Below are 42,519 nucleotides of genomic sequence, written 5' to 3'. Positions count from 1 at the left end.
TGCGGCGGTGACGGGATGTACCACGCGCCTTCGGGTTTCGTCATCCAGAATCCCTACGGCCCCCGCGGTGACGCGATCAAGGGGTGCTTCGCCTGCCGCGGCCGGGGACATCGCTACGTCAAGGTCTCCAGCATCCGAGCCCGCGTCCGCCGCGACGTCAAGGCGACCCTGCAACGCGACGCCGACGCAGCCGCACACGCCGCGGCCGCCGCCCAGGCCGCCGCTGCCCACTTCGCCGCCGCCTGGGATGAAGCGCACGCCGAGCAGGACCATCGCGCCGCATTGAACAACACTCCGGCCGGCGCACCGGGCCAGAAGCTCGCCGGCCTGACCGGCACCGTCGAGGTGGCGACCGACATCGAGGTCGCAGGCTTCCGCGGCTACGGCACCGACCACAAGCGGCTGATCGTCGTCAAACTGCCCAACGGCCAGGTCCTCAAGACCTTCGGCACCGGCGCCACCCTCTACGCCGCCAGCCGCGGCGATCACGTCACCATCAGCGGCACCGTCAAGGAACTCAGCGACTACCGCGGCCAGCTGCAGACCGTCCTGACCCGCACGAAACTCCGCATCGAGGACACCGCACCGGCCTTCGACATCGCCGCCGGCGACCACATCGAGACCGGCGGCGACTGGTATCCAGTGCTGCGCGTCGACGACGACGAGGTGCTCATCACCGTCACCGCCGGCGAACGATCCTGGACCTCGCGGATCCGCCGCGACGCGATCACCGCCCACCGCCCCGCCTAACGGCCCAAAGCGACTTCCGCACAACACAACACGAGGAGACCCGCCACCGTGACCATCGAGATCATCCACACCGCCGCCGAGGGGACGCTCGTCCACGGCACCACCCGCGGCGACGGCACCAACACCGTGCTCAAAGCAACCGGATTCCGCTGGTTTCGCACCCTCTCCGCCTGGGGCGTCCCCAACAGCCGCGACCGCCAGCCCAACCTCGGCAAGATCGACCGAGCCGCAGCCGCCCTGCGCGACGCAGGCCACACCGTCACCGTCGAGGTGGACACCAACCACCGCGACGTCGCCACCGCCGAAGCCGACCGCGCCCAACGACAGAGCGACCGGGCCGAGGCCCTGTCCGCCAAGGCCGACCGGCGCGCAGCAGACGCCGCGGCCGCCTGGGAGGCCGAAGCGCGCGCCTCAGCCGCAGTACCTCCCGGCGGGGAGCCCATCAAGATTGGCCACCACAGCGAGCGCCGGCACCGACGCTCCATCGAGCGTGCCCAGCAGACACTGGGGCGGGCCGTCGAAGCCACCGACACCGCAGCCGAGGCAGCTCGCCGAGCCGACATCGCCGCAGCCACCACCGCCCACCGGCACAACCCGGTGACGGTGAAGAACCGCATCGACAAGCTCGAAGCCGATCAGCGCCGCGACGAACGCACCCGCGACGGACACCGACGCGTCGTGGCCCGCACCGAGACCGCAACCTATGTCGACGAGTTCGGACCCGCGGCCGGCGCCCACCGCGAACAGGTCGTCGCCCGCATCGCACAGCGCGCCGACGAGATCACCTACTGGAAAGGTATCTACGCCGCCCAGCAGGCTGCCGGCCTTGCCAATACCTACGGCCCCGACTCAATCACCAAAGGCGACCTGATCAAGAAGCGCGGCGCCTGGTACCAGGTGGTGCGGGTCAACCCGAAATCCGTCTCAGTGCAGGTGCAGGCCGGCGCCACCTGGACCCACAAGATCGCCTACCACGAGATCTCCGATCACCGGGCCGGCGATCCCCAGGTCTACACCGCCTAGCGGTACCGTTGCGGATGTCAACAGTTCCGACCTGTGATTCCCGACCTGCGCCCCTGGGCGTCACCGAAGCCGAGCAGGAAGCTCCCAGATGACCTGGACAACCGAACTCACCTACACCGCGGACGGTCTCACCGACGAGGACACCGCGGCGCTGGCGAAGGCCCTCGGCGGCGCCGACATCGCCTACGCGGCCGGGCGGCTGCGGGTCCAACTCGAAGTCGAGGCCACCACCCTCGAAGACGCCGCCCACACCGCACTGCGCACCGCGGCCGCGGCCACTGGACTGCTCAAGCCCAGCCGACTGCAGGTCCTGACCACCGAGGAGTTCCTCGATCAGGCCCTGCAGCCCACCACTCTCGACCTCATCGGCATCACTGAGATCGCCGCCGAGTTCGGGGTGTCCCGCCAGCGCGCCGGCAAGCTCGCCGACGCCGACGACTTCCCCCGGCCCGTCGCTCATCCCGCATCGGGGCGCGTGTACACCCGCGCGTCGGTCAAGGCCTTCCAGAAGAGGTGGGAAGAAACCCGCAACAAGGCCGGCGGACGACCCAAACGACACCTCGACGCCCCTTTGAAGAAAGCGAAGACGACCTCATGACCTTCCGCGTCGATCGCACCCTGCCCCATCACGCCGCCTTGGGCTTGGTCCTCTACACCCAGCCGCGGCGTCGGCCCACCCTCGACGACCGCACCCTCGGCCAGATCCAGCGGGACGCCGACACTGCCGGGTCTCCTGCTCGTGAGCACACGCACCTGCACCGCCGAGGCAGCCGCTAGCCGTACATGTCGACATCGCCCAGACTGAGCGCCGACGTCGTGGGTTGGGCGCGCACCGCGCACTACGTGACCGCGATCGCCGACGACGGCGACATCCAGTTGCGCTCCGAAGCCGGGACCCCCACGCGGTACTACATCCGCCGCCGCGGATCCAGCCGCCTCGAACTGACCCAGACCGATGACGGCGACATCGAGCAGCCACTGCTGTTCGTCGCCGACATCGAGGTCCTGGAGCGCTACCTCATCGGCCTGTTCGCCGACGACATCCGCGAAGACCTCGACCTGCCGTTCCTCGAACTCGCCTATGCAGCCCCGGATCTGGCGCCTGGCTACACCCTCAGCGACATGGTGCGCGGCTACCGCACACTCACCCGCACCGGCCAGGGCCCGGTCGCCGCGGCACCGGATCCGACGCTGAGCCTGCTGGCGCTGGTGCCGCTTTCTCATCTGATGGGGTGGTCTCTCACCGACCTCAAGCGCGCCTTCCTCAACCCTGCCGGTTTCCCACTTCTCCGCCAAGGCCGCTACGCCACTCGATAGCTCCTAGCCAAGCATCACCGGTGATGCACCGTGCATCACGCAGTGCTATGCCTTGTTACACCGAACAACGCCCACTGCAACATGTTTCGCGCGGCGAGCGTCGAGAAGGGCGTCTTAGGTTGGCCCCGCGCCGCCTGCTGCGAAACTGCGCTCTGCGAGCCTGCCGAACGCGGTTAGGATTGACGGGTGGAATCCGACAGCGATGCAGTAGTGGTACCCCTGCATCGGCGCACCCCGGACGCGGTGCCCGTCGGTCTGTTCACGATTAAGGACCTCGCCGAGGCCTGCGGTCTCCCCCAACCAGTCATCTCCCAACTGGTCCCACACACCAATACTGCCGCGGGTCGCCTCTACACCGAAGCGCAGCTGCGCTACGCCGTCGAGATGGCAGAGCAGTTTCGCTCGCCGAACCGCACCTAGCCGGAACCCGTCCGTCGCGGCAATCGCAGAGGATTTGCAGGGCTATCTGATGCCGTCAAGCAAGTTGAGCCTCGTTTGTGGAATAGCATGAAAGCTGTTGTTTTGCACTGCTTTTCGGCTAGATTCCGCGTGCAAGGTCGCGGAACGAGGCCATATGAAGGGTCGACGCGACAGTGCAAGTTCGGGTTGGGCCGTTGCGATGTTTCGCCAAAATCAGGTCGGCTTCACCGGCTCGGGGGCTGTCGCGGTCGTAGGCGTCGGGGCGGTTGATGAGAATCACCATGTCCCCGTCCTGCTCCAGCTGACCCGTTTCGCGTAGATCGGACAGCTGGGGCATCTTGTCGGTGCGTTGTTCGGGGCCACGGTTGAGCTGGCTGATCGCAATGACCGGCACGTCGAGTTCCTTGGCCATCAGCTTGAGGCTGCGGGAGAACTCCGCGACTTCGGCCTGGCGGGATTCGACCCGCTTGCCCGAGGTCATCAGCTGCAGGTAATCGACCACGATGAGCCGTAGGTCGGTCTTCTGTTTGAGCCGGCGGGCCTTGGCGCGGATTTCCATCATGGTCAGGTTCGGGGAGTCGTCGATGAACAGGGGCGCGTCGCTGATCTCCCCCATCCGGCGGGCCATGCGGGTCCAGTCGTCGTCGCTCATCCGTCCCGAGCGCATGTCGGCCAGTTTGATCCGCGCCTCAGCCGACAGCAGCCGCATCACGATCTCGGACTTGCTCATCTCCAGGCTGAAGATGACGCTGGGCATTGCGTGTTTGATCGAGCAGGATCGCATAAAATCCAGTGCCAGCGTGGACTTCCCGTGGCCAGGTCGGGCCGCGACGATGATCATCTGTCCGCCGTGCAGGCCGGTAGTCACTTCGTCGAGTTCTGCGAAACCGGTCGGCACTCCGATGGCTTGATTGCCGCCGGATTGGATGGCGTCGATCTCGTCCATGGTCGGTTGCAGTAGATCCTCCAGCGCCACCATGTCGTTGGCGCTGCGGTCCTCGGTGACGTCGTAGATCTCGGCTTGGGCGCGGTCGACGACCTCGGCGACATCGGCTCCGTCGGCGCCGGCGTAGCCGTACTGCACGACGCGGGTGCCGGCCTCCACCAGGCGGCGCAACACCGCCTTCTCGGCGACGATGCCGGCGTAGTAGCCGGCATTGGCGGCGGTGGGCACCGTGGCGATCAGCGTGTGCAGATACGGTGCTCCGCCGACGCGCCGCAGAATTCCACGGCGGTCCAGTTCCGCGGCGACGGTCACCGCATCGGCGGGCTCGCCCTGGCCGAAGAGATCGAGGATCACGTCGTAGATCTGGCGGTGGTTGGGCCGGTAGAAGTCCGCCGGCCGCAGCTTCTCCAGCACGTCGGCGATCGCGTCCTTGCTCAGCAGCATCCCGCCCAGCACCGACTGTTCGGCCGCCAGATCCTGCGGTGGTTGACGGCCGTCGTCGAGATCGGTGTACGGCTCGGGCTGTTGCCGACGGCGGGCGCGGGCCGGCGCTTCATCTAGATCGGTCATGCCGAGATCGCCTCCTCGTCGAGTTCGGTGTCGTTGTCCCCGGTGGCCAGGTCGGCGGCGATGTGTGGCCAGCACCGGTCACAGACGGTCGCCATCGACTTCAGCGGCAGCTGCGGCCGGAAAACGCCGCGGTCGGAACCGCACATCACGCAGCTACAGCCACCACTGATCGCCAGGTCCATCAGCAGATCCGCGCTCAGCGATGTCGCGGCCGGAATGGGCTGGAGCTCAACGCTTTCAGGTTCGGGCTCGTAGCTGGCCAGCACATCATCGGACCAGCGCGCCAACGCCTCGGCCAGGGACAGTTCCGGGAACTTGGCTCTCGCCCTGCGGGCCACCACGGCGAGGGCGGCCATCGGGTCGGTGACGGCCCGCTTGAAGGTGACCTCGCTGGCCCGCAGCGCCTTTTCACGGACATCCGCGCTGGTCACCGCTGCCAGGTCGGAGAATCGGCGGGTCTTGGCGTCTTCGGCTTCGGTGCGCGCCGCGGCCGCGGCCGCGGCGTCCCACCGCTGCTGCAGCGGCTGCAGCCGAGGACCGGAGCCCACGATGTTGCGCTGCATCCGCCAGATCGCGAGTTTGTATGGACGTTGCACGTCAGCAGGCATTTCGGCAGTGAGCACGTCGAGGATCTGATCGGCACGCCAACCGCGCTTGAGGCGCTGCAGGATTTCGCTTCCGAGCTTCCACCGCAGGTGCTTGGGGAGGTTGGCCATCGGCGCGGGCAGCCCGTCCATGACGGTTTTGAGTTCGCCTTTGGGAACCTTCACCCCGGTCGGTCGAGAAGTCTCGTGCTGCTGGTCGTTCCGGAGGGTAGGGAGGTAATTCTTTTGGTCTATATAAGGAAGCGGCTCGGAAAAGGTGACGGATTCGGGCTTGGAGCGGCCGCTGTAGTCGACGATGACCCGCTGAGAATCGTCCCGTTCGAGCACCTCGATCCCGTCGGTGAACCGGGCGTGGATGGCGATGAAGGCGTGCTTTCCGCGGCCCTGCGCGGGCCGGTAGACGATCAGTTCGTCGGCCGCCAGGCTCGCTAGGGCGCGCCCGATCGTCTTGAGGTCGTAGCGGCGCCCGCCGGCCGTGGCGATGGCGTCGACGAGCTGCCTGAGGCGCATCTGATCGTCGGTGATCTTCGACCACTGTGTGCACAACAGCGTGAGCACGGCCGCCAGGACCAGTCGCCGCGAGCCACGCAGCCCCAATGAGGCGGCATGGGATCGCACGCGTGCGGTGACGGTCGTGGCGTCGTCGAACGCGATCCGCTCGCGCGGCGCGCGTTTGGGCGCCCTCATCGCTGAGGTCCAGGCGCGGCTGTCGCGCCGGAAAAGGCGGTCCGCTGCCGGTTCTGGCAAACGGATTTACGGGGGTTTCGACCTCCGCGACACGCCCATGAGGGTCCTGCGTTGACGCAGGTCACGGGGTGTAGAGGCGAAACCCCGGTCACATGTGTTGATCTGTGTCCAGGGTAAGCGCTACCCTGAGAACTACCTACCACGGTGTTCTCCCTGTTACGGCGGGGACCTGAGAAACGAAGTTGGCGCTTCGGATCTCGCGAGGCTCGGAGTTGGCGCTCCGAGGAAACGGTTTGGAACTTCTCCCAGAAACACCCCCTCCGGGGGCACTCTGTCCTCTGATCCCGCTATTGAATTTTTGAGTCGTCCCCTTCCACGGGAACGGTTAGATTCGCTAGTCAAACCTCCTTTACCGAGTCGTTACCGTCCATCCGACCACGCCATTGGCCGGTGATCTTGGATTGACACGACCCCACGGCGGCGTTGCCGACGCCACCTGGGGAGATGTCGCAGTAATTGCCACCCGTCACAGCAGTCACAGGTAGCGCTGACGCCAGGTGCTCACAGCCCATGCCAGGGCCTCATCGGTCAATGAGCCGGCGATGTAGCGCTCCAGCTGCAGGTCCCGGTCGTCTCCGGCGTCTCTGCGCAGGCCCGCCCATACTGCGGCGCGACTGATCCACTTCTTAACCACGCAGGCCTCCCTCGGAGTCGCTGGATTCCGCGGCGGCGGAGATTCCGCCGCCGCGCAATGCACGGCGCAGCAGGGCCGCGTACGCGTGTTTGGTCATCGGCGGCGCCATCGACTGACCGAGTTCGGCCAGCGCGCCGTCGGGGTTGCTGATGCGGTGCTTCAGCGCCCGGATCCACCGGTCCCGGTGCGCCGATGGCCGCTGTCCCTGCAGTGTCTCCAGCGCGATCCGCGCCAGCACGGCCTGTGTGCGGCCCGCCGCGGCGGCCTTCTGCCGATTGTTCTGCGACCCCACCTCGGCCAGGCGCGGGTTGTTCGCGATCACCGGCACTCCTCCCGGCCCTTGACCGCAAGGCCGTAGTGGTCGGCCAGCGCGAGCAGCGTTGAGCACGGCGAGGCCACCACGCATTCGTCGGTGGTGACGCCCTCCCACTCCCCGGCCCACGAACCCGCGGTGAACGAGCACTCCTGGCACACCACGGCGGCGTGCGGGCACCGCGACGCGCTCGGACCGTGCGCCGCCGACAGGCCGGCCTCGCTGCACTTGGCGCAGACGGTCAGGACAGGGCGGTGCCGTGCGGCATGCGCGAGGAGGTCCGAGCGGTGCCCGGCTTGCGAGTCGGGGCCGGGTGTGGCGTCAGCCAGGATCGAGGTGAAGATGTCGCGCAGCAGCTCGCCGCGGCGGTCTCCGCCGGCCTCGGCGGTGTACAGGTCGATCTCCTGCTCGACGGTGCCCCGATTGAGCGCAACCACCCAGCTGCACCGCTCGCAGCGCAGCCGCGTGAGCCACCGGCTGCCATAGGTGAACGGTCCGAGCTTGGCGATGACCTGCACCCGCGCACCACAAGGTGAAAAGGCCTCCACCTCAGCGGGATTGCGGCCTGCCGCCTGGGCGCTGCTGATCCGGGGAAACAGCATCTCCAGGTCGATGGCGTGATACCCGCACCCCGACAGGGCCGCTCCGATCGCGAACCGGTGCTGCTCGTAGTCGATCGCGGCGCTCATGACAGCGCTCCGGGGTCCTGGTCGCCACCGAGCACGGCAGCGGAATCCGACAGCAGCCGCGGCCACCGCGGATCCACGTCGAGCATGTCGCGGTGCGCTGCCGCGGTCAGGCACTGCAGCGGGGTGTCGCCCCGCAGGTACAGCGGATGGCGCGGTTGCTCACCGGCCGTCCAGCCCAACACCGCCACAGACCCGCCGGCAGCTGCCGCGATCCGCCACAGCCGGGTGGCCACCGACCGCGCCCGCACCGGATCGGCGTGAGCACCCCAGGCGAACACGATCACGTCATGGGCGGCCGCGGCCCGATCCAGGTGCTCGTCGTTGTCCGGGCCGACCGGATCAGCCACGGCGGCCAACTCTTTCGGGTGCGGGGTACGTGCGGCGTAGAGGTTGGTCAGCGTCACGGCGTCGTAGCCGAAGTTGCGCGCGAACCGGACATCACGGCGCGTGGTCGGGTCGTCGTGGTGCTCATCGGCATCCGACGGGTTCAACGACACGAACATCAGCGCCGGCCCCGAACCCCACCGCCGGGTCAACCAGTACCGGTAGCGCCGGTCCTCGGAGAAGCCTGCCGCCGACTCATTGTGGGCCAGATGCGGCAGATGCAGATCCAACGTCAACGTCACCACACACCCCCGTGTGATCCAAAACTGTTGTGCCTCATGCGCTCTTCACCACCACCAACGAGGGCCGCGGCCGCCACGGGCCGCTGCCGCGCTTGCCTCCAGCCACGACCGTCAAAGCGGGAGCCCCACCGCCGGCGGTGTAGACGGCGTGGCACTGCGCGCAGCGCGGCATCCCGGCCGCGTGCCAGGCGGTGCGGCAATCCCCGCACAATCCGCGCCGATAGGCCTCGTGCCGGTCGGCTGGAATCCCGCTACCTGGCGCCGCCGGCGCCCGCCGCGGGGTCCCCGAGAACTCTGGCGGGGCACTCACGCCGCACCCTGCTGCTGTGCCGCGGCGGCGATGTCGGGCCGCCCGCTGGTCCTGCGTTGCCGGGCGATCTCGCGCTCACGCTCACTCTTGGTCAGCGCACCCCAGATCCCGGAGTCGTTGCGGCCCTGGTTTAGGCCGTAGCTGCGGCACTTCTCCAGCACCGGGCAGTACTGGCAGATCGCCTTGCACTCCCTCTGCATCGCCGGGCTGCGGGTCGACCAGTCGTACTCGGGGAACTCCCCACACGCCCCGTCGAGCGCGAAGTCCTGAAGGGTCACCTCGGGCTCGGCGGCCAACGGCTCCGGGCATTCCTTCTCCAGATACCGGCTCACCGACCGGGTGCTGACCCGCAGGTGATCGGCGATCGTGTCGATCGACTGCCCCCGCCGGTGCATCCGGTGTGCGGTGATGCGGTGGTTGATCCACCGCGCATTCGGCCGTCCCCCGCCAGTACTCATGACTGCTCTCCCATCGAGTTCGTCTCGCGCAGGCGCCGGTACTCCGCGGCGACTTCTGCGACGCCAAGCTGCTCCAATGCGCCGGGGACATCCGCCGGCGCGATCGCCGCGCGCGGATCCCCGTCGGTGGGCTTGGCAGTGATTCCCAACCGCGACATCACCGCGGTCAGCGTCAGCATCATCGGCGCGCTCGGGCACGCCACCTTCAATCCGTGACCGTTGAACACCCCGGCGGCGTGCACTGCGCCGCGGCTGATGCCCAGCGCGGCCGTCATCCCCTGCCCGAACACCCACCGTCCGTCACGAAAGCCGTACCGGCCCAACACGATCTGCGGGTTGAGCACCTCGACGGTGCCGCCATCGCCGCCGACGTCGATGAGGTTGACGTCCTTGTTGGACAACACCTCGGTCAGCCACAGCGCGGTCGGGCCGTGGTCGAAGCGGATCCGCATCCGGGTGCCGATCCGGCGCACCGTCGGGGTGAACGCCAGCAGCGCCGCCGCGTGCCGGGCGCGCACCTCGGGCTCCTCGGCGACCGCGCACAGGTGCAGTCGCGCCGAGGAGGTCAGCGACGCGAACGTGGAGCTGCGCGGCGGGCGGCGCCGTGCGGGCGTCGATGTCGGGCTCATGCCGACACCCCCAGATAGGCCAGGTCGTCACGGGCCGAGGGAAGGCCGGCGATCACCCGCAGCTCCTCCATGGCCGTGGCCCGCCGGCCGGCGTTGGCGGCGATGTTCTGCGGCAGGTACACCCCGGCGTAGGTGCCGGTCTCTGCGTCGCTGAACACCGCCTCGCCCGCGCACCGCTCCCTCACCGGGCACCGTGCGCACATCCGCTGAAGTTCCTTGCGCAGCAGCTCATGCGGCCGACGGTCTGACGTCCACATCTCCGGTGCATCCGAGGTCTCCAGGTAGCACACAGCCCGCTTCTGCCACTCCATCTCGGCCGCCGCGCTCATCGGACCGACACCGCCACAGCCGTCGAGGAAGTGGTGATCTCGGCGATGAACCGCACCGCCATCGCGGCCACACGGGCGGCGATCGGGCGCGCGGGCTCATCGAAGCGGATCGCCGACCACAGCGCATCGAACTCACGCTTGAGGTAGCCGAACGCCTCGTGACTCGATGCGCACTGCCGTCCCCGCGGGCCCACCAGGGCCATGGCGTCGTGCTGCTCAGCCGCCGCTGCGCGGCACCGCTCCACAGCGCCACCGGGGCCGTCGGGCTCGTAGAGGTCGGCGATGAACCGCAGCGCCATTGCCCCGACCTGGGAGGCCTCGGCGCGGGCGCGTCCGATGTGATTGCCGCGGATCTCGTCCCACAGCTCGTCGACTTCTTCGGCCAGGACCATGGCGCCCTCTTCGGGAGAACGCCAGATCCGCGGATACTCGGCCAGGCTGCCGGTCAACTCGTCCCAGATCGCCAGTTCGGCCTGGTGGTAGCGGGCTTCGGGGTCGCTGGCGGTGCAGGCGCTGGCCAGCAGGTATGGGGTTCTCATGCGGGGATCGCCTCGCGGTCGAGGCTCAGGTGGCGCACGCATTCGCTGCAGGCGTCGTCACCGGGCACACAGGCCGAACCGCAGATGGTGCACGCGCTGGTGCACGACCGGCAGGCGAGCTGCCCGTCCACGCGCACCGGCTCCACCGGTGCCTTCCCGCACATCGGGCAGTCGTCGAAGATCGACGGTTTCCAGCTACCGAGGCCCAGATCGGCCTCGTCGGAGGCCGGAGCCGCGCTGCGCACCGGGTTGGTGCAGGTCAGCACAGAAGATCGGACAGAAAGGGCCGGAACTCTTGCTTCCGTTGAGGCGTAGCCTCTACCCTGAGATTGACCGAGCAAAGTCATCTCTCCTTAGTTTGAGGAGACCCGGACGCGAAGTTCCCGCTTCTCGTCCACCCCCTGAGACAGCCCCTACGGGGGCTTCTCTGCTATCTGGGGAAAGGTCACCGCTATGAAAATGTCTGACGAAGTGCGCCGTGGCAGTGGGCGCAGCTAGAGCAGCAGCGGTATCACCACCTTCGAGATCAGCTGTGCGCCAGGCATTCAGACCACCCGGCCCTCTCCTGCAGCGGCGTCACCGATGACCCGCTGCACGAATGCGCGCTGGCCTGAACCGAGCCGCGCGAGATGGTTGGCCAAAGCCGATGCCGCAGTTCCGTCGTCGGGCATATCGCCGGGGTAGATCACCAGGGCGGACTCGCCGCCGACGCCGGGAACCTCGGCGATGAAACCGTGGCGGGCCACCGCATCGCCGCAGGCGTAGAGCTTCCAGCGGTGCTGCTTGAGGATCACTGCCCACCAGTAGGCCATCCGCACTGCCCGGTCAGGCTGTTGTACCCAGCCGGGCAGATAGCGGGTGTTGGGCTTGGCTGGCGTCGCCATCAGGCCCACCGTGCGCAACTGCGCGACGGCCTCCTCGAGTTCGGCGCCCCACCCCAGCGAGCCGAGCCGCCAGACGGACTCGACCAACACGTCGGCCAGCGTGCGGGGCATCTGCGGCTTGTCGTCATGGCGCCGCACCACCGAGACGACCTGATACGAGGCCAGGCGGATGCTCACCGTCGCGGTCATCGTCACGGCGTCGAACCGCGCGTCGACCAGGAGGTCGCCGCCGGCCTGCAGGTCCTTGGCCCACCAGTACAGCGGCCGGATCGCCTCAGCGGGCGGCTGCAGCGGCCGCACCGCGGGGAGTAAGTCGTAGCGGGCCTCGAAGCCGGCCAGTTCGGGCATGCGAGGCGTCGGCCGTGGTGCGTGTACGCGGGGCAACTTCACCGAATTCCTCCTCATCATGACGGGCTTGCTGACACCATACTCTAATCTAAGACGATAATGTAAGACGGCAACATTGACAGATTTAGGGAGCACTCGGTGAATCTGTTCGACTATGAACCGCGGCGCAGACCTCGCATGACGCGTCGCGTGCTGCGCGGATTCGACGCGCAAGCCTTCGCCGAGGCCCGCCGGCAGAAGGGCATCAGCGTCAGCGACCTGTCCCGCCTCGCTGACGTCTCCCAGGCCACCGTCTTCAACTGGGAATCTGGCAAGAGCACGCCGCAGGTTGATCTTCTGGCCCGCGTCATGCGCATCCTCGACGCCCCGATTGAGCGCGTCGTCACGATCCCCGCGGACGACCGCTATCCCGGCGACTGGCGCGTAATCAGGGGCCTCACCCAGCCCGAACTGGCCGCCGCGGTCAAGATCCCGACCACCACACTGCGCGGCATCGAGCGCGCAGATGCCGCGCTGACCGACGGCAACGCCGACAAGCTGTCCACCTACCTCGGGATCAGCGTTGAGGAGTACCGGGCGGCGTACCAACGTGCCCGTGAGCGCCCGGCCGGCGCCTCCGTCTAGCGGTCGGTGCGAGTTCAGCAAACCGGTATTCGCAAAAACTGGCAGTACACGACGAAATCCGCAACGCTTCGGACGCGACGCGCCAGGGTTCGCCGAAGACACCAGCAGCGCGGCAAAATGCCTGCTGGCGAGGTCGTTCACCCCCATGTCGCCTCCTAGGTGAATTACGCTACCGCCCCCCATGGGGTGGTGTGCACACCAAAATTCCAACAGTCCGGCAAGCAGAAGTCACGAAAGTGGGCAAAGGAAAATACGACAACTCAACGGTAACGATTCGATAACAATCGACCGGGGCGCTGATTTCGCCGGTTCACATGAGCCCTACCGGTAGCCCGCCAATGACCCCACAACGCACCCGAGACACCCGATTCCACGAGTTGTCAGTGCCGGCGATCAAGCTGGACCCCATGACTTCTGGCACCGAGTTCGTCGTCGTCGACGTCGAGACGTCCGGCTTCGATCCCGGCCGCGCGCGCGTGCTGAGCCTGGCCGCGCTGACCGTCACCGCCGACGGAACCGTCATGGACTCCCTGCACACCCTGCTCGACCCCGGCGTGGATCCCGGACCCACCGACATCCACGGTCTGACCGCGCCGATGCTGGCCGGCCACCCCGACTTCGCCGACATCACCGCCGAGCTGGCGCCGATGCTGCGCGACCGGATCCTGGTCGCCCACAACGCCGGCTTCGACTACGCGTTCCTGGCCGCCGAAGCCCAACGCTGCGCCGCCGACCTGCCGGTCACCGACGCACTGTGCACGCTCGAACTGGCCGGCCGGCTCGACCTGGGCCTCGACAGCCTCAGCCTCGCCGCCCTGGCCGCCCACTTCGGCGTCGCTCAAGCTCGCCCCCATGACGCACTCGACGACGCCCGAGTTCTCGCCGAACTGCTTCCACATCTGCTGCGCGCCGCCACCGGACGCGGCATCACCCTGCCGATCCGCGCGGCCACCACACTGCCCCCGGTGCTGCTGCGCCCGGCCGCATAGAACCGGCCGAGCGTTTGGCCGCCGTGTCGCTTCGCGGCGTTACCGTCGGCCCATGCAGCACAGTCCCTCACACGTGACGCGGCCACAGCTGATTCACCTCTACGCCGCGAACCTGGCGTGCGCCTTCATCGTGGGTCTCACTGTGGCAGCACCGATTACGGGTGCGACGTTCATGGTCGCCCTCGGCGCGAGCTGCGTGTCCGAGGCTGGCTGTTCAGTTCCAACCTTCGTCGACCAGCTGGTACCTGTCGTCGGCGTGATCGCCTGGGCGCTCACCGCCGTGAACGTCGGAGTACTCCAGATCCGCACACTGCGCCGCACGGTCTCGGTGCGCCCGGCGCTGACGTTGCCCATCCGATGAGGATCCGGCGCAGCGGGTGGGTGGCCATTGCCGCGGCCATCGTGGGCGCCGCGACATGGCTGCACCCCACCCTCGTCCAGGACGTCACCACGGCGCCGTCCTACGCCGAACCCGCCGCCGTCAGCGGCGACGTCGCCGCACTGCTGCAGCAGGTTCGCGTCATCGACAGGCTCCCCGCCGTCGACGGCTATGACCGTGGCTGCGGCAAGGGCGAGGGGTGCGTGTTCGGGCCCGCCTGGAACGACCCCAGCGACCGATCCGGCTGCGACGCGAGGAACAAAATTTTGGCTTCCTCGCTGCGCGACGTCACATTCAAACCCGGTACCCGCAACTGCAAAGTCACCGGTGGCGTACTCGACCCCGACCCTTACACTGGACAACGAATACCGTTGCAGGACAAGGGAATAGAGGTGGATCACGTTGTGCCGTTAGCACGCGCCTTCGCGCTCGGCGCCTGGCAGTGGGATCCGCAGCAGCGCCAGATCTTCGCCAACGACCCAATCGAACTGATCCCGGTATCCAAGGCCGCCAACCGCCAGAAATCAGACTCCGGCCTCGACGAGTGGCTGCCCACGTTCCAGCCGTGCGCCTACATTCAGCGCTACCTCACCGTCGCGGCCAAGTACCAGCTGCCGATTACCGCCGCCGAACACACCGTCGCGACCACCACCTGCCCGGCCGCCGCGGCGGCACCCGCCGCCTGATTTCAGCCCGGTAACTCCCATACCGCCGCCGGCGACGCCCTGCCAGAATTGTGGCGATGGCCGCCACACCGCTGACCGAGATACACCTGCCCGAGCAGGCTCTGTCCGAGCTGTCCGGCGTCGACGAAGACCAGTGGATCCTCGACCACGCAATCAGCGTCGGCCGGCCGTGGTGGACCAAAACGCTGTCCGAGCACGGCCTCGACGACACCCTCACCGGGGAGACGATCCGCCGCGCCGACATCTTCGCCCTGGCCGACGCCGCCGCTGACGATCCCACCGCCGCACTGACCCTGCTGTGGAACGCGCTGGCGTGGGGCAGCGGGGACAAACGCCGCAACAACAAGGCCCGCATCGCCGCGGTCGCCACCCACCCCGAGGCCGCCGCCGCGCTGCTCCAGCAGGCCGCCGCACTGAGCCGCACCGACCCGCAGGCCGCCTACGAACTGCTCTACCCGCGCAACCGGACCGCCATCGCCGGACTGGGCCCAGCGTTCTTCACCAAGTACCTCTACTTCGCCGGCGGCGGCGCGGCCCACCACCCGTGCGCCATCCTCGACGAGAACGTCGCCCTGGCCCTGCAGAGAACCTGCGGCTGGGCGTCACTTCCGCTCAGCGGTTGGCTGCCCACCGCCTATCAGCGCTACGCCACCCTGCTGGGCATGTGGGCCGACGAGCACCACCTCACGCGCCGTGACTCGATCGAACGATGGCTGTTCGAGGCGGGCAAAACCACACCGCGGCGGCCCACAGCCGGAGGCCCGGCATGACCGTTATCGACGACCACCTCGACACCGACACCTGGTGGCAGAACATCTACTCCGGCGACACCCTCACCGCGCCGCTGCACCAGGTCATCGACGGCCTCGACGAGATCGCCGCACAACCCATCCCCTACAACTGGCTGCCCGGCCGAGCCCGCACCTTCTACGGCGCGGACTTCACCACCTTCGGCGACCTCGCCCAGGAATCCATCACCACCCTCATCGACCGCCCCAAGGGCGGCGTCGGCACGGTCAAAGCGATCCTCACCGCCGCCCGCCACGCCGTCGAGCTGGCCCGCACCACCCCGGCCGGCGCCGTCGACGAAGACCTCACCACCTCCATTCGCCGCATGCTCGATCGCCTTTCCGACTACGACCACACCGTGCTCGCTGCGCGCGGCTGGGCGCTGGACCCGCAAACCATCCCGGTGACCGCCACCCAGCTCGGCGTCGCACCAGTCAACATCCAGCGCAACCAGCCCCGCGCCCTGCGCCGGCTGACCGATCTGCTCACCGACCCCACCCACGCCGCGATCACCGCCGCCGCCGCCGAGCTACGTCGTCGCCTCGGCCCGCTCACCTGCGAACAGGTCGCGCGCCGAGCCCTCGACGAGGTGGGCCTGGACCTCGGTGACGACGCCGGGCAGCTGCTGCTGCACCTCGCCGGCCCCTACGCCCGCAAGGACGCGTGGCTGGAGGACACCAGCGTCGACGGCCTGGCCACCGCGACCCGCGCCGTCGACGTCGCGATCGCCGAACACGGCGCCCCCACCCACGAACTGCTCACCCGCGCACTCGTCGACCTGGGCATCTCCACGCGCACCGCGGACACGTTTGTCAACAGCCGGCCAGGCCTGCGCCGATTCGGCGACAAGTGGGTGCGTTGGGGATCGACCACCGTGGAGAAGTCCGAAGCCGCCCTGCATCTGTGTGCAGTCCCTTCCTCGGCGGCCCGCATCGCCGACACCATCGGCGACGGCTGTCACGAGCGAGCTGTGCGTGACGCGCTCTATCACGACCGCCGGTTCGTCCGGACCACCAAACAGAACTGGGCGCTGCGCCGCTGGGGCCTTCCCGAATACACCGGGGTGTTCTCCGAGATCGCGCTACGCCTGCAAGCCCACCGCGCGCCGGTAAGCACCCAGTCCATCATCGACGACCTCACCGCCGCGTTCCCCGACGTCGCCGAATCCTCGATCCGCTCCTACCTCAGCGCACCCGCATTCATCATCGAAAAGGGCAAAGTGCGCCGGCGCACCAAACGCGACGGCTGGCCCGCCGTCGCCGCCCTCAACACCGTGCGCGGAGCCTTCCGCAATGGACCCAACGAAATCCGCGTCGCGCTGCCGGTCACCTTCGAGCTACTCCGCGGCTCCGGGCAGACCTTCGCCCCAGCCTTGGCCACCGCCTTAGGCATCCACCCCGAGCAGCAACGCCACTTCACCGGATCACTCACCGACATCACCCTGTTCTGGCGGGAGAACGCCCTCAACGGCGCCAGCGTCGGATCGCTACGCGGCCTGGCCACCACCCTCAACGCCACCCTCGACGACACCATCGTGCTGATCTTCAACACCGAAGCCGGCACCGTAGAGGCCACACTGCTCAGCGCCGAGCACGACAACACCACACGCCTGAAGTCGCTCCTCGGCACCTCAGCGGACGACCCCGCCGCCGCGCTCGCCGAAGCGCTCGCCTGCACCCCCGAACAGCTCCGCCCGCTGCTGGTGCGCCGCGGTGAAACCCAGCTGCTGGCACCGCACGAAGTAGGGCCGACGTCGCCCGACGAGCAGAAGCGGTGAGCCGCCGCCAAGGCGTCCCCTGGGCGGCCACCAGCGTCCCCGAGATCCGCCGGCAGTGGTGCAACGCCCTGGACCACACCGCCGAACGATTCACCTCTGAAGGCCTGTCCCCACCAGAACCCGGCACACCCGGTAGCCGGCGCCTGGAGCGCATGCAGTCCAAGCTGGCCGCCGAAATGGAGATCATGAAGGCCGAGACGCGCGCCATCGGTGAGGCCGAAATGTTCTGGGTGGCAAGAGACATGGTGGACACCGCCCTCGACGCCGCAGCGACCCTGCCCGAGTGGACACCGGCGTTGGCCTGCCCCACACCCAACGGGCTGCTGTGCTGGGCCAAACCCGCCGGCACCGTCCCTTTCGGCCCAAGACCCACCGCCACCACCGACGTGCCCTGGGATGCGGTGTGGTGGTGGATGCGGCCCGACGGAATGCTGCACATGTCACCGTCGAGCCGCTTCACCAAACACTCAGACCTCATCGCCCCGTTCCAGATCGCCACCCCGCTGTGGTCCGCGCACACCATCGTCATCGACCCCACCCAGCCGCGCACCGAGGAAGCCAACGGCACCGAAGCCGCACACCCGTTCGTTTCCGTCGTCGGCGCCGCCTGGCTGCTGATGGGACAACCCGCGGTCACCGAAACCCGCGCGATCACCGACACCACCGCAGCACCCCGCCTCGGCGGCCGCGGCCCAGAGGTCGCCCCGCCGCCGGCGGTCACCCTCATCGACATACGCCGCCCCCAGCGAGCGCCGCACGACCCGTCGGAGGCCACCGGCGAACGCCAGTACAACCGCCGCTGGTGGGTGGGCGGGCACTGGCGCCAGCAGGCCTGCGGCCCCAACCACAGCCAACGCAAACCGATCTACGTGGCGCCCTACATCAAAGGGCCCGAGGACAAACCACTGTCCAGTGAGCGCGTCAACGTGTGGCGGCGATGACCGACACCCGCGAGCGCCGCATGCGCACCCTGGCCACCCGCATCAGGAACTGCACCGCCTGCGACGGCATGAACATTCCGCAGATCACCCAAGCCGCGCCCGGTTACGGCTCCGCTCAATCCCCGGTAATGATCGTCGGCCAAAGCCTGTGTGGCCCGTGCATGGCCACCCAGATCCCCTTCACCGGCGGCAGCGGCCGATTCCTCGACCGTGCTCTCGACGCCGCCACGCTCACCAAAGAAGCCGTGTTCACCACCAACGTGGTGCACTGCCACCCCCCGAAGAACCGGCCCTCACTGCCCCACGAGATCGACAACTGTCGCCCCTACCTGGCGCGTGAAATCGCCATCGTGGCACCACGGTTGATCATCGGTCTGGGCCGAGACGCCCGCGCCGCGCTCGAACTCCTCCAGCCCGCTGCGCCGGTCCTGCCATGGCCGTTCACCCGGCCCCGCAAGACCCCTGCCGCCACCGACCCGACGCTGCTGGTGTTCGCGCCCCATCCGTCGTGGATCGCCCGCCAACCTCGCCCCGTCCAGGACGACTACGTGGCCACCCTCACCAAGGCGCTGCGCTGGGGATTCGCTTAAGACCCACTACCACTACCACTCCCACGGCAGGCGAATCTCCGCCAATGCCATGGCACCGCCGGCTTGAACGCGCTGCCGGTGTCGCCTCAACCAGTCCATATGGTTCGGGTAGAAACCCGGTCTTGTCCAGGCACTCTCGAGTGAACCCGCCGGTATCCGTGGACGTCCGTTCAAACCCGGATAATTGGGCGGAAACATCAGGTACGGCTGTCCCTGCTCGTCAAGCACCATCTCGGACCCGTTATCGCTCGGGAACAGGAAGTGCCACGGCCACCATCGGCCGAGCCACCGAAAATCGTCGTCGACATAACCGCGGGACCGCGACAGCGGCGGCGCACGCAAGTACCCGTCCTCGAAATACTGCGGAGTCGAATCCGACCAAAGATAGTCCGCGGCCAACGCTTTGATGATCTGGCGGGCATTCGGCAGCGCGGCGCCCTCTACAACCTCAACAGATACTGCCGTGACAGGACCGCGGAACCGCACGCCGAGGGTGGGGAAATCCGGATCGACCTCAGCTGCGAGTGAGCCCGGCCTGATCTCGCACACCGCGTTGCCCCCACCGAGCACACTGAACGCCAGCGCCACCTCACGCGACCTACTCGCGTAGACGTACTCCCGGCACTCGGGTGACGCGTCGGCACGCACCGCGTGGCCACGCATCTGCGCCGTTTCAATTCGCCGCACGCTGAACGGATCGAGGCACAGGCCCAGGCCGTGCCAATACCGGACCCGTCGGCCCGGCTTCCTTTTCTTGGTCATAGCGACTCCGCGAGCGTGGGCGCCGGGAGCCGGTAGATCTGCGGCCGATCCGAGCCCAGACGTCCAGCGTTGACCATCACCGGCGCGATCCGCACCCGTCGCGTCTGCGTCCGGCCCGGCCCGAAATGCTGACGCCGCCAGTGACCGCGGCGGCGGTGCGGCGCGGTGGTGCGCCCGGTCGGCTCCCCCTTGGCCGTCGGCTGTGGGTCCGCCGGCGTCGTGGCCGCCACGTTGAGCACGTGCACCGAGTCCTCAGGGCGCTTCACCGCACCGGAGCTGGGCGCGGCCACGGACTCCTGCTCGTCCTCACCGCGCTTGTGACCGGGCCGGTGCCAGTCCGCCCAGGCGGCGACCGCCGCGGCGTTGGCGACGAGATTGGCGTAGCTCGTCGCACTACGAGAGGCCGGGATGACCCAGCGACCCAGAGTTGCGCCGGCCGTCGCCGACGGGATGGCCACACACCAGCCGAACAGGTCATCCAGACGTCCGTGCGCGTCGGCGAGCAGCAAGACGGCCTCGATGTGCGCGCCTCGCGCAGCTATCGCATCCCAGAACGCTGGAAGCGGCGACTGGAAGTTGTTGGTGGCGCCGATGATCATCTCGCGGCCGTCCGGCAGTTCCCGTCCGGAGCCGACCAGGTGGTCGATCCACCGCATCCTGGGATCATCGCGCAGCACCCCGTTGTCGATGGCCGGCAGCCGCGCCGGCTCGGCGAAGGTCACCAGCACCTGGGCGAAAGGCATCCGCAGATCCTCGACGTCCTCCCCCGACAGGGGCTCGGAGTCCAGGTAGGCCATGGTGTGTCCCGGCGGCAACCAGAACGGAACGGCCGATGCCGCCGCCACCGCGATCCGTCCGTTCGTCACCGTCCGGTGCCGGCCCCATGCGCCGACCGCCGACACCGCGTACCAGGCCTGCATCGCGGCGGCATCGGCCGGCGAAGGATACGGCGAACTGCCGGCCACCAGAGACGGAATCTGCGACCGCGACGCCGCCGTCACGTTGTGCTGCAGACTGCCGATGAACGCATCCGCAACCACCCGCGCTCCCGCTGCGGTGGCCTTGTCGCGCAGCGCCGCCGAACCGGTGGACAACTCGGTCACAGCGGGCACCGCGGCCGGCGCATCGACGGTCACCGCCACACCCTCCGGACAGCCACCCAGCATCCGAGACAACGGATGACCGGGGTCGGCGGCGATGTTCAACCACGGCGGCGGTGACTTGAAAGCGATCACCGCGGCGGTGTCCGCCGCGAGATCATCCATGTAGGCGTCCCACGCCGGGCCGTCGACATCGGTCACATCGCCGGGCAGCACCGTGCCCGTCGAGTAGGCCACCGACTTCGCCAGCGCCATCTTCTGCTCGGCCGTGAAGTCCAGCGCGGCGTCCTTACGGATGCCCCGCGCACGCTGAATCGCTTCGGTCTGAACGGTGCTCAGATGCGTGGAGACCACACCCTCGGTCAGATACGCCCGGTTGCCGGACAGGATCGCGTAGAACGACTCCGGCCCAAACCTTTCCCAGCCCCAATCCCCGATCCGAGACCAGTGACGGGCCAACTCCCGCGTCGCCTCGTCGAGCTGGCGCGACGCCACACGAATGGCGTCCCGGTCGACAGCGATGCGCTGCAGCTGCGGCGCGCACACCGCATCCCGCGCCGCGATCGCAGCGCTCAGCTCAGCGCGCAGTCGGGCATCCAACTCGGCGCGTTCCCGCGCCGTGGCCAGCCGCGCCAGCTCCTCGTCGAGCTGGGCTCGCACCTGCGCCAAATCGGTGGCCAGCTGCGCCGCGTCCTGATTGTGCTTGCGCTGCTTGTACTTACCTCTAGCCATCGACGTGGACCTCCTCGGGCAAGATGCTGTGCAATCCCGCCGCAATGAGACCCCGCGCGACCTGCGCGCGCCGTTCCCGCACCGCGGGCAGCCCCTCGGCGATCGCGTCACGGTGGCTCAGAACGTACGCCGGCGCCTCGTCGAGCAGATCCGCCACGCGTTCCACGTTGCGCGCGATCGTGTCTACGTGGCGCCAGTGCTTGTGAAACTCCTCGATGTCGGCGGCCACCTTCTCGCGGGCCTCTTCCAGCAGCGGGTTGGTCACCGCATCGCGATCCCGATAGGCCCGCGCTGTAGCCGACCGTAGGGCGTCCGGATTGGCCAACCCCTGCTCAAGGCTGGAGCGTTCCTTGATGGTGGCGCGCACCTGCTTCTGCAGGCGCTGCAACTCCTCGACATCCTCGGCCATGGCATCCCTCCCGCTCCGTGTTGCCGGCGTCGATGATGCTCCCCGAGTACGACACACCCCGCCCGCGCCGCCGTGTCCAACTCACCCGCAGAAAACCGGTGCCTGTCGGTGTCCGCATCCGGCTTTAGCATCACTTCTACCGCAGCACCACGGAGCTGGCGCACATGTTCGGGACACTGCACGCCAGCCACAACGGCAACCCGTACCGGGCCCGGCTGCGCGACCGCGAAGACATTGACCTTGAGCCAGAAGGGCAGGCAGCATGACCGGTCCGAGCCTGTTGGACGCCGCGGGCATCGACAACAGTCCGCTGCTGATGGTGGTCATCGGCGCGGTAGGTGTGCTGGCCGCTCTGGGGCTGCTGCGATTGCTTCGACGCATTAAGCGGCTGATCTGGATTGCCGCGGTATTAGCCGCCGCAGGCGGCGCGGGCACAGGCGGGGGCTGGGCCTTCCTCGACGCCCTCAAGACGCTGCGCTGAGACTGTGCGTCCCTAGAATCCGAACGCAACACGACGAGGTGAACATGCTTGAAGCCATCCACGCCAGCCACAACGGCAACCTCTACCGGGTCCAGCTGCGCGATCGGGACGACATCGCCGACCTGGTGCGCGAGCACCGCCTCGAAACGGTCGGCAGCCGCGACAACAGCGTCGTCTTCTGGTTCACACCATCCACCCACTGCTCCCACATGCAGCTCAACAAGCAGGCCACCGAACTGCTGCTGATGAGCACCGCATTCACCGCCCGCCAGGTGCCGCTGCTGCGCGGCAATATCGTCATCACCGGCAACGACGGACACGGTAACCCCGCCGAACTCACCCCTGCACAGATGAACAGGCTCATCAACAGCGAACCAACCGGCCGCCAGGAGTGGATCCTCAGCTGGCGGTTCACCCGCGACGAACGCGCCCGCCGACGCGCCTCCCGTTCCACCGAAGCCACCCGGATGGCCGCCATCGTGCGGTCCTGGCGGTAGCGCCGAACACCACCGACGGCCGCCGGCAGGCCGGTACCGTTCCGGCATGGCAGCCGAGCGCCGCGCCAACAAGGCCAACCCCACCCGCGAACGCCGCGCCGCGGCCAAGCGCCGCGCCGCCAAAAAGGTCGCTCCCACCGAACACCGCGGCCCGGTGTGCTCGTCCTGCGGCTACTTCCCTGCCGACCTCACCTCGACCGGCCTGCTTCCGCTGCACAACACCCCGCGCGGCGGCCGCTGTCACGGCACCAACGAGAAACCCATCACCGCGGTCGTCCCCGCCTGGCTGAAACCCGGAAAGTACGCACCAGCCTTCGGCACCCGATCCAAAGGTGTCCGCAACACCGCACCACCACCACGCACGCCCGGCACCCAGACCCCCAAACTCACCGACCGCACCGATCTGCCCGATAGCCGCGCCGACACCGACCGAGTACGTCATCCCGGCACCGTCTCCGGCGGCGCGCCGAGCCTCGGCCGGCGCCGCTGATGCCGCGTCGCTCACCCTGGCTCGACGAACGCACAGCCCTGCTGATCAGCCTGCTCACCGACCGCCACCACCTGCCCATGACCGACGGCCTCGAAGACGCGGTACGCCAAGACATCAGCGACCACCTCGACTTCGTAGCCCGCATGATGCGCATCGGCCGCCAGGCCGCCAAGGTCTACGTCACCGACGACGTGATCGGCGAGCTGGCCGGCCGCATCGCCGCCGGCGTCGCCGAAGCACACGGTGTCGTCGACCTCACCACCGAACGACGCAAACGCCGCTAACCCGCAGACGCGCGACGCTGCAGAGTCGTTCGCCACGACCCTCAGCGTTCGCCGGGCTGGCTGTCGTCTCCACCGCCTGCCTCTCGCGGCGGAGCGGAGACCCCCACACCGGTGTGGCCGGGCCAGCGCCTGATGAGCGCCACGACGGCGGCGATGAATGCGGCCACAGCCGCCCCGACGGCAGGCAAGCCGTCGGTGGACCCGGTACGCAGGACTACCACCGCGCACAGCACCAGGTAGGCAACAAAGCAGCCGGCGATCATGAGAGCAATCTGGGTCACAGCGTTCACGGTTCGTCCCTTCCATTGGGTGAAGCGAACCCAGTGAACGTCGTGGACGTGCGTTCTATCGAAAGCTAGAAACGGTCAGCGCGCAGTCGGGCGAGCTTGCGGTCACCGGCCTCGACAGCTCCCGGCACTGACATGTCTGGCTCGGGTGATCCCTCGACGACGCGGATCACCATTCCGATGCCGTAGCTCAAGTCCGGAAAACACAACAGGCCATCGCTGTCGGCCATCTTCCACCTCGGCTCGCAGTGGGAGGTCTCTACTGCGGGGGCGCGAACCGTCACCGAGATGTCGACAGTGGAATCAGGCTCGGTGTCGGCGATCGGCACCCACGGTGGCGATCGCACTAGCCCGTAGCTCGTGGCAGGCCCCACCCGTATGAGCCGGCGTCCCACCCACGGAACTGTCCCAGCGTTGTACAGCCGCCACGACTTGGTGAACTCCAGATTGGGCGGAACGTCAACACCATCGCGCACGGTGAGATCGGCAAGCCATCGCACATCGTCACCCGGAACTCGTCCCCGCTGAGGTGGCCGCGATGGGCGCGAGCGGGGCGGATCAGCGATCCGCACCTGTTCCCACATCTCAGTCAGAAATGGCTGCCCGTTGTTGAACATCTCGTCGTAGAACCACACCAATTCCCTTCCCTGAGAGGGTGTTCGGTCCCTGGAGATGTCCTCGGCCTGGTACAGCGCTTTCACATGCCAGTACGTGCGGTCGGCGCCACCATCAATCAACCGCTGGAGCGCGCCAGCGACAACGGGATCGCACCCCCGATGCCCCTCGGCCTGGAAGCGGCTGATCTCCTCATGCAACCTGGTCACCGTCCACACGAACTCACCACTGTCGTCGAGAAGACGCCGCCGAGTCGACCGCATGTGCGCGGCCAGGTCATGACGCGTCACCATGTGCTGCCTCCCCGCCTCCCGGAACACGCGCCGGGTGCACCGCCGCGTTGAGGCCTGAACGTAGCGCGCACAAGCCTTCGGGGCAGGGCTCCCCGCTCTCTGACGGCATCGCGTCGCTCCAGCCCAACAGTTGGCTCCAACTGCGAGGATCGAGGTCGACCTCGAAGGAAGGACAGCAGCCGATGACGACCGACCCGGTTGACCTCTCCGGTTTCACGGGGTGGGTGCCGTTCGCCGAACTGCCCACTGCCGGCGTCCCGACTGGGCCGGGTGTGTACGTCATCGTGCGCACCACCGACGACCCACCCACATTTCTCGACGTCTCCCCGGCGGGGCACTTCAAAGGAAAAGACCCCACGGTGCCCGTCGATGAGCTGCAGCAGCTGTGGGTGCCCGGCACCCGCGTCGTCTACATCGGCAAGGCCAACCACGGCGGAACTCGCCGACGCGGGCTCTGCAAGCGGCTCGACGAGTTTCGCCGCTTCGGTGCCGGCGAACCTATCGGCCACTCCGGTGGCCGCCGGATCTGGCAGCTCGCCGACCACACCGACCTCCTCGTCGGATGGCGTGAAACCGAGGACACCGAAGCGGCCGCCATCGAGACCGCCATGATCGCCCAGTTTCGCGCCCACCACGGCCGTCTCCCGTTCGCCAACATGCGCGCCTGATGCGCCCCGACGACTGGGCGCCCGCTTCGTGCGGGCATCGCGGCTGTCGGTTAAAACCAAGCGAAGCGCGCGCCCTGGTGGCGGTCGCCGCGGTGCTCGCCGACCCGGACCTAACCCGTATCTGCGCCCAAGATCCCGCGTTCGCCGGCGGGCCCATGCCCGACTTCCGCTCGCCTCGCCACGTCGTCGAAGTCAAAGAGTTGACCAGCCGCCCGCTGCGGGGGTTCAACGCCGCCTACAACAGGCAACCGCGATACATCCCAATCCCGACCCTGCGCCACCTGTGGGCCGCCTCGGTGGACGTCTCGGTCGCGGCCGCGGTTTATGAGGGCGATCCTGAGACGCCGGTGGTCAATACGTTGATCGCGACGTTGACCGAGATGGTCGAAGATCTCGAATCCCGTGGATACACAAACTCATTGCATGACCATGACAACTTCCCGCGCTACGCGAAGGAACTCGGCTTTTACTGCGATCTCACCGTAGTGCCAGACAGCGACCTGAAGCCGGGGATCCTGTTGGCGGGCACCATCGTGGGGCGCCCCCGCGCCCTCAACCTTGACGTCGACATCACCGCGCTCCTGCAGGACTGGCTCGACTCAGATCAATCCTCTAATGCCCGCTACTCGCTCGCTGGCCGCGGCGGAGTTCACGTGCTGGCCGTCGTCCCGAGCCGCGACGGCCCGGCCGCAACGGTGATCGACGCCGTGCGCGAGACGCCCGGCGAGGTTCCTGAGGCCGCGCTTCGGCTACCCGACGGCATCGACGTCCTGATCGCCGTCACTGATACCGACGTCCTGAGATTCACCCCCGCAGACGGGTGGTCGCGTCATAGCGCGCCGCACATCGAGTGACCGCCGGTGGTGTCGGTCGCGACGACCACAATGGGCCAGGTGACCGAGAACGCCAGCCCGCACCCGCACCACGTGGTGCAGAAGCCGCGCAAGCGGACAACCCCGGTCGAGGTCGCCGATTTCACCATGCTGGTGAAAGTGCCGGGTCAGCCTGAAGCCATCAAGGCCTTCACCGACGACGAAGCCGAGGAAGCACGCAAGTACGCCGCCGATACCGGCGGAACCGTTGTGCCACTGCCGCTTCCACCCCCGGACGGCTACACCACCGACGACGCCGGCAACCTCATTCCGTTGCCGCCGCCGACCTGCGCCGGGATGGCCGACGGACCCCAGCCCGAGCCCGGCGATGTCACCGGCTGACGGCCAGCAGGCCAGCCTGGATCTGTGGCCGCGAGAGCACGACCTGCCACCCCGATGGGACGGCCTGCCCGTGCAGTGGGGCGGCTGGTCTGACACCGCCGGCATGATCATCTGCCCGCCGCCGCGGCGTCCTGAGCGCTGCCCGCGGTGCGGCGCCACCGCGGCCGCGTTGATCAACACCGGCCGAATCTTCACCGATCCCGCCAGCGCTCCGCCGGCGATCGGCCGCGCCCGTATGCAGCGCGGCCGCCACCTCATTGGGCTCATCTCAGCGTTCCGCTGCCCGCACTGCGAGCACGATCGCGTCCTCGACCCAGCCGGCCAGGAGTGGGATCTCGACGAGACCGACTACACCGACGACGGATCCTGGGACGTCAACGCCTAAGCCTGCTCGGTGGGCAGGACCACCGTGAACGTGCCGTCGCGCGGCGGATCGTCCGGATCGAACCCGAACAGCGCGCACAAGCACTCGTCTCCACCCCACATCGAGCACAGCTCGGCTCTGCAGCTGCTCACGATGTCTCCCCGTCGCGCCCGCGGACCCGCCGCCACCATCGGGCGACCGGCCCCGCGGCAGAGTCGGGCGGCAGCGACATCCTGATGCCTGCGATGTGGGTGACCTCCTGGAGCTGCCCATCAGGGGTGGTGCGGTAGGACGTGCCGGTGTTCGTGCCGCCGGCCTCGGTCAGCATGTCCACGATGCGATCCCGCATCGACTCCTGCTCGGCGCCCCACCAGGCGTCCACGGTGTTCAGGACGTGACTGACCGCCGCCGACGTCGGCCGCGGCGGCGGGGCTTCGGCGCTGGCCGGCGTCCACCGACCCACCACCGGCAGCCACTGGTCCCACGCCGCCGCCAGGGCGTCAACCTCGTCCGACAGCTCAGGGGCCACCGACTGGAACATCGCCTGCACGAAAGCCGCATTCGGCAAGTCCTCGACGTGCGGCCCACCGGACGGGCAGGACCTCGCGAACGCGATCACCGCTCGGGTCACCTCGAGTCCGGCCTTGAAGTCAGCCTGCAACGCGCCCACCGGAGGGGCGGCGTCCTGAGCGGCCGCAGCCGCCATCTCCTCGTCCAGGCGGGTGTTGGCCCGCACCCACGCCTCGTAGGCGCTCCCGACGGCAGCCAGGGCCTCGTATTCGGCGTACCTGCTCAACGCCAGTCCACTGCCACGGCCAAAGCGGCGCACACCGCCCGCATCCGATCGTCAGCCAGCCGACCCAGCCGGGAACCCAGTGCCGCCACCGGCACGCTCTCGACGAGATCGAGGTTCACCGCCGCCCGCTGCGGCACCGGATCCGCGCCCGGCTCCAGGACGACCTCACTGGCCAACCCGCGCACCGTCGTGGTGCACGGCGCGACCAGGACACGGCGCAGCCGGGGAATCGCGACATCGCGCGAGAGCACGACCACCGGGCGCGGCGCGGCGTCGGTGGTCTCGCACCACCACAGCTCCCCGCGCGCCGGCAGTGTCACCGTCGCCCCGCCGACTGTCGCCAGGCCGCGACGTCGCCCCAGTGGTCGGGCTCATCGGCCGGATGCTCGTCGTAGGCCGCGTAGCTGGCGTCGACCTCGGCGGCCCGGTTCGCCGCCAACAGCGCGGCCAACGCAGTGTCGAGCAGTGCGTGATCCTTCGCGCCGGGCATCTGCTTGCGCACCTGGTCCAGCAGATCGGTATCCACCGTCGTGCTCACCCGTGTGCGCGGCATGCCACAAGTGTGGCACGCGTGCGGGACACCAACGCGCAGTCGAGCGGTCACTGCGGTGGGCGCCCGAAGGCCTCGCGCAGCAGGCTCAACGCGACCCCGGTGGCGGTGATTGCCTGGCCGATGTCACCGGTGACGTACGCGTAGGCGATGCCGACACCGACGGCTGCCACCGCGCGGGCGATGCCGTGTGCGCGATCGCGGCGGGGAGCGTTGCCATTGGTGTCGTCCTGGGGGTGGTGCTCGGTCATGTGGTGATCCCTTCTCGGTGCTGTTGAGCTGCACGCTTCCCGAATCCAAGCGCGGTGGCACGCGCTCAAAGGTGCCGAGTTGGCGGGGCTCAAATGGCCGAGTTGGCGGGACAAAAGGTCACTTACATTGATATTGGATATGGTCAGTTACTCCGCTAACTAGGTATCCGCTATATAGGTACTCTCGTTGTGTGAGCACATCGGAATCCGGCGTCGACGAACCAGGTGCTGCGATATCTCTAGGAGGCCCGAGCGTGGAGTCGACGTCCACGACGGGCCCACAGCGAAGCGTCGGCCCGTCGTCGTGGACGGATTATCTCTAGGAAGTCGTTGACGGCGGCGCTGCTCGTGTTCAGTCGCGCCGAGCCCCCTGTCCATCTCGACAACTGGAGCTAGCGCGTCGCCTCGTTGTCGTTCGGCGGACTACCGACCAGCCTGGCGAGGAGCTCGACTCCGCGAAGGATGTCTCCGGACGGCCGGTCGGCGAGGTTTTCGGTCGCCAGGAGGGTCGCGTAGCCGTGAGACATCGACCAGCCGGCGATGACGAGGCTGGCAACGTCGGCATCGGTGAGGGTATCGGCATCGCAAACACTGGCTAGGCTTCGCCGGGCGGTTCCGTAGAGGATGTCGAAGGCCGCTGTCCGAGCCTGCTTGAGGTCTCGGTCGTCCTGATGGCATAGGTAGGGGCGGAACAACACCTCGTAGAACCCACGGTTCTCGAGTGCGAACCTCACGTACTCCGCGCCCCCGTACAGGAATCCCCGATCACCAGATGCGGCTGGCTCGATCGCCTCCGCCATTCGCCTAAATCCTTCTGTGGCAACGGCGGTGAACAGACCGGTTTTGTGGGCGAAGTGATGAGCGAGGGCCGCGTGTGTCACACCCGCCCTTCGTGCGATTCGGCGCATCGAAGCTGCCGAAATGCCCACTTCCTCGACCTCGGCGACCGCCGCGGCGACCGCCGCTGCTCGGAGGTCACCGTGGTGGTAGTGCCGGTGCTCCCCAGCTTCAGACATTGCTGCAGGATACTGCGTAGACGATTTTGCCATTGATAAGTTTGCAGATCATCGCTACTTTAACCATTGGTAAGTTCGTCAGGCGAGCCGCGCGGAGAAGTGCCCATGGAATCGTTCGACGTTGTCGTGGTGGGTGCGCGTTGTGCTGGTTCAGCGCTCGCCATTTACTTGGCGCGGGCCGGCATGCGGGTCTGCCTTATCGATAAGGCTGCCTTTCCGAGTGAGACACCGTCCACCCATGTGCTGCAGCCCCGGGGCGTGGCGATCCTTGACGAACTCGGCGCGTTGGAGCCGCTGCTGGCTCGCAGTGCGGCACAGTTGGACCGATTCAGCGTGGTGATCGACGACATCCGCATCGACGGTGTCCTCGATGACCGATACACACATCCGGGACTAAACGTGCGCCGGACGATCCTCGATCAGGCCTTGCTGCAGATAGCCAGGGACGCCGGTGCCGATGTGCGAACCAGATGCCGAGTCACCGGTGCCCGCAGGTCCGGCGGAAGAGTCATCGGTATCGACACCGCGCACGGGCCACTGGAAGCTGGTCTGGTGGTCGGGGCTGACGGCCGCGGGTCGGTGATTGCCGAGTCGGTGGGCGCGCACAAGTACCTGGTAAAACCTGCGGGGCGTATACCGGTCTGGGGCTACTTTGCCACTGGGCCGCACGAACCCCGACTACGGATCGGTCGAAAAGGCAACCTGGCCTTCCTCGCCAGCCCGACAGACTCGGGCCTGTACATGGCGACGGTCGCTGTCGACCATGACGCTGCGCACAATTTCCATCGGGATCGAGAAGCCAATTTCCGCAACGCAATTCGCGCCTGGCCTGAGCTCGATGACATCGTGGGCGGCGCCGAACGTGACGGTCCGCTGCGGGTGATGGCGAACTGGCACAGCTACTTTCGGGAATCGGCCGGACCGGGGTGGGTACTGGTCGGGGATGCCGGGCATTTCAAGGATTTCACCCCCGGTCAGGGCATCTCCGACGCGCTCTGCCAGGCCAAGGCGCTGTCGACGGCCATCAGCGCATCGGCCGGCTCGGCGACCGCCCAAGACGAGGCGATGAAACGCTGGTGGCAGCACCGCGACCGCAGTTCCTACGACATGTACTGGTTCGCCATGCAGATGGCCCCACCAGGGGCACCTTCACCGCTGGTCACCGAGCTCCTCCGGCGGGTTGCAAACGATCCGGACGGCGCGGCCACCCTGCTGCGAGTGATCAACCGCGACCTTCAGTCGACCAAGCTGTTCACCACCTCGCGCCTGCTCGCCGCAGCCTGTACGACACTTCTCAATCACCCGGAGCAGCGGCGGGCTACGTTCGCCGAGATCAGGGCCCAACTCGCAACGGAGATTGAGAAGTTCCGCGCCAGACTAAGTTCCTCACGAGGCCGCAATCATCGCATCGGACAGCGCGACTAAGATTGGTGCACAAGCCATCCGGACACGACTGGTCCCCGTTAGCGGGCAATCCAACCGTGGGCGGCTGCTGACGGCGCTAAGACGGACAAGTTGCTGCTGCGGGAGTGCGGATTTCGAGGAGTCGGCTGCGGAGCGCTTCGTTTTCGGTGCGTAGCTGTGCGATCTCTTCGGTGAGCTCACGGTTTCGGGCGATGGCGGCTGCCAGTTTGGTGCGGAGCGATTCGATGCTGGCGGCGGATTTAACTCCGGTCGCCGCCGCGGCACTGGCGGTGGTCCTGAGAGTGGTGATGTCATTGCGGAGTTGGCTGTGCTGGTAGAGGAAGCTGGTTGACACACTCGCCTCACGGGCGACGGCGACGAAGGTGACGGGTTCACCGGTGTTGCGCAGTTTTGTGATCGCCCTGCGGGCGCGCGCTGCGGCGTCTGCGGTGCGAGCGGCGGCAGCTTCGCCCAGGCGGGCGGTGCGGCGTTCGCGGTCACCGGCGCTCACTGGGCGTCCTGCGAGGTCTTCGGGTCGATTTCGCTGATCAGCTTGGTGACTTTGTCGAGCATCGCCGTGTTCAACTCGACGGCGGCTGTGTCGCCGCATTCGCGGGCGTCCGCGGTGAGGCGTTGCAGTTGGTCGCGGTGGGCGATGTGGGCGCCGAGGAAGACGCGGCCGCCGGGGTCGTGGAAGGAGCAGTCGAGGCAGGGGTTGGGCCGGAATTCGCAGCGTTGTGCCGTTGGGAGAGTACAGAATCCGTTGGGCAGAGCCATGGTGAATCGGGCCCGGAGTCGCTCAACATCGGCATCGGTGTTGGTCGTGTCGGCGGTGGCGCTGTCCCAGAATTCGCGTGCTTTGCGGGCGAGGGTGTCGTCGGTGATGCGGGCGTATGCAGAGGTCATGGTGTCGCTGTGGTGGCCGAGGAAGTCACGTACTTCTTGTTGGGTCCACCCGTTGTTGAGCAGCGTGGTTCCGATGGTGTGCCGGAAGCGGTGCACGTCGCCGCCGGAGATCGGCTCGCCGGTGATGGTTGAGGTGGTGATCCCGTGTTCGGTGAACAGGGCGGCGAGTCGGTGCCGGAGGCCGCTGGTCGACCAGGGTTGGGTGCGGCCGGCGGCGGCGTTCGACCGAGCGCCTGGGAATAGGTGTTCGGCGTCGGGTCCGTAGGTGTCGCGGACGCGGGTCTGCTGGTCGAGGACGATTGTTGCGAGGCTGTCGGGGATGGGGAATCGGCGCCATGCTCGGGTTTTGGGCATCCAGTATTCGATCCAGTAGCCCGCGTCGGAGCGGTGCAGGCAGTCGATGGGCAGTGCGACCAGTTCGGAGATGCGGCAGCCTGCCCACCGGGTCGTGGCGATCATCGACCGCAGGGTGGGGTCGGTTGCGGGGTTGTCGACGATCAGTGTGTCGACGCGGTCGATCACGTCCGGCGGGAACGGGCGGGGGCTGCGGGTCTTGCGGTGCACGTTTTCGCCTCGTCGGAGGAACACCGCCGCCCCGAGATCGGGCACGATCTGGGTGTCGTGCAGCGACTCCAGCAGGTAGGCAGCGGTATTGGCGAGCCGGGAGTCCGCTTCGGTGTCCGGTCGACGCGTCCACGCCAGGTAGTCAAGGAAGACCGGCCTGGTCACCGCGCACGGCTCCGGCTGCTCGTCGTCGCGGGTGAGGAACCGGGCGAGTTGGCGGGTGGCGCGCACCCACTGGGTCAGCGTTCCCCACGACATGGTGGCGGTGGTGAGCTGTCGTCGTGCGAGTTCTTTGACCGCAGTCCGCAGCCACGGCAGGGGCACCGTGGACCAGTCCACGGCTGTGTGTGTCGATCCGGATTGGGTTGCGTCGAGGACGAATTCGAATCCGTCTCGCCAGTGCCAATGGTCGTCGGCCCACAGGTTGGGGTTGGTGGCGCCGTCGAGGAGCCGGAAGAAGCGCCGAAGGTAGGGCGCGCACAGCGAGTCGAACGAGCTGGTGTGCGGCCAATGTTGCCGGCACAGCAGAAGCCAGTCCTCAGTGGGTCGCTCGGTAAGCGAGTCGGTGATTCGCCCGTCGGCGGTATCGATGAGCACCATGAGGAAGCGGCGGAGGCTGGTGTTGGGGGTCCAGTCGCCGCGGCGGACCTTGGTGGCAACGACGAACCGGATCTCATCGGCCGCGACCTGTGGTAACCGCCCGAAGTCGACGACTTGGGCCGAGAGGTAGCCGCGCGGGGCGCCGACCGGCCGGGCTTCGAAGTTCGCCCAAGCGGTGAAGTCGGCGGGCTGGCCGGCGCGGAACCATTGGAAGTAGTGCGCGTAGCACAATCCGCGTCGTTCGCCGGTGGTCTGGGGGCCGCCAAGCCAGTACCGCTCGTTCTTGCATGCGTCGACGGCGCAGGGGTCGGTGGCCCGGCGGCGGCGGTCTCCGGCTGTTTCGACGACCTGCCACGTCGGCTGACACCACGGCCCGTCGGGCACCTGTAGCGGCGAACGGCGACCTCCCCGGGAGGAGCCTCGCTGGGATTCAACGTTTCTCACGGCCTGCCCCGGGCTGCGGTGGCGCCCACACCAGACGCTCGGTGCGGCGCAGCCGGTCTGCCAGGTCGTCGCTGGCGAGGTGGATATAGACGTCGGCGCTGGCGGCGTGAGATTGCCCGAGCCGGGCGGCGATCTCGGCCGATGTCCAGCCGGCCTTCGCCAGGGCGGTGGCGTGGGTGTGGCGCAGCATGTGCGGGTGCAGCCCGTCGAGACCCGCAGCCGAGCCGATATGTTCGATGATCTGGTAGGCGTTCGAGTACGACAGCGGTCCGCCGATCGGGGGCCGGGACAGGTTGACGAAGACGTAATCACTGTCTATGCCGCTGATCTCACCGAGTAGGTAGGCGGCGTACAGGTCGAAGAACCGGCGGGGCGCGTCCACCGCGAACTGTGCGCGCTGCTTTGACAGCGCCCCGTTGGTGTTGTCTTCCCGGCGACATACCTGAACTCGCTTGCGCATCGGGTCCAGGTCGGCGTGCCGCAACCCCAACGCCTGCCCGATCCGCAGCCCCAGGTCATACAGCGCGGAGAGCAGCAGCCGGTCGCGGCAGGTCGACGCCGCCGCCAGCAACGTCGCGAAGTCCGCCTCGAAGTCGATCGTCTGCACGGTCTCCGCGGGCTGTTTGCCCGGCCGGGTCAACCGGGAGACCGCACTCGGGTGTCGTTGCTCGATGTGGGACAGGAAGTTGTGTGACCGGCGCGGGAGCCGAGATGGGTTGCGGGTCAACACGAGATCCTGCGGTCCGCGGCCTTCTACACGATGGAACTCGTAGAACTCGCGGACGGCCGCGCTGACCGCCTTCACCGTTCCCGGCGCCCGGCTGCCCGTGCGGGTCGGCAGAGGCGGCAAACCGGCGGACAGGGCGCCCACAAAATCGCACAGTGCGTCGAATACCACGGCGTCCCAGGGGATTCCGCGCGCGCCCAGCCACCGGTAGAACAAGCTCAGGTGGCGTGCATACGAGCGGACGGTGTTCTGGGAACGACCGACCGCGCGCAGCCAGTGCAGGAACTGCTCGACCTCCCCGATCGGTAGGCCCGATGCGTCCACCACGGTCCACGTCGCCCGTCCGTGGATGGACACCGGTGCCGCCCTCACTCGGCATCCCGGGTTTCCTCGGGGCGCCGGGGCCGCCGCACCTGGATGTCGGGCCGCAGGTCTTCCTGCGGTTCGCGAGACGGCATCGGCTCGGCTGCGGCGGTGTCAGTGGGCAGCGCCCCGGGCAGCCATTTCATGTCACGATTGCGCCACGTCGCGTATTGGGCCTGCACTTTGGCCATGGGGACCTCGAAGCGGTCCCAGTCGACACCCGGGGCGCTGACCCAGATCCGACGGATGTGGGTGTCGGTGACGATGTCGTAGTCCCACGTGAGCTCGCAATGAGTGGGATCGCCGACCAGGCCCAGGGTCGCCGAGTCCTGGGTGAAGAACGCGGTCCGCCGCGGGGTGGTCGGTTCCATCTCGTTGTGGTGGATCATCATGTGTGTCTTCCCGCGGCTGCTGATCTCGGGCCAGCGGTAGGGCTTCACGACGGTGTGTCCGGGTGGATGCATTCCGTGCGTGCTCAGCCATACATCGGTGCCCGCCGCAACGGCGGCCGCCACATAAGCGCCGCGTCCGAGCCCTTGCATCACCGTCCGAAGATGCGCGGAGTGCCTCGCCGACAACGCATTCCAGTCATCGACCGCAGCCAGCAGCATCGCTCCCACCCCGACCGTCACCTGTTTGAGCAGCCGCCGGGCCTCCTTGCGAGAGACCGGACCCTCGGGTGCGGTGGGTTGATCCATCGGAGCTGTCACGACCCCGCCTTTCAGCCGAAAACCTTGCATAGAATCGTGCAGACCGTGGTAAGGTTTTGGTCTGGAAGACACGCCGTTCGCGCACGGGGCCGCAGTTTGGCGAGCGCCCGGGCCGAAAATTGGCTATCGTCACACCAGCCACACACGTCCCACGCCGGATAGCGAGTGTGAACTGGGAAAACGCAGATCAAACGGTGTTTCTACGCGATTCCGCGGCAACGACGGGCTAGTGTCGGAAGACAGCACCGAGACGGATGGGAGGCGATCTGTGACGGCACCGAATCCGTACGACGACGCGGCGAACAGCGTGATGGTGCAGTTGACCCGACTGTCGTGTGGATGGTCGAAAAAGCGGTTGGCCGACGAGGCCGCGGTATCCGCCTCACACGTCAGCAGAGTGGAGGCGGGACTGCTGCCCCTGGCGGGGAAGGCCTTGCTCGACTACGCGCAGGCCATGGGATGCCGGCCGGAGGCGTTGTGTGTGCCCTTCACCCGGTCCCCCGCTCAGGGCAGCCATTTCCGGGCCAACCTGAGTGCGGCTGAGTGGAAGCGTGACCGCGTGTGGGCCCGGGCGAATCTTGTCGCGATGCGGATCGGCCGCCTGGTGTCGCACGCCGACATCAACCCCAAGCTCGCGCTTCCCGATCTTGACCCGGCCGACTTCGCGTCCGAGCTCGGCGAGATCACCGTCGCCCAGGTTCTGCGCCGCTTGTGGCGTATCGCCGGCCCGATCCGGTCCATGACCGAATTGCTCGAAGCCGCAGGCGTGTTCGTTGTGGTCGACGACTTTCTCGACGACGAGATCGACGCGGTGACCCTGCGTGCAAGTGAGCATCACCCGCACCTGGTGTATGTCAACGCGGCCCGGCCGCCCGACCGCATGCGGATGACGCTGGCCCACGAACTCGGTCATCTCGTCATGGACGCGATGACACTGGTCAGCCCCGCCGAAGTCGAGCGCCGGGCCAACAGTTTCGCCGCCGAGTTCCTTGCACCTATCGGCGATATCGGCTTCGACTTGGACCGCGTGTCGGTGCGGACCGTGCACGAACTCGACGAGCTGCGTCTCACTTGGGGTGTGAGCGCGTCGTCGCTGGTCGTGCGGGCCCACGAGCGCGGTGTGCTGTCCGGATATCAGTACCGGTCGATGTTCCGGCTGCTCAATGAGACCGGCCGCATGTACGGCCCACGCCCGGGCGTGGCCGAGGAGGTGCCCCAGCTCGTTGGCACCGTACTCGACCAACTCACCGCCGCCGGCTACACCAGCAACGAACTCGACGACATCACGCTGCTCACCAGCGCGCAACGCGGCGCTCTCTTCGGATCGGCAAGCAACGGGCCCCGCGCCCGGCACCTCAGCATGGTCTAGCTATCGGGCGCGATCGTGGGCTGGAACCGCACCCCGGTCCGCGACGAGCAGTGGAGGGCGCCGGTCCATTGGACTAAGCAGGGGCAAGCTCTTGAGCAGGACCGCGCCGCAGGCGGCCGCCATCACCGCGTGGTACGAGACAGCGCACGAGCCCTCGGACGGGTGGTCCTCCAACGCAGAAACCGGCGTCTGTACGCCGAACTGCGGTGGCAGACCAACAACAAGCAATGCAGCCAGTACCTCTGCGAGGTCTCCGCCAAGAACCGAACCGCCAACCTCGCCGCCGGCTGGCGACACGCACACAGCAATGGCCTGACCGAAAGCCCTCCTCCAGCGAGAGACGCCATTTGATTGTCACTGTGATGCTGGGCATCATGGCCTGGGCTACTCCCGCTCACCGGTGGCCTCATAGACGATCCAGGTTCGGTCAAAGTATGTGGTCACGTCCCACGGGCTGCATGCCCAAGCTTGGTCAGAACCCGTTGCGAGGTCCGGTGTTGGGGGTCAACGATGGCCACGACCCGTTCGGTTCGGTTGATTAACGCCCAGCCCAGGCACGCTGAAGCGGCTTCCGTGGCACACCCGTGTCCCCAATACTCCCGAGCGAGGTGAAACCCCAGTTCCAAATCCGGCCGCCCAGGCAAGAACTGCAACCCGCAGTCACCGATCAAACACCCGAATCATTCAGCGTCACAGCCCATTTGCTCACTCCATAACACTCATGGTGGGCGATCAAGTCGATGACACGTTGGCGCGTTCCGTCCGCGTCGCGCACCCCGCCCGGGATGAACCGCGTGACCGCGGGGTCGGAATACACGACATGCATGGCCTCGACGTCGATTAGCGTCAGGGGCCGAATGGTCAGCCGCTCGGTGCGAAAAGGTAAGGCGATTGGCGGCCCCGATGATGCAGGATCGATAGCCATGACCTCGCTCCTTTGGGATCAGCACACCTGTCTGCCCTTGCAGCCCGACGCCGACGTGGACCTGCTGACCCGGTATCAGCGTGATGGCGGCGCATTCGTGTCCGTCAATGCAGGGTATTCGCCGCACAGCTTCAACGCCACCATGGCGCTGCTGGCGCACTATCGTGCCGCGGTCGATGCGCACCCATCGATGGAACTGGCGGCCAGTTCCGATGACGTCGCCGCGATTACCGGCGCTGGACGTATCGCCGTGGTGTTCGACCTCGAAGACTCACGGCCCCTCGATAACAACCTCGACAACCTGGTCACGCTCTCTGAGCTCGGCGTGCGCACGTTGTTGCCGACCTACAACCACGCCAACCGCGCCGGCCATGGCTGCCTGGACACCACCGACGGTGGCCTCACGACGTGGGGCCGGGCGATCATCGCCGAAATGAACGCCGTCGGCATCGTTCCCGACGGTTCGCACTGCAGCCCTCGCACCGGGCTCGACATGTGCGACACCTCAAGCGGCCCGGTCATTTACAGCCACTCCTGCATGCGGGCAGTCTGGGATCACCCGCGCAACATCACCGATGACCAGGCTCGAGCGTGCGCCGCCACCGGTGGGGTTATAGGAATCACCGGCGTCGGTATTTTCCTGGGCCCCAACACGCCAACGCTGGAGGCGATGACGCGCCACCTCGAGTACGCCGTCGACCTGGTGGGCATCGACCACGTCGGCATCAGCACCGACTTTTCGTTCGACTATGCGGACTTCGTCGAAGAACTCACCCGCAACCCTCACCTGTTCGATGCCAGCTATACCCGATGGGGAGCGATTCAGTGGATGCCACCCGAAACGCTTCTAAGTCTTGGTGAGCACCTGAGGGAACGGGGTTGGTCCGACGAAGACATCCGCGCAGTCCTTGGAGGCAACTTCTATCGCGTAGCGCAACGCGCCTGGCAGGCTTAGCCCCAAGTCACCGCTATCGGGTAAAGCGGTTGGAATCCTCGCGGCGGGCAGACCGACTCGCGGAGTGATCGCAACTCCGCTAGGGCGACGGCGCGACGGAGGCGCTTGTTGGAACGTGCACGGAGGGCGTGCTGACCTCGGTCTGCGTCACCGGTGGAGGCTCGAGGTTCTCGTGTGTACTTGTCGGCGCGGGACGGGTGATCGCAGCGGCGATCAGTACGCCGACCCCGAGAACGAGCATCGCGATGTAGAACGGAGCGATCGACCATGACCTCCAGACAGACCGCTCGGGCACGTACGCCTGCTTAAACTTCTGCCACTTCGTTTTCTCCGGAGTACCGTTCGGCGGTGGCTCGTCAGCATCAGTCGGATCGAGAGTGAACCGAGGGACCATTCGCTCAGCTCGCGCCACGGTGTTGTAGAGCTTCCGGAACGCCTTCTCGCTCCGCAAGTAGTTGGCGTCGAGGTACGCGAAGAGGATCACCGCGATTACTCCGAGAAGCGCGAGCGGCCACAGATGCTGGGTCAGTGCAAAGCCAAATGCTGCGGTCGTGACCGGAAGGAGCCACCCTTTCGCGGACGACGACGCCGCGGACTGCCGCGTCACCACCGCCTGGATGTAGTCGAGATGCTTGCGTCGATCCTCGGGCGACAACTCCGGCTGCGCGGCTGGCGGTGTGAACTGGACCGCGGCCCTCACGCGACGCAGAGCCTCGTCCTTACTGGCCTCCGAGTAGTCAGTCTCGGGTGGCCATATCGGCCCCATCGCGTCCCCGCTGCGCCGTGGGACCAGGTGCACGTGAAGATGCGGAACCGTCTGGGTAGCGGCCTCGCCGTTGGACTGTATGACGTTGAGGCCCTCCGGCAGCAATGCCGAACGCAATGCGGTTGACAGGCGCAGAACCGCGGTCGATAGCTCAGCCGATTCCTCCGGTTCCAATCCCCAGATGTCTTCCATGTGCCGCTTGGGCACCACGAGAACATGACCTATGACGGCGGGTTCCGTCGGAAAGAAGGCGACGACGTGCTCGTTCCGATACACCTCCCGAACATCGGGATCGCCGCCGGCGACGATGGCGCAGAACGGGCACAGCTCAGAAGTCACAGCAGTCGAGTCTTGGCCTGCGCAACCCAGCTCTCCAGATTGTTGGACAGGTTCGCGTAGGTGGCCTTGGTGTCAATTTGTCCTTGCCAGTTCGTCTGGGTCGGGTCGAACACGGGAACACCACTCACACCCGGAACCTTGGTGAACGGGTCCGCTCCGCGGCTGTCGACAGAGCCCATCGACGACAGACCGTGAATCCGTACACCGACGAGCGGCTTCTTGTCGTTCCATGCCTTCTCGATCTCGTACAGCACCCACGGTCGGGACGCGGTTTCCTGACCGATCAGAACGACAACAGCGCGCTTGTAGGCCATCTGCTTGTCGATCCAGTCCTTGATCGCTTGCTCACCCTGCCGACGCACCGCCTCCCACTGCTGGGCGCCGAGAAGGGGCTGGCCCTCCAGGGCTCCGATCTGCCGAACGAGCTGGACTCGGTGCACGTCGCGCTCGTAGTGGAACGAGTAGAACACGGTCTTGGTTGCCATCGTTGGCTCCTCTCAAGGCTTCGGCGTCTTGCCGGAAGCACAGCTCGTTGAGGTTAGCTCCGAGCGGTGACACGAACGTTCCGTGTTCCAGGCACACTCGGCGGGTTCACGCAATCGGACTACATGGAGAATGATCGGGGCGCCCGGAGCGGGACGAAACCTCCTTGCCGACTGCGCATCCGGTGGTACTCCACGGATATGACACTTTTTCGTGTCGGCAAGGAGGTTTTCGATCTGAAGTTATCCGTTCTTCAAAAGTGGAGCCACGGGGAATCGAACCCCGATCTGAGCCTTGCAAAGGCCCCGTTCTACCGTTGAACTATGGCCCCGTCACGGACATGACCATGACGGTGTCACCGCTGGTCATCCCCACTTCGAACTCACTCTCCTACAGATAAGATTCGCAGGACGCCGAACGCGCCCGCCAAGCCGCCTACATGAAGAAGGTCGCCGACAAATACCTCGCGGAACGCAAGGACCGCCGCGCCGAGCTGAAGAAGCGCGAGACCTATGACGCCATCACCCGCGCCACCGAGCGCCTGCAAAGCATCGCCCACCCGGAGCAGCCGTACATCGTCATCCGCTCCGACTTCCTGATCCTGAACACCGGTCGGCCCTACCCCCCGCCGGCGCGGCAGCCGGAGAACATTGCCTCTCGCCCCTCGCTGACTCGGGTCCAGAACGGCAAAAACCCGCACGCTCTGCCGGTCTACCTCAACAGCCTGTTCGTCCATCAGATGCGCGCGGCGTACAAGAACGGCCCCGGCACTCCCCCCGAGCCGTCCCGGCGCCGCAACGCGAAGAGCGACCCGCTCAACAAGGCCACCAACTGGATCGCCCTGGCCGCGCTCGACGTCGACGGCGTCCACATCCGCAACCAGCGCAAGGCGTTCAATCGCGCCCTCGATGCACTCCGTAAGTGGGATCTGGTGTCACTCAACGACACCGGGCAGCGCTACGCCAACTCCACGTTCTGCCGCGAAGACGGGTCCGGCCGGAACTATGTCATCCCACGGGGCACCCCAGCCGCGCCCAAGCACCTCTGCATCCCCACCGAGTTCTTCACCACCGGATGGCATCTGGTGCTCACCCTCAACGAACTGACAACGTTTCTGGCGGTGTGCCACGTTGCCGACCTACGGCTGCAGCACGACCGCAGCACCGTTATGTTCCTGGCCGAATGGTTCCGCTACAGCATGCTCGGACTCACCGACGAGGCCTACGTGTCCATCCACGAGCTGGCCGAGTTCGGACTGATCGAGGTAACCGACCCGATGCCCAACCGCAAACGCGGCCGCATCCAAGCGGGACAGAAGGGCGAGAAACCCCCTGAGCCCTATGAGATTTCGGTGCCGATGTTCAGCGGTATGCCGTCCACCGATGCCCTGTTCGACCTGTCAAAGTTCGATGATCCGGCCATCGACCGTGCGATCTCCACCCTGGCTTTGCAGGCACCCCGATTCAGGTAGCGCGTAGGCTCAGGGTGCCAGGCGGCGCAGATCTGCGATCGCCGCAGTGAGGTCCTCAGCCAGTCGCTCCGCGGAGCCAACATCCAACGGCCCATCAGCGTCGACGCTGATCGCCAAGTCGTAGAGGGTGCCGTCAGCACGCTGGAAGCCGGCCAACCGCACCGTCGCGACTTCCCCTCGCGGGGTCCCCAGGAAATACCGGAACCTCGCTCCGTCGTCGTCGGAGGTCTCCCACGGATCGACCCGCTCGGTCGGCACGGGCAGCAGGACAGCAGGGGCGTCATCGTCATTGGCCACGACGACGCAACATACCCGTGCCGGACCGCTGAAGCAGCAGGCGGCAATGGGCATAGCCTGGGGGTATGGGACCACAACCTGCGCTCGTCGAGACCGACGCACGCGGCCGCACGGCACTTCCCGGCCACCCCAACCAACGGTTCCTCATGCGAGTCAATGAGGACGGAAGCATCCTGCTGCAGCCCGCCCATGTCGACACCGCCGCCCAGCAGGAATACGACTCCAACCCCGAACTGCAAGCTCTTCTCGCCAGGGCCGCGGCCGCCCCTACAGCGCGGCGCACACGTCACCACCACTGAATGACCGGCCCACCGACCGCGGTGGACAGCCAAGCGCACAAGCAGGCGTGGACCGAAGTCGAGCGAACATGATTCATTAGGGCTTCGCGACCTGAACGCCGATATGACACGCGCGCCGCGCGACGCCCGGCTCGCTCACTGCCTCCGCGCTGCATACGGCACGCTTCGATATGGCT

Annotated in this window: 59 protein-coding genes, 1 tRNA gene and 2 pseudogenes; 27 read left to right on the top strand and 35 right to left on the bottom strand. The window is 67.2% G+C overall.

Features of this window, described 5'->3' with window-relative positions; all coding sequences use genetic code 11:
* The 6 genes from AC5Y6Y_RS25090 to AC5Y6Y_RS25065 form a co-directional block, all read left to right on the top strand.
* The coding region (locus tag AC5Y6Y_RS25090) for a hypothetical protein (RefSeq protein ID WP_499930737.1) at positions 1-750 on the top strand (750 nt) is incomplete at its 5' end.
* A gap of 48 nt (positions 751-798) precedes the next feature.
* Positions 799-1,773, top strand: a complete 975-nt coding sequence (locus tag AC5Y6Y_RS25085) for a DUF3560 domain-containing protein (protein ID WP_499930735.1) — start codon at positions 799-801, stop codon at positions 1,771-1,773.
* A gap of 88 nt (positions 1,774-1,861) precedes the next feature.
* Entirely contained in the window at positions 1,862-2,371 is a 510-nt protein-coding gene (locus AC5Y6Y_RS25080) for a hypothetical protein (protein ID WP_499930733.1), read from the top strand.
* Positions 2,368-2,550: a hypothetical protein gene (locus tag AC5Y6Y_RS25075; protein WP_499930731.1), complete on the top strand. Its 183-nt coding sequence runs from the start codon at positions 2,368-2,370 to the stop codon at positions 2,548-2,550. The genes AC5Y6Y_RS25080 and AC5Y6Y_RS25075 overlap by 4 nt, the downstream gene beginning before the upstream one ends.
* Before the next feature lie 6 nt (positions 2,551-2,556).
* A complete protein-coding gene (locus AC5Y6Y_RS25070; protein WP_499930729.1) occupies positions 2,557-3,090 on the top strand; it encodes an Imm61 family immunity protein in 534 nt (177 codons plus the stop codon).
* A 186-nt stretch (positions 3,091-3,276) separates the two neighbouring features.
* A complete protein-coding gene (locus AC5Y6Y_RS25065; RefSeq protein WP_499930727.1) occupies positions 3,277-3,510 on the top strand; it encodes a hypothetical protein in 234 nt (77 codons plus the stop codon).
* A 118-nt stretch (positions 3,511-3,628) separates the two neighbouring features.
* Here the strand turns inward: AC5Y6Y_RS25065 and dnaB are convergent.
* The 13 genes and pseudogenes from dnaB to AC5Y6Y_RS25000 all read right to left on the bottom strand — a co-directional run.
* A pseudogene (gene dnaB / locus AC5Y6Y_RS25060) lies at positions 3,629-4,957 on the bottom strand (replicative DNA helicase); the annotation flags it as partial.
* Between the two features lie 65 nt (positions 4,958-5,022).
* A complete protein-coding gene (locus AC5Y6Y_RS25055) occupies positions 5,023-6,318 on the bottom strand; it encodes a hypothetical protein (RefSeq protein ID WP_499930725.1) in 1,296 nt (431 codons plus the stop codon).
* Positions 6,319-6,853: 535 nt separating this feature from the next.
* Complete coding sequence (locus AC5Y6Y_RS25050; protein ID WP_499930723.1) at positions 6,854-7,012, bottom strand: hypothetical protein; 159 nt, start codon at positions 7,010-7,012, stop codon at positions 6,854-6,856.
* The gene (locus AC5Y6Y_RS25045; protein ID WP_499930721.1) at positions 7,005-7,334 is read right to left on the bottom strand and encodes a helix-turn-helix domain-containing protein; all 330 of its coding nucleotides are present in this window, start codon (positions 7,332-7,334) and stop codon (positions 7,005-7,007) included. The genes AC5Y6Y_RS25050 and AC5Y6Y_RS25045 overlap by 8 nt, the downstream gene beginning before the upstream one ends.
* Positions 7,331-8,014 carry a hypothetical protein gene (locus tag AC5Y6Y_RS25040; RefSeq protein WP_499930719.1) on the bottom strand — a complete coding sequence of 228 codons (684 nt, stop codon included), beginning with the start codon at positions 8,012-8,014 and terminating at the stop codon, positions 7,331-7,333. Before AC5Y6Y_RS25040 ends, AC5Y6Y_RS25045 begins: the two co-directional genes overlap by 4 nt.
* Positions 8,011-8,640 carry a DUF1643 domain-containing protein gene (locus AC5Y6Y_RS25035; protein ID WP_499930717.1) on the bottom strand — a complete coding sequence of 210 codons (630 nt, stop codon included), beginning with the start codon at positions 8,638-8,640 and terminating at the stop codon, positions 8,011-8,013. The genes AC5Y6Y_RS25040 and AC5Y6Y_RS25035 overlap by 4 nt, the downstream gene beginning before the upstream one ends.
* Before the next feature lie 34 nt (positions 8,641-8,674).
* Complete coding sequence (locus AC5Y6Y_RS25030; protein WP_499930715.1) at positions 8,675-8,950, bottom strand: hypothetical protein; 276 nt, start codon at positions 8,948-8,950, stop codon at positions 8,675-8,677.
* On the bottom strand, positions 8,947-9,408 hold the full coding sequence (locus AC5Y6Y_RS25025) for a WhiB family transcriptional regulator (RefSeq protein ID WP_499930713.1): 462 nt from the start codon (positions 9,406-9,408) through the stop codon (positions 8,947-8,949). Before AC5Y6Y_RS25025 ends, AC5Y6Y_RS25030 begins: the two co-directional genes overlap by 4 nt.
* Positions 9,405-10,037, bottom strand: coding sequence for a hypothetical protein (locus AC5Y6Y_RS25020; RefSeq protein ID WP_499930711.1), 633 nt, complete (start codon positions 10,035-10,037; stop codon positions 9,405-9,407). Before AC5Y6Y_RS25020 ends, AC5Y6Y_RS25025 begins: the two co-directional genes overlap by 4 nt.
* Complete coding sequence (locus AC5Y6Y_RS25015) at positions 10,034-10,366, bottom strand: WhiB family transcriptional regulator (protein ID WP_499930709.1); 333 nt, start codon at positions 10,364-10,366, stop codon at positions 10,034-10,036. Before AC5Y6Y_RS25015 ends, AC5Y6Y_RS25020 begins: the two co-directional genes overlap by 4 nt.
* Positions 10,363-10,905 carry a hypothetical protein gene (locus tag AC5Y6Y_RS25010; protein WP_499930707.1) on the bottom strand — a complete coding sequence of 181 codons (543 nt, stop codon included), beginning with the start codon at positions 10,903-10,905 and terminating at the stop codon, positions 10,363-10,365. Before AC5Y6Y_RS25010 ends, AC5Y6Y_RS25015 begins: the two co-directional genes overlap by 4 nt.
* Positions 10,902-11,171, bottom strand: a complete 270-nt coding sequence (locus tag AC5Y6Y_RS25005) for a hypothetical protein (protein ID WP_499930705.1) — start codon at positions 11,169-11,171, stop codon at positions 10,902-10,904. Before AC5Y6Y_RS25005 ends, AC5Y6Y_RS25010 begins: the two co-directional genes overlap by 4 nt.
* Positions 11,172-11,450: 279 nt before the next feature.
* Entirely contained in the window at positions 11,451-12,179 is a 729-nt protein-coding gene (locus AC5Y6Y_RS25000; RefSeq protein WP_499930703.1) for a hypothetical protein, read from the bottom strand.
* A gap of 135 nt (positions 12,180-12,314) precedes the next feature.
* Between AC5Y6Y_RS25000 and AC5Y6Y_RS24995 the strand changes: the two genes are divergently transcribed.
* From AC5Y6Y_RS24995 to AC5Y6Y_RS24960, 8 genes are all read left to right on the top strand, one after another.
* Positions 12,315-12,761, top strand: a complete 447-nt coding sequence (locus AC5Y6Y_RS24995; protein WP_499930743.1) for a helix-turn-helix transcriptional regulator — start codon at positions 12,315-12,317, stop codon at positions 12,759-12,761.
* A 407-nt stretch (positions 12,762-13,168) separates the two neighbouring features.
* The gene (locus tag AC5Y6Y_RS24990) at positions 13,169-13,750 is read left to right on the top strand and encodes an exonuclease domain-containing protein (RefSeq protein WP_499930701.1); all 582 of its coding nucleotides are present in this window, start codon (positions 13,169-13,171) and stop codon (positions 13,748-13,750) included.
* Between the two features lie 52 nt (positions 13,751-13,802).
* Positions 13,803-14,111 carry a hypothetical protein gene (locus AC5Y6Y_RS24985; RefSeq protein WP_499930699.1) on the top strand — a complete coding sequence of 103 codons (309 nt, stop codon included), beginning with the start codon at positions 13,803-13,805 and terminating at the stop codon, positions 14,109-14,111.
* A complete protein-coding gene (locus AC5Y6Y_RS24980; protein ID WP_499930697.1) occupies positions 14,108-14,815 on the top strand; it encodes an HNH endonuclease family protein in 708 nt (235 codons plus the stop codon). Before AC5Y6Y_RS24985 ends, AC5Y6Y_RS24980 begins: the two co-directional genes overlap by 4 nt.
* 56 nt (positions 14,816-14,871) lie before the next feature.
* Positions 14,872-15,585 (top strand): 8-oxoguanine DNA glycosylase OGG fold protein, encoded by a 714-nt coding sequence (locus AC5Y6Y_RS24975; protein ID WP_499930695.1) that lies wholly within the window; start codon positions 14,872-14,874, stop codon positions 15,583-15,585.
* Entirely contained in the window at positions 15,582-17,381 is a 1,800-nt protein-coding gene (locus AC5Y6Y_RS24970) for a hypothetical protein (protein WP_499930693.1), read from the top strand. The genes AC5Y6Y_RS24975 and AC5Y6Y_RS24970 overlap by 4 nt, the downstream gene beginning before the upstream one ends.
* On the top strand, positions 17,378-18,322 hold the full coding sequence (locus AC5Y6Y_RS24965) for an AcrVA2 family anti-CRISPR protein (protein WP_499930691.1): 945 nt from the start codon (positions 17,378-17,380) through the stop codon (positions 18,320-18,322). Before AC5Y6Y_RS24970 ends, AC5Y6Y_RS24965 begins: the two co-directional genes overlap by 4 nt.
* A complete protein-coding gene (locus AC5Y6Y_RS24960; RefSeq protein ID WP_499930690.1) occupies positions 18,319-18,912 on the top strand; it encodes a uracil-DNA glycosylase in 594 nt (197 codons plus the stop codon). Before AC5Y6Y_RS24965 ends, AC5Y6Y_RS24960 begins: the two co-directional genes overlap by 4 nt.
* A 12-nt stretch (positions 18,913-18,924) precedes the next feature.
* Here the strand turns inward: AC5Y6Y_RS24960 and AC5Y6Y_RS24955 are convergent, their stop codons facing one another.
* From AC5Y6Y_RS24955 to AC5Y6Y_RS24945, 3 genes are read right to left on the bottom strand one after another with little or no spacing between them, the layout of a single operon-like run.
* Complete coding sequence (locus tag AC5Y6Y_RS24955; RefSeq protein WP_499930688.1) at positions 18,925-19,674, bottom strand: hypothetical protein; 750 nt, start codon at positions 19,672-19,674, stop codon at positions 18,925-18,927.
* Complete coding sequence (locus AC5Y6Y_RS24950) at positions 19,671-21,506, bottom strand: AcrVA2 family anti-CRISPR protein (RefSeq protein ID WP_499930686.1); 1,836 nt, start codon at positions 21,504-21,506, stop codon at positions 19,671-19,673. The genes AC5Y6Y_RS24955 and AC5Y6Y_RS24950 overlap by 4 nt, the downstream gene beginning before the upstream one ends.
* On the bottom strand, positions 21,499-21,915 hold the full coding sequence (locus AC5Y6Y_RS24945) for a hypothetical protein (protein WP_499930684.1): 417 nt from the start codon (positions 21,913-21,915) through the stop codon (positions 21,499-21,501). Before AC5Y6Y_RS24945 ends, AC5Y6Y_RS24950 begins: the two co-directional genes overlap by 8 nt.
* A gap of 262 nt (positions 21,916-22,177) precedes the next feature.
* Between AC5Y6Y_RS24945 and AC5Y6Y_RS24940 the strand changes: the two genes are divergently transcribed.
* The 4 genes from AC5Y6Y_RS24940 to AC5Y6Y_RS24925 are packed head-to-tail and all read left to right on the top strand — an operon-like array spanning position 22,178 to position 23,667.
* Positions 22,178-22,396: a hypothetical protein gene (locus AC5Y6Y_RS24940; protein ID WP_499930682.1), complete on the top strand. Its 219-nt coding sequence runs from the start codon at positions 22,178-22,180 to the stop codon at positions 22,394-22,396.
* Positions 22,397-22,440: 44 nt separating this feature from the next.
* Positions 22,441-22,893 (top strand): hypothetical protein, encoded by a 453-nt coding sequence (locus tag AC5Y6Y_RS24935; RefSeq protein WP_499930680.1) that lies wholly within the window; start codon positions 22,441-22,443, stop codon positions 22,891-22,893.
* A 46-nt stretch (positions 22,894-22,939) separates the two neighbouring features.
* Complete coding sequence (locus AC5Y6Y_RS24930) at positions 22,940-23,383, top strand: hypothetical protein (protein ID WP_499930678.1); 444 nt, start codon at positions 22,940-22,942, stop codon at positions 23,381-23,383.
* A complete protein-coding gene (locus AC5Y6Y_RS24925; RefSeq protein WP_068004041.1) occupies positions 23,383-23,667 on the top strand; it encodes a hypothetical protein in 285 nt (94 codons plus the stop codon). Before AC5Y6Y_RS24930 ends, AC5Y6Y_RS24925 begins: the two co-directional genes overlap by 1 nt.
* A gap of 41 nt (positions 23,668-23,708) precedes the next feature.
* Here the strand turns inward: AC5Y6Y_RS24925 and AC5Y6Y_RS24920 are convergent, their stop codons facing one another.
* Together AC5Y6Y_RS24920 and AC5Y6Y_RS24915 are read right to left on the bottom strand one after the other, a co-directional pair.
* Positions 23,709-23,948 (bottom strand): hypothetical protein, encoded by a 240-nt coding sequence (locus AC5Y6Y_RS24920; RefSeq protein WP_082902521.1) that lies wholly within the window; start codon positions 23,946-23,948, stop codon positions 23,709-23,711.
* Positions 23,949-24,022: 74 nt separating this feature from the next.
* A complete protein-coding gene (locus tag AC5Y6Y_RS24915) occupies positions 24,023-24,862 on the bottom strand; it encodes an NBR1-Ig-like domain-containing protein (RefSeq protein WP_068004431.1) in 840 nt (279 codons plus the stop codon).
* Between the two features lie 182 nt (positions 24,863-25,044).
* Here AC5Y6Y_RS24915 and AC5Y6Y_RS24910 point away from each other — a divergent pair, with 182 nt between their 5' ends.
* From AC5Y6Y_RS24910 to AC5Y6Y_RS24895, 4 genes are all read left to right on the top strand, one after another.
* On the top strand, positions 25,045-25,530 hold the full coding sequence (locus tag AC5Y6Y_RS24910; protein ID WP_499930675.1) for a hypothetical protein: 486 nt from the start codon (positions 25,045-25,047) through the stop codon (positions 25,528-25,530).
* Positions 25,531-25,607: 77 nt separating this feature from the next.
* On the top strand, positions 25,608-26,384 hold the full coding sequence (locus tag AC5Y6Y_RS24905; protein ID WP_499930673.1) for a hypothetical protein: 777 nt from the start codon (positions 25,608-25,610) through the stop codon (positions 26,382-26,384).
* Between the two features lie 30 nt (positions 26,385-26,414).
* Positions 26,415-26,744, top strand: coding sequence for a hypothetical protein (locus tag AC5Y6Y_RS24900; protein WP_499930741.1), 330 nt, complete (start codon positions 26,415-26,417; stop codon positions 26,742-26,744).
* Positions 26,731-27,129 (top strand): hypothetical protein, encoded by a 399-nt coding sequence (locus AC5Y6Y_RS24895; RefSeq protein ID WP_499930671.1) that lies wholly within the window; start codon positions 26,731-26,733, stop codon positions 27,127-27,129. The genes AC5Y6Y_RS24900 and AC5Y6Y_RS24895 overlap by 14 nt, the downstream gene beginning before the upstream one ends.
* Here AC5Y6Y_RS24895 and AC5Y6Y_RS24890 read toward each other — a convergent pair.
* The 7 genes and pseudogenes from AC5Y6Y_RS24890 to AC5Y6Y_RS24860 all read right to left on the bottom strand — a co-directional run.
* Positions 27,126-27,260: a hypothetical protein gene (locus tag AC5Y6Y_RS24890; protein ID WP_257747860.1), complete on the bottom strand. Its 135-nt coding sequence runs from the start codon at positions 27,258-27,260 to the stop codon at positions 27,126-27,128. The two genes, AC5Y6Y_RS24895 and AC5Y6Y_RS24890, sit on opposite strands and share 4 nt — an antisense overlap.
* Positions 27,257-27,904: a hypothetical protein gene (locus AC5Y6Y_RS24885; RefSeq protein ID WP_499930669.1), complete on the bottom strand. Its 648-nt coding sequence runs from the start codon at positions 27,902-27,904 to the stop codon at positions 27,257-27,259. Before AC5Y6Y_RS24885 ends, AC5Y6Y_RS24890 begins: the two co-directional genes overlap by 4 nt.
* Positions 27,901-28,224 carry a type II toxin-antitoxin system PemK/MazF family toxin gene (locus AC5Y6Y_RS24880; protein WP_068004062.1) on the bottom strand — a complete coding sequence of 108 codons (324 nt, stop codon included), beginning with the start codon at positions 28,222-28,224 and terminating at the stop codon, positions 27,901-27,903. Before AC5Y6Y_RS24880 ends, AC5Y6Y_RS24885 begins: the two co-directional genes overlap by 4 nt.
* Complete coding sequence (locus AC5Y6Y_RS24875) at positions 28,221-28,457, bottom strand: antitoxin MazE5 (RefSeq protein ID WP_068004064.1); 237 nt, start codon at positions 28,455-28,457, stop codon at positions 28,221-28,223. Before AC5Y6Y_RS24875 ends, AC5Y6Y_RS24880 begins: the two co-directional genes overlap by 4 nt.
* A 47-nt stretch (positions 28,458-28,504) precedes the next feature.
* Positions 28,505-28,705: a hypothetical protein gene (locus AC5Y6Y_RS24870; protein ID WP_068004067.1), complete on the bottom strand. Its 201-nt coding sequence runs from the start codon at positions 28,703-28,705 to the stop codon at positions 28,505-28,507.
* 392 nt (positions 28,706-29,097) lie between these two features.
* Positions 29,098-29,505 (bottom strand): TetR-like C-terminal domain-containing protein, encoded by a 408-nt coding sequence (locus AC5Y6Y_RS24865; RefSeq protein ID WP_235660532.1) that lies wholly within the window; start codon positions 29,503-29,505, stop codon positions 29,098-29,100.
* 33 nt (positions 29,506-29,538) lie between these two features.
* Positions 29,539-29,721, bottom strand: a pseudogene (locus AC5Y6Y_RS24860) (TetR family transcriptional regulator); the annotation flags it as partial.
* 105 nt (positions 29,722-29,826) lie between these two features.
* Between AC5Y6Y_RS24860 and AC5Y6Y_RS24855 the strand changes: the two are divergent.
* Positions 29,827-31,146: an NAD(P)/FAD-dependent oxidoreductase gene (locus AC5Y6Y_RS24855; protein ID WP_115326153.1), complete on the top strand. Its 1,320-nt coding sequence runs from the start codon at positions 29,827-29,829 to the stop codon at positions 31,144-31,146.
* Between the two features lie 76 nt (positions 31,147-31,222).
* On the opposite strand, the gene AC5Y6Y_RS24850 is transcribed toward AC5Y6Y_RS24855, so the two are convergent.
* Genes AC5Y6Y_RS24850 through AC5Y6Y_RS24835 form a run of 4 tightly spaced genes read right to left on the bottom strand, consistent with a single transcriptional unit; the run spans position 31,223 to position 35,439 of the window.
* Positions 31,223-31,636: a DUF6262 family protein gene (locus tag AC5Y6Y_RS24850; protein WP_115326152.1), complete on the bottom strand. Its 414-nt coding sequence runs from the start codon at positions 31,634-31,636 to the stop codon at positions 31,223-31,225.
* Positions 31,633-33,639 (bottom strand): tyrosine-type recombinase/integrase, encoded by a 2,007-nt coding sequence (locus tag AC5Y6Y_RS24845; protein ID WP_499930665.1) that lies wholly within the window; start codon positions 33,637-33,639, stop codon positions 31,633-31,635. Before AC5Y6Y_RS24845 ends, AC5Y6Y_RS24850 begins: the two co-directional genes overlap by 4 nt.
* Positions 33,626-34,723 (bottom strand): tyrosine-type recombinase/integrase, encoded by a 1,098-nt coding sequence (locus AC5Y6Y_RS24840; RefSeq protein ID WP_464469323.1) that lies wholly within the window; start codon positions 34,721-34,723, stop codon positions 33,626-33,628. Before AC5Y6Y_RS24840 ends, AC5Y6Y_RS24845 begins: the two co-directional genes overlap by 14 nt.
* Positions 34,724-34,734: 11 nt before the next feature.
* The gene (locus AC5Y6Y_RS24835) at positions 34,735-35,439 is read right to left on the bottom strand and encodes a hypothetical protein (protein ID WP_235660286.1); all 705 of its coding nucleotides are present in this window, start codon (positions 35,437-35,439) and stop codon (positions 34,735-34,737) included.
* Positions 35,440-35,707: 268 nt separating this feature from the next.
* On the opposite strand from AC5Y6Y_RS24835, the gene AC5Y6Y_RS24830 reads away from it, so the two are divergent.
* The gene (locus AC5Y6Y_RS24830) at positions 35,708-36,808 is read left to right on the top strand and encodes an ImmA/IrrE family metallo-endopeptidase (protein ID WP_115326148.1); all 1,101 of its coding nucleotides are present in this window, start codon (positions 35,708-35,710) and stop codon (positions 36,806-36,808) included.
* Positions 36,809-37,248: 440 nt separating this feature from the next.
* Here the strand turns inward: AC5Y6Y_RS24830 and AC5Y6Y_RS24825 are convergent, their stop codons facing one another.
* Positions 37,249-37,479 carry a GNAT family N-acetyltransferase gene (locus tag AC5Y6Y_RS24825; protein WP_115326146.1) on the bottom strand — a complete coding sequence of 77 codons (231 nt, stop codon included), beginning with the start codon at positions 37,477-37,479 and terminating at the stop codon, positions 37,249-37,251.
* Positions 37,476-37,634, bottom strand: a complete 159-nt coding sequence (locus AC5Y6Y_RS24820; protein WP_499930662.1) for a GNAT family protein — start codon at positions 37,632-37,634, stop codon at positions 37,476-37,478. The genes AC5Y6Y_RS24825 and AC5Y6Y_RS24820 overlap by 4 nt, the downstream gene beginning before the upstream one ends.
* A 97-nt stretch (positions 37,635-37,731) precedes the next feature.
* On the opposite strand from AC5Y6Y_RS24820, the gene AC5Y6Y_RS24815 reads away from it, so the two are divergent.
* Entirely contained in the window at positions 37,732-38,688 is a 957-nt protein-coding gene (locus AC5Y6Y_RS24815) for a dipeptidase (RefSeq protein ID WP_499930739.1), read from the top strand.
* 79 nt (positions 38,689-38,767) lie between these two features.
* On the opposite strand, the gene AC5Y6Y_RS24810 is transcribed toward AC5Y6Y_RS24815, so the two are convergent.
* The 3 genes from AC5Y6Y_RS24810 to AC5Y6Y_RS24800 all read right to left on the bottom strand — a co-directional run bounded on the left by AC5Y6Y_RS24810 (position 38,768) and on the right by AC5Y6Y_RS24800 (position 40,607).
* Positions 38,768-39,793: an HIT family protein gene (locus AC5Y6Y_RS24810; protein WP_499930660.1), complete on the bottom strand. Its 1,026-nt coding sequence runs from the start codon at positions 39,791-39,793 to the stop codon at positions 38,768-38,770.
* Positions 39,790-40,278, bottom strand: a complete 489-nt coding sequence (locus AC5Y6Y_RS24805) for a TIR domain-containing protein (RefSeq protein WP_055577272.1) — start codon at positions 40,276-40,278, stop codon at positions 39,790-39,792. Before AC5Y6Y_RS24805 ends, AC5Y6Y_RS24810 begins: the two co-directional genes overlap by 4 nt.
* Positions 40,279-40,536: 258 nt before the next feature.
* A tRNA-Ala gene (locus tag AC5Y6Y_RS24800) sits at positions 40,537-40,607 on the bottom strand.
* A gap of 108 nt (positions 40,608-40,715) precedes the next feature.
* Here AC5Y6Y_RS24800 and AC5Y6Y_RS24795 point away from each other — a divergent pair.
* Positions 40,716-41,747, top strand: coding sequence for a hypothetical protein (locus AC5Y6Y_RS24795; protein WP_499930658.1), 1,032 nt, complete (start codon positions 40,716-40,718; stop codon positions 41,745-41,747).
* 9 nt (positions 41,748-41,756) lie between these two features.
* Here the strand turns inward: AC5Y6Y_RS24795 and AC5Y6Y_RS24790 are convergent, their stop codons facing one another.
* Positions 41,757-42,044, bottom strand: a complete 288-nt coding sequence (locus AC5Y6Y_RS24790) for a hypothetical protein (protein WP_068004073.1) — start codon at positions 42,042-42,044, stop codon at positions 41,757-41,759.
* 65 nt (positions 42,045-42,109) lie between these two features.
* On the opposite strand from AC5Y6Y_RS24790, the gene AC5Y6Y_RS24785 reads away from it, so the two are divergent.
* Entirely contained in the window at positions 42,110-42,343 is a 234-nt protein-coding gene (locus AC5Y6Y_RS24785) for a hypothetical protein (protein WP_082902503.1), read from the top strand.
* Positions 42,344-42,519 lie beyond the last annotated feature (176 nt).

The organism is Mycobacterium sp. NGS24, from assembly GCF_059813065.1.
This window is presented reverse-complemented; position numbering and strand designations above follow the sequence as displayed.

Bases quoted from the DNA above. Each gene is read 5' to 3' on its own strand.
- AC5Y6Y_RS24910 (WP_499930675.1), top strand. From the start codon at position 25,045: ATGACGACCGACCCGGTTGACCTCTCCGGTTTCACGGGGTGGGTGCCG.
- AC5Y6Y_RS25020 (WP_499930711.1), bottom strand. From the start codon at position 10,037: ATGAGCCCGACATCGACGCCCGCACGGCGCCGCCCGCCGCGCAGCTCC.
- AC5Y6Y_RS24895 (WP_499930671.1), top strand. From the start codon at position 26,731: ATGTCACCGGCTGACGGCCAGCAGGCCAGCCTGGATCTGTGGCCGCGA.
- AC5Y6Y_RS24970 (WP_499930693.1), top strand. From the start codon at position 15,582: ATGACCGTTATCGACGACCACCTCGACACCGACACCTGGTGGCAGAAC.
- AC5Y6Y_RS24900 (WP_499930741.1), top strand. From the start codon at position 26,415: ATGGGCCAGGTGACCGAGAACGCCAGCCCGCACCCGCACCACGTGGTG.
- AC5Y6Y_RS24785 (WP_082902503.1), top strand. From the start codon at position 42,110: ATGGGACCACAACCTGCGCTCGTCGAGACCGACGCACGCGGCCGCACG.
- AC5Y6Y_RS24980 (WP_499930697.1), top strand. From the start codon at position 14,108: ATGAGGATCCGGCGCAGCGGGTGGGTGGCCATTGCCGCGGCCATCGTG.
- AC5Y6Y_RS24955 (WP_499930688.1), bottom strand. From the start codon at position 19,674: ATGACCAAGAAAAGGAAGCCGGGCCGACGGGTCCGGTATTGGCACGGC.
- AC5Y6Y_RS24975 (WP_499930695.1), top strand. From the start codon at position 14,872: ATGGCCGCCACACCGCTGACCGAGATACACCTGCCCGAGCAGGCTCTG.
- AC5Y6Y_RS24815 (WP_499930739.1), top strand. From the start codon at position 37,732: ATGACCTCGCTCCTTTGGGATCAGCACACCTGTCTGCCCTTGCAGCCC.
- AC5Y6Y_RS25025 (WP_499930713.1), bottom strand. From the start codon at position 9,408: ATGAGTACTGGCGGGGGACGGCCGAATGCGCGGTGGATCAACCACCGC.
- AC5Y6Y_RS24795 (WP_499930658.1), top strand. From the start codon at position 40,716: ATGAAGAAGGTCGCCGACAAATACCTCGCGGAACGCAAGGACCGCCGC.
- AC5Y6Y_RS24820 (WP_499930662.1), bottom strand. From the start codon at position 37,634: ATGCATGTCGTGTATTCCGACCCCGCGGTCACGCGGTTCATCCCGGGC.
- AC5Y6Y_RS25015 (WP_499930709.1), bottom strand. From the start codon at position 10,366: ATGAGCGCGGCGGCCGAGATGGAGTGGCAGAAGCGGGCTGTGTGCTAC.
- AC5Y6Y_RS25070 (WP_499930729.1), top strand. From the start codon at position 2,557: ATGTCGACATCGCCCAGACTGAGCGCCGACGTCGTGGGTTGGGCGCGC.
- AC5Y6Y_RS25055 (WP_499930725.1), bottom strand. From the start codon at position 6,318: ATGAGGGCGCCCAAACGCGCGCCGCGCGAGCGGATCGCGTTCGACGAC.
- AC5Y6Y_RS24935 (WP_499930680.1), top strand. From the start codon at position 22,441: ATGCTTGAAGCCATCCACGCCAGCCACAACGGCAACCTCTACCGGGTC.
- AC5Y6Y_RS24930 (WP_499930678.1), top strand. From the start codon at position 22,940: ATGGCAGCCGAGCGCCGCGCCAACAAGGCCAACCCCACCCGCGAACGC.
- AC5Y6Y_RS25040 (WP_499930719.1), bottom strand. From the start codon at position 8,014: ATGAGCGCCGCGATCGACTACGAGCAGCACCGGTTCGCGATCGGAGCG.
- AC5Y6Y_RS24950 (WP_499930686.1), bottom strand. From the start codon at position 21,506: ATGGCTAGAGGTAAGTACAAGCAGCGCAAGCACAATCAGGACGCGGCG.
- AC5Y6Y_RS24915 (WP_068004431.1), bottom strand. From the start codon at position 24,862: ATGGTGACGCGTCATGACCTGGCCGCGCACATGCGGTCGACTCGGCGG.
- AC5Y6Y_RS24870 (WP_068004067.1), bottom strand. From the start codon at position 28,705: ATGACCGAGCACCACCCCCAGGACGACACCAATGGCAACGCTCCCCGC.
- AC5Y6Y_RS25075 (WP_499930731.1), top strand. From the start codon at position 2,368: ATGACCTTCCGCGTCGATCGCACCCTGCCCCATCACGCCGCCTTGGGC.
- AC5Y6Y_RS24985 (WP_499930699.1), top strand. From the start codon at position 13,803: ATGCAGCACAGTCCCTCACACGTGACGCGGCCACAGCTGATTCACCTC.
- AC5Y6Y_RS25010 (WP_499930707.1), bottom strand. From the start codon at position 10,905: ATGAGAACCCCATACCTGCTGGCCAGCGCCTGCACCGCCAGCGACCCC.
- AC5Y6Y_RS24875 (WP_068004064.1), bottom strand. From the start codon at position 28,457: ATGCCGCGCACACGGGTGAGCACGACGGTGGATACCGATCTGCTGGAC.
- AC5Y6Y_RS24865 (WP_235660532.1), bottom strand. From the start codon at position 29,505: ATGGCGGAGGCGATCGAGCCAGCCGCATCTGGTGATCGGGGATTCCTG.
- AC5Y6Y_RS24855 (WP_115326153.1), top strand. From the start codon at position 29,827: ATGGAATCGTTCGACGTTGTCGTGGTGGGTGCGCGTTGTGCTGGTTCA.
- AC5Y6Y_RS24960 (WP_499930690.1), top strand. From the start codon at position 18,319: ATGACCGACACCCGCGAGCGCCGCATGCGCACCCTGGCCACCCGCATC.
- AC5Y6Y_RS24990 (WP_499930701.1), top strand. From the start codon at position 13,169: ATGACTTCTGGCACCGAGTTCGTCGTCGTCGACGTCGAGACGTCCGGC.
- AC5Y6Y_RS24945 (WP_499930684.1), bottom strand. From the start codon at position 21,915: ATGGCCGAGGATGTCGAGGAGTTGCAGCGCCTGCAGAAGCAGGTGCGC.
- AC5Y6Y_RS24995 (WP_499930743.1), top strand. From the start codon at position 12,315: ATGACGCGTCGCGTGCTGCGCGGATTCGACGCGCAAGCCTTCGCCGAG.
- AC5Y6Y_RS24805 (WP_055577272.1), bottom strand. From the start codon at position 40,278: ATGGCAACCAAGACCGTGTTCTACTCGTTCCACTACGAGCGCGACGTG.
- AC5Y6Y_RS24940 (WP_499930682.1), top strand. From the start codon at position 22,178: ATGACCGGTCCGAGCCTGTTGGACGCCGCGGGCATCGACAACAGTCCG.
- AC5Y6Y_RS24925 (WP_068004041.1), top strand. From the start codon at position 23,383: ATGCCGCGTCGCTCACCCTGGCTCGACGAACGCACAGCCCTGCTGATC.
- AC5Y6Y_RS25080 (WP_499930733.1), top strand. From the start codon at position 1,862: ATGACCTGGACAACCGAACTCACCTACACCGCGGACGGTCTCACCGAC.